At 72.0% G+C, this 55990-nt stretch carries 51 protein-coding genes and 1 tRNA gene (1 of these 52 running past the window's edge); 20 read left to right on the forward strand and 32 right to left on the reverse strand.

All coding sequences use genetic code 11. The annotated features are described in order from the left end of the window. Nucleotides 1-77 precede the first annotated feature (77 nt). A complete protein-coding gene (locus ACFWE1_RS00090; RefSeq protein ID WP_376931563.1) occupies nt 78-248 on the reverse strand; it encodes a hypothetical protein in 171 nt (56 codons plus the stop codon). A gap of 99 nt (nt 249-347) precedes the next feature. Between ACFWE1_RS00090 and ACFWE1_RS00095 the strand changes: the two genes are divergently transcribed. Both ACFWE1_RS00095 and ACFWE1_RS00100 read left to right on the forward strand, forming a co-directional pair. Next, complete coding sequence (locus ACFWE1_RS00095; protein WP_376931564.1) at nt 348-2000, forward strand: FAD-dependent oxidoreductase; 1653 nt, start codon at nt 348-350, stop codon at nt 1998-2000. Further along, complete coding sequence (locus ACFWE1_RS00100) at nt 1997-2320, forward strand: metal-sensitive transcriptional regulator (protein WP_376931565.1); 324 nt, start codon at nt 1997-1999, stop codon at nt 2318-2320. Before ACFWE1_RS00095 ends, ACFWE1_RS00100 begins: the two co-directional genes overlap by 4 nt. A gap of 36 nt (nt 2321-2356) precedes the next feature. On the opposite strand, the gene ACFWE1_RS00105 is transcribed toward ACFWE1_RS00100, so the two are convergent. The 7 genes from ACFWE1_RS00105 to ACFWE1_RS00135 are packed head-to-tail and all read right to left on the reverse strand — an operon-like array spanning nt 2357 to nt 10072. Continuing rightward, complete coding sequence (locus ACFWE1_RS00105; protein WP_376931566.1) at nt 2357-3901, reverse strand: carboxyl transferase domain-containing protein; 1545 nt, start codon at nt 3899-3901, stop codon at nt 2357-2359. Further along, on the reverse strand, nt 3898-5088 hold the full coding sequence (locus ACFWE1_RS00110; protein ID WP_376931567.1) for a CaiB/BaiF CoA transferase family protein: 1191 nt from the start codon (nt 5086-5088) through the stop codon (nt 3898-3900). Before ACFWE1_RS00110 ends, ACFWE1_RS00105 begins: the two co-directional genes overlap by 4 nt. Continuing rightward, a complete protein-coding gene (locus tag ACFWE1_RS00115; RefSeq protein WP_376931568.1) occupies nt 5085-6530 on the reverse strand; it encodes an amidase family protein in 1446 nt (481 codons plus the stop codon). The genes ACFWE1_RS00110 and ACFWE1_RS00115 overlap by 4 nt, the downstream gene beginning before the upstream one ends. A 3-nt stretch (nt 6531-6533) precedes the next feature. Then, nucleotides 6534-7346, reverse strand: a complete 813-nt coding sequence (locus ACFWE1_RS00120; RefSeq protein WP_376931569.1) for an ABC transporter ATP-binding protein — start codon at nt 7344-7346, stop codon at nt 6534-6536. A 37-nt stretch (nt 7347-7383) separates the two neighbouring features. After that, a complete protein-coding gene (locus tag ACFWE1_RS00125) occupies nt 7384-8229 on the reverse strand; it encodes an ABC transporter permease (protein WP_376931570.1) in 846 nt (281 codons plus the stop codon). Between the two features lie 5 nt (nt 8230-8234). After that, entirely contained in the window at nt 8235-9035 is an 801-nt protein-coding gene (locus ACFWE1_RS00130) for an ABC transporter permease (protein ID WP_376931571.1), read from the reverse strand. Between the two features lie 23 nt (nt 9036-9058). Then, nucleotides 9059-10072, reverse strand: a complete 1014-nt coding sequence (locus ACFWE1_RS00135) for an ABC transporter substrate-binding protein (RefSeq protein ID WP_376931572.1) — start codon at nt 10070-10072, stop codon at nt 9059-9061. Nucleotides 10073-10227: 155 nt separating this feature from the next. Between ACFWE1_RS00135 and ACFWE1_RS00140 the strand changes: the two genes are divergently transcribed. After that, on the forward strand, nt 10228-11205 hold the full coding sequence (locus ACFWE1_RS00140; RefSeq protein WP_376931573.1) for an Lrp/AsnC ligand binding domain-containing protein: 978 nt from the start codon (nt 10228-10230) through the stop codon (nt 11203-11205). A 12-nt stretch (nt 11206-11217) separates the two neighbouring features. On the opposite strand, the gene ACFWE1_RS00145 is transcribed toward ACFWE1_RS00140, so the two are convergent. Further along, entirely contained in the window at nt 11218-11733 is a 516-nt protein-coding gene (locus ACFWE1_RS00145) for a tetratricopeptide repeat protein (RefSeq protein WP_376931574.1), read from the reverse strand. A 179-nt stretch (nt 11734-11912) separates the two neighbouring features. Between ACFWE1_RS00145 and ACFWE1_RS00150 the strand changes: the two genes are divergently transcribed. The 3 genes from ACFWE1_RS00150 to ACFWE1_RS00160 all read left to right on the forward strand — a co-directional run bounded on the left by ACFWE1_RS00150 (nt 11913) and on the right by ACFWE1_RS00160 (nt 16805). Then, nucleotides 11913-12731, forward strand: coding sequence for a tryptophan-rich sensory protein (locus ACFWE1_RS00150; RefSeq protein ID WP_376931575.1), 819 nt, complete (start codon nt 11913-11915; stop codon nt 12729-12731). A 117-nt stretch (nt 12732-12848) separates the two neighbouring features. Then, the gene (locus ACFWE1_RS00155; RefSeq protein WP_376931576.1) at nt 12849-14672 is read left to right on the forward strand and encodes a cell wall-binding repeat-containing protein; all 1824 of its coding nucleotides are present in this window, start codon (nt 12849-12851) and stop codon (nt 14670-14672) included. 126 nt (nt 14673-14798) lie between these two features. Beyond that, the gene (locus tag ACFWE1_RS00160; RefSeq protein ID WP_376931577.1) at nt 14799-16805 is read left to right on the forward strand and encodes a cell wall-binding repeat-containing protein; all 2007 of its coding nucleotides are present in this window, start codon (nt 14799-14801) and stop codon (nt 16803-16805) included. A 128-nt stretch (nt 16806-16933) separates the two neighbouring features. On the opposite strand, the gene ACFWE1_RS00165 is transcribed toward ACFWE1_RS00160, so the two are convergent. The 10 genes from ACFWE1_RS00165 to rplU all read right to left on the reverse strand — a co-directional run bounded on the left by ACFWE1_RS00165 (nt 16934) and on the right by rplU (nt 23699). After that, nucleotides 16934-17009, reverse strand: a tRNA-Ala gene (locus tag ACFWE1_RS00165). Nucleotides 17010-17099: 90 nt separating this feature from the next. Further along, nucleotides 17100-17495: a ribosome silencing factor gene (rsfS, locus tag ACFWE1_RS00170; RefSeq protein WP_376931578.1), complete on the reverse strand. Its 396-nt coding sequence runs from the start codon at nt 17493-17495 to the stop codon at nt 17100-17102. Nucleotides 17496-17541: 46 nt separating this feature from the next. Next, complete coding sequence (locus tag ACFWE1_RS00175) at nt 17542-18534, reverse strand: hypothetical protein (protein WP_376931579.1); 993 nt, start codon at nt 18532-18534, stop codon at nt 17542-17544. Further along, complete coding sequence (nadD, locus tag ACFWE1_RS00180) at nt 18531-19127, reverse strand: nicotinate-nucleotide adenylyltransferase (RefSeq protein ID WP_189084981.1); 597 nt, start codon at nt 19125-19127, stop codon at nt 18531-18533. Before nadD ends, ACFWE1_RS00175 begins: the two co-directional genes overlap by 4 nt. A 10-nt stretch (nt 19128-19137) precedes the next feature. Beyond that, nucleotides 19138-19344 carry a hypothetical protein gene (locus tag ACFWE1_RS00185; RefSeq protein ID WP_376931580.1) on the reverse strand — a complete coding sequence of 69 codons (207 nt, stop codon included), beginning with the start codon at nt 19342-19344 and terminating at the stop codon, nt 19138-19140. 82 nt (nt 19345-19426) lie between these two features. Further along, on the reverse strand, nt 19427-20689 hold the full coding sequence (locus tag ACFWE1_RS00190) for a glutamate-5-semialdehyde dehydrogenase (RefSeq protein ID WP_376931581.1): 1263 nt from the start codon (nt 20687-20689) through the stop codon (nt 19427-19429). A gap of 9 nt (nt 20690-20698) precedes the next feature. Continuing rightward, entirely contained in the window at nt 20699-21517 is an 819-nt protein-coding gene (gene proB, locus ACFWE1_RS00195) for a glutamate 5-kinase (RefSeq protein WP_376931582.1), read from the reverse strand. Continuing rightward, nucleotides 21514-23022, reverse strand: coding sequence for a GTPase ObgE (gene obgE, locus ACFWE1_RS00200; RefSeq protein ID WP_376931583.1), 1509 nt, complete (start codon nt 23020-23022; stop codon nt 21514-21516). Before obgE ends, proB begins: the two co-directional genes overlap by 4 nt. 83 nt (nt 23023-23105) lie before the next feature. Continuing rightward, a complete protein-coding gene (gene rpmA / locus ACFWE1_RS00205) occupies nt 23106-23363 on the reverse strand; it encodes a 50S ribosomal protein L27 (RefSeq protein WP_189084976.1) in 258 nt (85 codons plus the stop codon). Nucleotides 23364-23390: 27 nt separating this feature from the next. Then, on the reverse strand, nt 23391-23699 hold the full coding sequence (gene rplU / locus ACFWE1_RS00210) for a 50S ribosomal protein L21 (RefSeq protein ID WP_189084975.1): 309 nt from the start codon (nt 23697-23699) through the stop codon (nt 23391-23393). A gap of 244 nt (nt 23700-23943) precedes the next feature. Between rplU and ACFWE1_RS00215 the strand changes: the two genes are divergently transcribed. Next, entirely contained in the window at nt 23944-24228 is a 285-nt protein-coding gene (locus ACFWE1_RS00215; RefSeq protein ID WP_376931584.1) for a DUF4031 domain-containing protein, read from the forward strand. Between the two features lie 6 nt (nt 24229-24234). Here ACFWE1_RS00215 and ACFWE1_RS00220 read toward each other — a convergent pair whose 3' ends face one another. Then, the gene (locus ACFWE1_RS00220) at nt 24235-26835 is read right to left on the reverse strand and encodes an Rne/Rng family ribonuclease (protein ID WP_376931585.1); all 2601 of its coding nucleotides are present in this window, start codon (nt 26833-26835) and stop codon (nt 24235-24237) included. A 297-nt stretch (nt 26836-27132) separates the two neighbouring features. Here ACFWE1_RS00220 and ACFWE1_RS00225 point away from each other — a divergent pair, with 297 nt between their 5' ends. Continuing rightward, on the forward strand, nt 27133-27759 hold the full coding sequence (locus ACFWE1_RS00225; RefSeq protein ID WP_376931586.1) for a vitamin K epoxide reductase family protein: 627 nt from the start codon (nt 27133-27135) through the stop codon (nt 27757-27759). Between the two features lie 96 nt (nt 27760-27855). Here ACFWE1_RS00225 and ndk read toward each other — a convergent pair whose 3' ends face one another. From ndk to ACFWE1_RS00250, 5 genes are all read right to left on the reverse strand, one after another. Next, a complete protein-coding gene (ndk, locus tag ACFWE1_RS00230; protein WP_189084971.1) occupies nt 27856-28278 on the reverse strand; it encodes a nucleoside-diphosphate kinase in 423 nt (140 codons plus the stop codon). Beyond that, complete coding sequence (locus ACFWE1_RS00235) at nt 28275-28649, reverse strand: DUF4233 domain-containing protein (RefSeq protein ID WP_376931587.1); 375 nt, start codon at nt 28647-28649, stop codon at nt 28275-28277. The genes ndk and ACFWE1_RS00235 overlap by 4 nt, the downstream gene beginning before the upstream one ends. Beyond that, a complete protein-coding gene (locus tag ACFWE1_RS00240; protein WP_376931588.1) occupies nt 28646-30022 on the reverse strand; it encodes a bifunctional folylpolyglutamate synthase/dihydrofolate synthase in 1377 nt (458 codons plus the stop codon). Before ACFWE1_RS00240 ends, ACFWE1_RS00235 begins: the two co-directional genes overlap by 4 nt. Continuing rightward, nucleotides 30019-33324 (reverse strand): isoleucine--tRNA ligase, encoded by a 3306-nt coding sequence (ileS, locus tag ACFWE1_RS00245; RefSeq protein WP_376931589.1) that lies wholly within the window; start codon nt 33322-33324, stop codon nt 30019-30021. The genes ACFWE1_RS00240 and ileS overlap by 4 nt, the downstream gene beginning before the upstream one ends. A gap of 216 nt (nt 33325-33540) precedes the next feature. Beyond that, nucleotides 33541-34170 (reverse strand): TetR/AcrR family transcriptional regulator, encoded by a 630-nt coding sequence (locus ACFWE1_RS00250; RefSeq protein ID WP_376931590.1) that lies wholly within the window; start codon nt 34168-34170, stop codon nt 33541-33543. Between the two features lie 73 nt (nt 34171-34243). Between ACFWE1_RS00250 and ACFWE1_RS00255 the strand changes: the two genes are divergently transcribed. The 7 genes from ACFWE1_RS00255 to ACFWE1_RS00285 all read left to right on the forward strand — a co-directional run bounded on the left by ACFWE1_RS00255 (nt 34244) and on the right by ACFWE1_RS00285 (nt 42768). Further along, on the forward strand, nt 34244-35908 hold the full coding sequence (locus ACFWE1_RS00255) for an ABC transporter substrate-binding protein (protein WP_376931591.1): 1665 nt from the start codon (nt 34244-34246) through the stop codon (nt 35906-35908). A gap of 4 nt (nt 35909-35912) precedes the next feature. Next, nucleotides 35913-36857 (forward strand): ABC transporter permease, encoded by a 945-nt coding sequence (locus ACFWE1_RS00260; RefSeq protein WP_376931592.1) that lies wholly within the window; start codon nt 35913-35915, stop codon nt 36855-36857. Nucleotides 36858-36946: 89 nt separating this feature from the next. Next, complete coding sequence (locus tag ACFWE1_RS00265; protein ID WP_376933041.1) at nt 36947-37747, forward strand: ABC transporter permease; 801 nt, start codon at nt 36947-36949, stop codon at nt 37745-37747. Beyond that, nucleotides 37744-39411: a dipeptide ABC transporter ATP-binding protein gene (locus ACFWE1_RS00270; RefSeq protein ID WP_376931593.1), complete on the forward strand. Its 1668-nt coding sequence runs from the start codon at nt 37744-37746 to the stop codon at nt 39409-39411. The genes ACFWE1_RS00265 and ACFWE1_RS00270 overlap by 4 nt, the downstream gene beginning before the upstream one ends. A 65-nt stretch (nt 39412-39476) precedes the next feature. Further along, nucleotides 39477-42059, forward strand: coding sequence for a valine--tRNA ligase (gene valS / locus ACFWE1_RS00275; protein ID WP_376931594.1), 2583 nt, complete (start codon nt 39477-39479; stop codon nt 42057-42059). A 20-nt stretch (nt 42060-42079) separates the two neighbouring features. Continuing rightward, complete coding sequence (locus ACFWE1_RS00280; protein ID WP_376931595.1) at nt 42080-42529, forward strand: GNAT family N-acetyltransferase; 450 nt, start codon at nt 42080-42082, stop codon at nt 42527-42529. Further along, the gene (locus tag ACFWE1_RS00285; protein ID WP_376931596.1) at nt 42529-42768 is read left to right on the forward strand and encodes a hypothetical protein; all 240 of its coding nucleotides are present in this window, start codon (nt 42529-42531) and stop codon (nt 42766-42768) included. Before ACFWE1_RS00280 ends, ACFWE1_RS00285 begins: the two co-directional genes overlap by 1 nt. A 27-nt stretch (nt 42769-42795) precedes the next feature. Here the strand turns inward: ACFWE1_RS00285 and ACFWE1_RS00290 are convergent, their stop codons facing one another. The 6 genes from ACFWE1_RS00290 to sufB form a co-directional block, all read right to left on the reverse strand. Next, a complete protein-coding gene (locus ACFWE1_RS00290) occupies nt 42796-43608 on the reverse strand; it encodes a methyltransferase domain-containing protein (RefSeq protein ID WP_376931597.1) in 813 nt (270 codons plus the stop codon). A 92-nt stretch (nt 43609-43700) separates the two neighbouring features. Continuing rightward, complete coding sequence (locus tag ACFWE1_RS00295; protein ID WP_243568292.1) at nt 43701-44030, reverse strand: metal-sulfur cluster assembly factor; 330 nt, start codon at nt 44028-44030, stop codon at nt 43701-43703. A gap of 20 nt (nt 44031-44050) precedes the next feature. Beyond that, entirely contained in the window at nt 44051-44821 is a 771-nt protein-coding gene (gene sufC / locus ACFWE1_RS00300; RefSeq protein WP_243568291.1) for a Fe-S cluster assembly ATPase SufC, read from the reverse strand. 68 nt (nt 44822-44889) lie between these two features. Then, nucleotides 44890-45216 (reverse strand): non-heme iron oxygenase ferredoxin subunit, encoded by a 327-nt coding sequence (locus tag ACFWE1_RS00305; protein ID WP_243568290.1) that lies wholly within the window; start codon nt 45214-45216, stop codon nt 44890-44892. 1 nt (nt 45217) lies between these two features. Further along, on the reverse strand, nt 45218-46399 hold the full coding sequence (gene sufD / locus ACFWE1_RS00310) for a Fe-S cluster assembly protein SufD (protein ID WP_376931598.1): 1182 nt from the start codon (nt 46397-46399) through the stop codon (nt 45218-45220). A 3-nt stretch (nt 46400-46402) separates the two neighbouring features. After that, entirely contained in the window at nt 46403-47821 is a 1419-nt protein-coding gene (gene sufB, locus ACFWE1_RS00315; RefSeq protein WP_376931599.1) for a Fe-S cluster assembly protein SufB, read from the reverse strand. A 226-nt stretch (nt 47822-48047) separates the two neighbouring features. Here sufB and ACFWE1_RS00320 point away from each other — a divergent pair, with 226 nt between their 5' ends. Then, nucleotides 48048-48980: a heme A synthase gene (locus ACFWE1_RS00320; protein WP_376931600.1), complete on the forward strand. Its 933-nt coding sequence runs from the start codon at nt 48048-48050 to the stop codon at nt 48978-48980. Nucleotides 48981-49147: 167 nt separating this feature from the next. Here the strand turns inward: ACFWE1_RS00320 and ACFWE1_RS00325 are convergent, their stop codons facing one another. Next, the gene (locus ACFWE1_RS00325) at nt 49148-50068 is read right to left on the reverse strand and encodes a heme o synthase (RefSeq protein ID WP_230763456.1); all 921 of its coding nucleotides are present in this window, start codon (nt 50066-50068) and stop codon (nt 49148-49150) included. Nucleotides 50069-50380: 312 nt separating this feature from the next. Here ACFWE1_RS00325 and tkt point away from each other — a divergent pair, with 312 nt between their 5' ends. The 4 genes in view from tkt to zwf are tightly spaced (at most 25 nt apart) and all read left to right on the forward strand, a layout consistent with a single transcriptional unit that may run on beyond the window. Beyond that, nucleotides 50381-52471, forward strand: coding sequence for a transketolase (gene tkt, locus ACFWE1_RS00330; RefSeq protein WP_376931601.1), 2091 nt, complete (start codon nt 50381-50383; stop codon nt 52469-52471). A gap of 25 nt (nt 52472-52496) precedes the next feature. After that, complete coding sequence (gene tal / locus ACFWE1_RS00335) at nt 52497-53606, forward strand: transaldolase (RefSeq protein ID WP_376931602.1); 1110 nt, start codon at nt 52497-52499, stop codon at nt 53604-53606. Continuing rightward, nucleotides 53603-55207 carry a glucose-6-phosphate isomerase gene (locus ACFWE1_RS00340; protein WP_376931603.1) on the forward strand — a complete coding sequence of 535 codons (1605 nt, stop codon included), beginning with the start codon at nt 53603-53605 and terminating at the stop codon, nt 55205-55207. The genes tal and ACFWE1_RS00340 overlap by 4 nt, the downstream gene beginning before the upstream one ends. A 17-nt stretch (nt 55208-55224) precedes the next feature. After that, nucleotides 55225-55990, forward strand: partial view of a glucose-6-phosphate dehydrogenase gene (gene zwf / locus ACFWE1_RS00345; protein ID WP_376931604.1) — the 5' portion only. The gene runs 776 nt beyond the window's last position; the window shows 766 of its 1542 coding nt (coding positions 1-766); it begins with the start codon at nt 55225-55227; its stop codon lies beyond the right edge, outside the window.

The raw sequence follows: 55990 nt of genomic DNA on the forward strand, positions 1-55990 counted from the left end.
CGAGAAGACCCCCCCCACCCGCCCCGCCTGGTGGCCTTGTTTCTTTTGTCCCCCCCCCCCACGGCTCGTTCTCCGAGCTAACTGCGGCCGAAGAGCTTCGCGAAGAAGCCGCCGCGCGGCTCCGCCTGCTCGTGCGCGCCGTCGCACCACTGCCCGGCGGGAACCCGGCGCTTGACCTCGGCGACGTGCTGGCCGCAACCGGACCACGTCGTCTTCCCGCACGTCCGGCAGGCAACGGGTGAGCACATGGGCAGATCCTCTCGTTCGTCCAGGATACCCCTGGGGTATCGCTACACTCTACACAACGGAACTGCGACGCTCGGGCGTCGCGCGAGAGGAGTGGCGACGTGCGGGTGATCGTGATCGGCGGGGTGGCGGGCGGCATGTCGGCGGCGACGAGGCTCAGGCGGCTCGACGAATCGGCGGAGATCATCGTGCTCGAGCAGGGCCGGTACGTCTCCTACGCCAACTGCGGCCTGCCCTACTACGTCGGCGGCGAAATCGAGGACCGCGCCGAGCTGCTGCTGCACACCCCCGACTCGCTCAGCGCGCGGTTCCGGCTCGACGTCCGCACGCAGCACGAGGCGCTCGCGATCGACCCCGAGGCGCGTCGGGTCGAGGTCATGGATCACCGTAGGGGCGCCCTCGTCGAACTCGATTACGACGTCCTCGTGCTCGCCCTGGGCGCCTCCGCCCACCCGCTCGACGCTGCCGGGATCCCCGTGCACACGCTTCGGACGGTCGACGACGTCGACGCGATCGATGCGCTCCTCCCCCGCGACGGCGACGGGTCCGCGCTCGTCGTCGGCGGCGGGTACATCGGCATCGAGGCCACCGAGAACCTCGTGCGCCGAGGCGTGCCGACCACGCTCGTGCACCGCGGCCCGCACGTGCTCGCGGCCCTCGACCCCGAGCTCGCGGTGCTCGTCGAGGATGAACTGCGGGCCAATGGCGTCGAGCTGCGCACCTCGACCGAGGTCCGCTCCGTCGAACAGGGCGAGGTGCGGCTGAGCGACGGTGCACGGCTCCGGCCCACCCTCATCGTGAATGCGAGCGGGGCGAGCCCCAACACCGGGCTTGCCCGGGCCGCCGGGCTCCGGCTCGGCGCCAACGGCGGCGTCGCCGTCGACGCGCAGAACCGCACGAGCGATCCCCGCATCTACGCGGTCGGCGACGGCGTCGAGAAGATCGGGCTCGACGGCGAGGACGCACTCGTGGCCATGGCCGGGCTCGCGAACCGGCACGGCCGCACCGCCGCCGACGTCATCGCCGGACGGGCGGAGCAGAACTCCCCCGCGCTCGGCACCACCGTGGTGCGTGTCTTCGGTCTGACGGCGGCGTCCCTCGGCTGGTCCGAGCGACGCCTGCAGCGCGCCGGCCGGCCCTATCGGGTCGTGCACACGCACCCCATGTCGCACGCGGGGTACTTCCCCGGTGCCGAGCGGATGGCCCTGAAGCTCATGATCGACCCCGCCGACGACGCCATCCTCGGCGCGCAGGCCGTCGGCGGCGCCGGGGTCGACAAGCGGATCGACGTGCTCGCCGTCGCGATGGCCGGCGGCATCACCGCCTCGGGGCTCGCCCAGCTCGAACTCGCCTACGCGCCCCAGTACGGGCAGGCGAAGGACCCGATCAACCAGCTCGGCTACGTGGCCGACAACGTGCGCACCGGCACCACCACGACCGTGCAGTGGCACGAGCTTCCGGCGCTCCAGCGGAGCGGGGCCGCCGTGGTCGATGTCCGCAGCGACGCCGAGCGCGCCGCCGGGGCGATCCCCGGTGCCCTCGGCATCCCCCTCGACGAGCTGCGCGAGCGGCTCGACGAGCTGCCCGACGGGCCGGTCGTGGTCTACTGCCAGGTGGGCCAGCGCGGTCACACGGCGGCGCGGCTGCTCGTCCAGCACGGGGTGGACGCGCGCAACCTCGACGGCGGCTACCGCACCTGGTCAGCCGGACGCGCGGCGGAGCACGCCGCATCCGAGACGACGGAGGCACGATGACGAACCGCAGCGGATTGACACCGGCGACCGAGCAACGACCGCCCGCCGACCGCGTCGTCGCCAACCGCTTGAAGCGCGCGCAAGGGCAGCTCGCGGGCGTGATCGAGGCGGTCGAGTCCGGGGCCGATTGCCGCGAGGTCGTGCAACGGCTCTCCGCCGTGGTCGGCGCTCTCGACCGCGCCGGGTTCCTCATCATCTCGCACGCGATGCAGGAGTGCCTGAGCGACGAGGAGACGGCCGGCGACGGCACCCGAGGGCGTGCGGGCGGCGAGCGGCTGGGGCTCGACGAGGTGGAGAAGCTGTTCCTCTCGCTGGCGTGATCGGCTGCCTGAGCACCTGCCCCTGAGCGCCCGCCCTCAGGCGAGCGTCCGCTCGCCGGGGAAGTCGGCGAGATGGCCGAGTCGGCGGTACCGCTGGGAACGGCGCACCCGCCGGTGCTCCGGGTTCATGAGCTGCAGCGTCGCGAGCTCCTGGGCGATCGCGTCGCCCATCCTGCGGCAGAATTCGGCCGGCTCGAGCGCGGCGTCGGGACGCTCGGCGATCACCCGGTCGACGATCCGGTTGGCGAGCAGCATCGCCGACGCCACCCCCTGCTGCTCCGCGAGCTCGGCCGCGTGACCGGTGTCGCGATGCACGATCGCGGAGGCGCCCTCCGGCGGGAGCGGCGACAGCCACGCGTGCTTCGCCGCGAGGGTGCGATCCGCGGGCAGCAGCGCGAGTGCGCCACCGCCGGTGCCCTCTCCGAAGATCACCGAGAGGGTCGGCCCGCGGTGCACGGTGAGCTGGGCGAGGCAGTGCGCGATCTCGCTCGCCAAGCCGCCCTCCTCCGCGGTTCTGGAGAGCGCGGCGCCCGGCGTGTCGATGACCGAGACGAGCGGGAGCCGCAGCTCGTCGGCGAGTTGCATGGCTCGACGCGCGGCGCGCAGCGCACCGGGCCCGAGCGGCGCGTGCGCGCGCTGCGCCCGCCGGTCCTGGCCGACGACCACGACCGGCACCTCGCCGAAGCGGGCGAGGCAGAGCGCCAGCCCGGGATCGCGTTCGCCCTGCCCGGTGCCGGAGAGCGGGACGACGTCCGCCGCCGCGTGCTTCAGCAGCTCGCGCAACCCCGGGCGGCGCCGATCCCGCGTGCGGGTGATCGACCCCCAGGCGTCGCTCGAACCGACGGAATGCGCCGCCGCATCGCCCGCCTGCGCAGCCTGCGACACGAGCGCGGCATGACTCGGGCGTTCGAGCAGACGGAGCGTCCGGCCGAGCACCTCGCGCAACTCGCCGGGCGGCAGCACCCCGTCGATGATGCCGCGCGCGGCGAGATTCTCGGCGGACTGCACGCCGGACGGGAACGGCTCGCCGTACAGCGCCTCGTACACGCGGGGCCCGAGGAAGCCGACGAGCGCGCCGGGCTCGGCGACGGCGAGCTGCCCGAGCGAGCCGAAGGAAGCGAGCGCGCCGCCCGTCGACGGATGCCGGAGGTACGTGAAGTACGGCAGGCCCGCGGCCTGGTGCGCCGCCACCGCCGCGGCGATCTTCACCATGGCGACGAAGGCGACGGTGCCTTCCTGCATGCGGGTGCCGCCCGAGGCGGTCGAGGCGAGCACGGGCAGCTGCTCCGCGGTCGCGCGCTCCATCGCCTGCACGAGTCGTTCGGCCGCCGCCACCCCGATCGAGCCGGCCAGGAAGCGGAACTCGCAGGCGATGAGGGCGACCCGTCGGCCGTCGATCCGGGCCTCGCCCGTGACGATCGACTCGTCCACCCCGCTCCGGGCGGCGGCCTCGCCGAGCTCGGCACGGTAGCGGTCCCCGAGCTCCGGCTCGACCGGTGGCGCGTCCCAGGAGCGGAAGCTGCCGGTGTCGGCGATGAGCTCGATCAGCTCCATCGCCGAGAGACGCTGCCGGCCGCTCATGCGGACGCCTCCTCGAGCCAGGCCCGGATCGCCGGCCCGTGCTCGTCGAGCAGCGGCGGCGCCGTGTGCGCGGCGCGGGACCGTTCCGTCTCCGCCGTCGCGTCGACGTCGAAGAAGCGCAGCACAGGACCGGGCACCTCGATGCGCCCGAGGGCCGCATGGTCGAGCTCGAGGACGAGGCCCTGGGAGCGCGGCTGCTCCCACTCGTACACCTCCCGGAGGTCGCGGACCCGCCCGGCCGGCACGCCGGCTGCGGCGAGCCGGGCCAGGAGCTCCTCACCGCGGTGCTCCGCGAACGCGGCCTCGACGAAGGCGAGCGTGTCGGCCCGGTTCGCCACGCGCTCGGCGTTAGTGGCGAGTCCCGCGGTGTCGGGGTCGAGCTCGAACGCCGCGCAGAACGCCCGCCACAGCCGATCGTTCGCGACCGAGATCTGCACCTGTCCGTCGCGGCAGCGGAACAACCCGTACGGCGCGATGGACGGATGGTGGTTGCCCTGCGCCTGCGGCACCTCGCCGGCGACGGTCGCCCTCGTGCCCTGGAAGGCGTGCACGCCGACGACCGAGGCGAGCAGCGAGGTGCGCACCACGCGCCCGCGCCCGGTGCGGGCTCGCTCGTGCAGCGCGGCGAGCACCCCGACCACGCCGTGCAGGCCGCCGAGCAGGTCCGCGATCGGGGTGCCGACGCGTTGCGGGTCGTCGGGCGCACTGCCGGTGATCGACATGAGCCCGGCCTCGCCCTGCACGATCTGGTCGTAGCCCGCACGCCCGCCCTCCGGGCCGTCGTGGCCGAAGCCGGTGATCGAGAGCTGCACGAGCCCGGGATTCAGCGCCGCGAGTTCGCGCGAGCCGAGGCCCAATCGATCCATCACCCCGGTGCGGAAGTTCTCGACGAGGACGTCCGCGCGAGCGAGGAGCCGGCGCACGACCTCGCGGCCGTCGTCCGACTTCAGATCGAGCGCGATAGACTCCTTGTTGCGGTTGCAGGAGAGGAAGTACGTCGAGTGCTGCGCGCCGTCGTCGCCCGCGACGAAGGGCGGGCCCCAGGAGCGGGTCTCGTCGCCGGACCCCGGCGCCTCCACCTTGATGACCCGGGCGCCCAGGTCGCCGAGCACCTGGCCCGCGTGCGGCCCGGCGAGGGCGCGGCTCAGGTCGACCACGAGCACGCCGTCGAGCGGTCCGCCGTTCACCGCGCCACCTCCGTCGCCGTGCCGAGCGTCGGCCGCGTCCAGGCCCACCGGGTGCGCTGCTCGTACGCGTGGGCGACGCGGAGCAGCAGGGCGTCGGCGCCCTGCGGCCCGACGAGCTGGATGCCGACCGGCAGTCCGCCAGCCGAGAACCCGGCCGGCACGGACAGCGCGGGTCCGCTCATCGCGGAGACCACGCAGACGGAGCGCATCCACTCGAGATAGTCGCGCATCGGCTCGCCCGCGACCTCGGTGGGCCAGCGCAGTCCGACCGGGAAGGGCAGCACCTGCGCGGTCGGGGTGATCCAGACGTCGAAGCGGTCGAAGTAGGCGAGGGTCGCCGCCTCGAGGCGCGTGCGCGCGGCGGCGAGGGCGCGCAGCTCCGCGGCGGTCTGGTGCTCCCCCGCCGCGACGTTCTCCAGCATCTCGGGCTTCACCCGATCGGGGTTCGCCCGGACGAGCGGGCCCCACGCGGACTCGAAGTCGAAGGCCCTGGTCTGCCGGAAGACCGCGTCCGCGTCGCTGAGGTCCGGCGCCGCGCGCTCGACGATCGCCCCGGCGTCGGCGAGCACGTCGAGCGCCCGCTCGGCCACCTCGACCACCTCGGGCTCGAAGGGCAGCCCGAGTCCCGCGTCCGGTGCCCAGCCGATCCGGAGGCCGGTGACGCCCCGGTCGAGCTCGAGCTCACGCGCGAAGGCCTCTGCGGACTGCGGGATCGAGCTCGGCACTCTCGGATCCGGCCCCGACACCGTGGTGAGCATGAGCGCGAGATCGGCGACCTCGCGAGCCATCGGGCCCGAGCGGCCGAGCCACATCCAGGAGTTCGGCCCTGGAGACGGGATCCGGCCGAGCGAGGGCCGCAGTCCGAGCACGTTGCAGAACGAGGCCGGCGTGCGGAGCGACCCGCCCATGTCGGAGCCGTCTCCGATGGGCTGGATGCCCGCGGCGATCGCCGCCGCCGCCCCGCCACTCGACCCGCCGGCGCTCCGGCTCGGGTCGTACGGGTTGCCGGTCGTGCCGAAGACCTCGTTGAAGGTGTGCGCGCCGGCCGCGAACTCCGGCACGTTGTTCTTGCCGCTCGGGATGGCCCCGGCCGCGCGTAGGCGGGCGACGATGAGGCTGTCCGTCTCGGGCACCACGTGCTGGAGCAGCGGCGAACCCCAGGTGTTCGGCATCCCCGCCGTCTCGTTCGTGTCCTTGTTCGTGAGCGGGAGCCCGTGCAGCGGCCCGAGCTCGTCGCCGGCGGCCTGGCGGGCGTCCGCGGCCGTCGCTTGCGCCCACGCCGCCTCGCGGTCCTCGTAGATCACGGCGTTGATCGCGGGGTTCAGCTCGTCGATGCGACGCCAGTGCGCCGTCATCGCTTCCCGCGCCGACAGCTCGCCGCGCCGGATGAGCCCGGTGAGCTCGATCGCGCTGGTCCATCGGAGGTCGTCGTTGCCGGTCATCGATCACACCGCCGTTCCGGCTGCGGGTGCGCCGGCCGTCACGACGGCACCGGCGCGGATGAGCTCGAAGATCTCGGTGCGCAGCTCGGCGAACTCGGGCAGCGCGCGGGTGCTCAGCTGGTCGCGCGGTGCGGGCAGGCGGATGTCGAGAATGCGACTCACGATCGCCGGGCGATGGCCGAGCACCACCACCCGGTCGGAGAGGTACACGGATTCGTCGATGTCGTGAGTGACGAGCAGGATCGTCATCCCGAACTCCTCGCGGATCCGCAGGCAGAGGTCTTCGAGCTCGAAGCGGGTCTGGGCGTCGACCGAGGCGAACGGCTCGTCCATGACGAGCACCTCCGGCCGGTACGCGAGCGCCCGGGCGATGGCGACGCGCTGCTGCATGCCGCCGGAGAGCTGCCAGGGGTACCGATCCATCGCGTGGTCGAGCCCGACCGAGGCGAGCGCCGAGCGCACCCGTTCGGCCGCCTCGGCCTTGGGCAGTCGCAGATGGCGGAGCGGCAGGCGCACGTTCTTCTCGACCGTGAGCCACGGCATGAGCGATCGGGTGTACTCCTGGAAGACGAGGGCCATCGCCTTCGGCGGGCCGTCGATCGGCGTGCCGTCGATCCGGGCCGAGCCGGAGGTGATCGACTGCAGGCCGGTCAAGCACTTCAGCAGGGTCGTCTTGCCGATGCCGGACGGGCCGACGATCGAGACGATCTCACCGGCGGAGACGTCGAACGTGAGGTCGGCGATGACGTCGACGTCGGCGCCGCCGACGGTGTACGACTTCGAGAGGTGCTCGACGACGAGCTGGGGTTGGGACATGTGCGGCTCCGGAATCAGATTGGCGGGGCGAGCGGGATCAGTCGGCGGAGGCGGCGCGCTGCGCGCCGAGGTACCAGGCGAGGACCCGCCGGCGAACGAGGGTGAAGAGCAGGTTGGCGAGATAGCCGAGGATGCCGAGCAGGAGGATGCCGGCCCACATCCCGCGCACGTCGAAGGTCTTCTGGGCGAGCAGGGTCAACGCTCCGATGCCGCGGGCGGCGCCCATCATCTCGCTCGTGATCATCACGATGAAGGCGACCTGGAGGCTGACGAGCGCTCCGGCGAAGATCTGCGGCGACGCGGCGGGCAGCAGCACGGCGCTGAGGCGCTCCCAGCGGCTGAGCCGGTACACCCGCGCGGTCTCCAGCAGCAGCGGCTCCGTGGATCGGACGCCGTCGATGGTCGAGATGAGCACCGGGAACAGGGCCGCGAGGGCGATCGCGAAGACGCGGACTTCATTGCCGAACCCCATCGTGGCGACGAAGATCGGCAGCAGCGCCACGGCGGGGATCGAACGCACGAACTGCACGATCGGGTCGAGGATCCAGAACAGCGGCCTGACGAGTCCGAGCAGCACGCCGAGCGTCACGCCGACGGCGCACGCGATGAGGTAGGCCGCCACGAAGTTGCCCACGCTCGGCAGCACGTCGCTCGCGAACTTGTCGAACACCCACAGGCGCTGGAACTCGAGCAGGATGTCGCGCAGCGGTGGAAAGAACGGATTCGTGGAGTCGAGCGAGCCGAACCACCAGGTGGCCAGCAGCAGGAGCGGGACGCCGATCTCGAGCGCGAGGAGGAACGGTCGACGGGTCCGTGCCTGCTTGGCGCGATCGGCGGCCCGGATCGCGGTGGTGTTGGTGGTCGGACCGGAGGCGATGGTCACCGTGGTCAGCCTTTCCGATAGGAGCTGTGCCAGTGCAGGAGGCGGCGCTCCGCCGCAGCGGCGGCGGCCTGCACGAGCAGACCGAGCACGCCGAGCACGAGGACGTAGGCGAAGATCAGGTCGCTGCGGCCCGAGCTCTGGGCCACGGTGAGGGCGCTGCCGAGGCCGGGGGCGCCGCCGAGCATTCCCGCGACGACGGTCATGATCAGGGTGATCGGCGCGGCCACGCGCATCGCCGTCCCGATGAACGGCGACGCCCCGGGGAGCACGACCCGCGCGAGGATCTCGGCGCTGCCGAGCCCGAAGGAGCGGGCCGTGTTGCGCATGACCGGGTCGACGGACTCGACCCCGGCGGCGGTCTGCGCGGCGATCGGCAGCGTGATGCCGAAGACCACGAGGAACACCCCCATCTCCGCGGTGGGACCGAGCGCGAGCATCGCGAGCGGCAGGATGACGATCGCGGGGATCGGCCGGAGGAACTCGAGCGGCACCCGCGTCGCGGCATGAGCGACCGGCGAGGTGCCGACGAGGATGCCGAGCCCGACGCCCACGACGGCGGCGATCGCCCAGCCGAGGAGCGCGATCCCCACGGTGGTGAGCAGGCCGCCCCAGAAGGCCGGCTGCCCGAGCAGGCCGCCGAGGGCGAGGGCGACCGTCGGCACCGACGGGAGCGCGGCCTCCGAGCCGAGCTGCGCCGAGCCGAGCTGCCAGGCCGTGAGGAGGAGGGCGACGCCGAGCCCGCCGTACAGCAGCGGGAGCGGCGAGCGCCGCCGTCCCCGGGCGGTGCGGCGATCGATGGCGGTCATGCGCGTCCTCCTCCTCGCCTCGGTCACTCGGCGGGAGCGGTCAGGATGGTGGTGACGTCGAGCGGCGCGTCGAAGAAGCCGATGTCGACGAGCTTCTGGTCGACCTCCTGGAGCTGCTCGGGGTCGATCGCCTGCGGCCAGTAGGATTGCGGCATGTCGGCCGGCGTGAGCTTCAGCTCGGCCCGGTCGATCACGTGCTGCTTGACCTCGTCGAGGTGCTCGTTCGCCCAGGCCGAGGAGGTGGCCATGCCGCGCTGGAAGCGCTCGACCACGTCGGGGTTGCCCTCCGCCCACGTCTTCGCGGCCGTCCACGACGTCGATGCAGAGCCGCCCGGGAAGAAGGAGACGCTCGGGTTCATGATGCGGGGCAGCCCGGCGGCCTCCGCCTCGAGCGAGAAGGGGCTGACGAGGAACGCGGCGTCGATCTGGTCGCTGCGGAGTGCTTCGAGGGCCGGCACGAAGCCGAGATTGATCCACTCGATCTGGTCGGTGGCCACACCGGCCTCCTGGAGCACCGAGGTGATCGTGCCGTCGGGCTGTCCCTTGAGCTCCGGCACCGCGATCTTGGCGCCCGCGAGCCCGGTGAGATCGGTGATGCCGCTGCCCGCGCTCGCGAAGACGCCGGCCGAGGTGTAGTTGCGCTGTTCGTCGAGCGGTGCGTCGGCTGCGGCGGGGTTGAGCCCGTCCGCGGCGGCGACCATGGTGATGGGCACGTTCTGGCGGGCCATCGTCAAGGCGGAGATCGTCGGGACGAAGGCGAGCTCGAGCTGCCCCGCCTGGAGGGCGGCCGTGGCGGCGGCGATGTCTGGGAGCTCGACGACCTCGACATCGAGCCCCTCGTCCTCGAAGAAGCCCTGTTCGATCCCGAGGTAGAGCGGCTCGGCGGCGATCGAGTTCTGCGACTGCACGCGGACCTTGATCAGCTCGCCGTCGCCGCCCTGCGAGCCCGAGGCGCCCGAGGTGGCGGAGGAGCAGGCGGCGAGGGAGACGAGCGCGGCCGCGGCGACGGCCGCGACCCCGATCCTGCGAATCTTCATTGATGCAACCTTCACGTCGGTGGGTGGGGTGGCCAGCCGCCTCGATGCAGCAACCAGGGCGAGGAATCGGCTGAATTGGCGTTCAGCATAGGAGGATTCGCATGCATTCCTCGATGGCTCTTGCGATTGCGGCGGATTCAGCAGAAGATGATGCCGTGAGCGCCACCGAACTCCTCAGTCCACTGGATCGCAAGATCGTCGCTGCACTCCAGGTCAACGGTCGTGCGGCGTGGAGCAGGATCGCCGAGGTGCTCGACGTGCCGGAGCGCACGGTCGCCGCGCACGGCGTCGAGTTGCTGCGCACCAAGCAGGTGCGGATGACGGCGCTCACCCTCCTGCCGAAGGGCGGCGTTCTCGACAGCACGATCGCGAGCGTCCACTGCGTCTCGGGGATGAACCGCGTGACGGCGACCGCGGCGGCGGCCCGACCGAACTCCGTCTTCACGTACCTCACGAACGGGCACACCGCCTGCGTGTTCGAGCTCATGACCGACCGCACGCAGGTGCCGACGGTCGTGCTCGACGAGATCCCGGCCATGCCGGGGGCCGAACGCGCCGAGACCTCCACCGTGCTGCGGCTCTACAAGGGCACGCACCAGTGGCACCCCGGCATCCTCGATGCGGATCAGGTCGCGGCGCTCCGCGATCAGGAGCAGGCCGAGCGCCTGACCGGATCGGTGGAGCTCGCGCCGCTCGGGCGCGAGGAGCAGGAGTTCGCCCGGGTGCTCGCCGCCAACGGCCGGGCGACCGTCGAAGAGCTCGCCCGGGTGACCGCTCTCGCCCCGAGCTCGGCGAGGCGACGACTCATGCAGCTCCAGGCGAGCGGGCGGCTGTTCGACCGTGCGGTCGTCGAGCCGGCGGCACTCGGCTTCCCCACGCAGGCGATCCTGCGCATCCGCACGCTGCCGGGGCGCACCGAGGCGCTCGCGGCGCGGCTCGCCCAGGTGCCGGAGGTGCGCTACCTCGCCTTCACGACCGGTCGCCACCAGCTCTTCGTCGACATCGCCTGCGTCGACCACGATGCGCTCACGACGTTCCTGATGCGCGCCGACTGGGCGGACGACGCCGCCGAGGTGGACACCTCGATCATCCTGCAGGCGTTGAAGCGCAGTGGCGTCCGGATGGACGAGTAGCCCGCGGCGCTGTCAGTCGAGCGGTCGGCCGGTCTCGAGCCACTCGGCGAGTCCGGCGAGCCCGGTGGCCCACCGCCCGAGATCGGTGACGTCGGCGTGGCCGGTGATGACGGTCAGCAGCTCGGCGACCGCGCCGTCCGCGTCCGCCGCCTCGAGCCGGGTCAGCGCGGCGAACACCCGCACCGCGTCCGACTCGGGGAACTCGGAACGCGCCCGCTCGAGCACCGCCCGCGACGCATCCAGCTCGCCGAGCCAGCGCAAGGTGCTGCCGTACTGGCAGAGGCAGCGGCGCAGGGCGTCCCCCTCGAGGCCCAGCTGAAGGGCCCGCTCGTAGTACTCGCGTGCGACCGTCTCCTGCCCCGCCGTATCGTACGCGCCGGCCAGCTCGTAGGCGAGCACCGGATGATCGGGATGGGCGGCGAGGAGCCCCGAGAAGTACTCGATCGTCGGGGCCATGTCCGCCCGGTCACGGCGTTCGTAGCCGACGCGGATCGCCTCCGCGAGTTCGGGCGAGAGCTCGCTCGACATGTCGTCTCCTTCGCGGCATCCGTGGCGTCGCCCGGCCGGCGGGCTCACGCTCCAGCCTATGGCGCGCCCGTGGGGTGGTGATGCGGTGGCCCCGTGTCAAGCGCCCGACGCGTCGGCCCCTCGCGTGCGAGAGTGGCGGACCGGAACGATTCCGCCGGTCACGTGAAAGGACCCAGCACATGACCACGACGCCATCCCGTGCCTCCGCCGAGCTGGGGCACGACGCCGCCAGGCAGGCGGTCGTGCTCGTCAGCTCCGTGCTCGCCATCGTGGCGGCGTTCCTCGGGTCGGGCGTGATCGTCGGTACGCCGATCCAGGAGGCCGCGGGCGGCTATCTCGATGCCGACTCCACCCTCATCGCGCCGGGAACCGGGGCCTTCCGGATCTGGAGCGTGATCTACGTCGGCATGCTCGCCTACGCGATCTGGCAGGCCCTGCCCGCCCAACGTCACGACGAGCGCCAGCGGCGGCTCGGCTGGTGGGTGACGGCGTCGCTCCTGCTCAACGCCGTCTGGATCTTCACCGTCCAGCTCGATCTGCTGTGGCTGAGCCTGCCCGTCATCGCCCTGCTGCTCGCCGTGCTGTGCCGGCTCTTCGTGCTCCTGCGGCGCAGCGCCCCGAAGAACCGGGTCGAGGCGGTCGTCGCCGATGGCGCGATCGGGCTGTACCTCGGCTGGGTGATCATCGCCACCGCCGCGAACGCCGCGGCCGTGCTCACCGCCGCGGGGTTCCGCGGCTTCGGGCTGGCACCCGAGCTCTGGGCGGCTCTGGTCCTCGCGGTGGCGGCCGCCGTCGGCGTCGCACTGGCGCTGTGGGGCGGCGGCCGCATCGCGCCGACCCTCTCGCTCTGCTGGGGCATCTGCTGGGTCGCGATCGCCAGGACCACCGACGAGCCGCGGTCCGACACCACGGCCCTCGTCGCCCTGCTTGCCGCGGCGGTGATCATCGCGGCGAGCGCGTTCGCGCGCGTGCGCGCCGAGCGACGCGCGCGCGGCTGAGTGCCGAGGTTGACGCGACATCCGGAGAGAATGCCCCCGATTCATCCGCACGGCCAGTAGTGTCGAGCACGTCGGCCATTCGGGCGGCGCTCAGACTTTCGCTTCGTGAGGTACCGCATGAGAAGGCCCGCACTGGCCGCCGCATTCCTGACCGCCGTGCTCTGCCTGGGCGCCGACCCGGCGATGGCGGCGTCGGCTCCGCCTTCCGGCGACGATACGGCGACGGAGACCGAACTGCAGGATGCGCACGTCGCACAGCAGGCGGAGCGCAGCGAGGACCCGAACCCGGGCGACGTTCCGCCCGAGGCGGCGGCCCAACAGTCCGACGAGCTTCGTGCGACGGCAGCCACGAGCGGATTCACGGCGGGCAACCTGATCTCCGACCGGAACTTCCGAGACGGAGCGGCCATGACCGAGGCCCTGATCCAGGGCTTCCTGCAGGAGATGGTCGGGAGCTGCGAGAACTCGCTCTGCCTGGCGAAGCTCAAGATCGACACGCCGAACCGGACCTGGAGCTGGGGCAGCTGCACGAGCTACGCCGGCGCGAAAGGCGAGTCCGCGGCCCGGATCATCTTCAAGGTGCAGCGCGCGTGCGGCATCAGTGCGAAGGTCATCCTCACCACCCTGCAGAAGGAGCAGTCCCTGGTGACCGACCCCGCCCCCACCGAGGCGATCCTCCGGAAGGCGATGGGCTTCGGCTGCCCCGACACGGCGTCGTGCGATTCGACCTACTACGGCTTCTTCAACCAGGTCTTCGCCGCAGCACGCCAGCTCACCTGGTACGGGAACCCGGAGGGCTCGTTCACCTGGTTGAAGGTGGGCCAGGCGAACCAGATCGCCTGGCACCCGAACGCGAGCTGCGGCACCGGCAGCGTCACGATCCAGAATGCCGCGACCGCGGCGCTCTACTACTACACGCCGTACCAGCCGAATGCGGCCGCACTCGCGAACATGTACGGCACGGGGGACGGTTGCTCCGCCTACGGGAACCGGAACTTCTGGCGGATCTACCGCGATTGGTTCGGCGACCCGCGCATCGATGCCGCGCCGACCACCACCCGCTTGTCCGGCGCCGACCGCTACGCCACGGCCGTCGCGATCTCGAAGGCCTCTTACCCCACCGCTGGGATCCCCGTCGTCTACGTCGCGTCCGGGGCTACCTTCGCCGACGCACTGAGCGCGGCGCCGGCGGCCGCGGCGCAGGGCGGCCCTCTGCTGCTCACTGCACCGGGAGCGCTCAGCCCGGCGACATCTGCCGAGATCAAACGGCTCGCACCCGCGCGGATCGTCGTCGTGGGTGCGACCGGCGCGGTGAGTGCCAAGGTGGCGACCGCGCTCAACGCGCTGGCGCCGACGACCCGGATCGGCGGGATCGACCGCTACGAGACGTCGCGGAAGATCGCGGCGGCAGCATTCCCGACCGCCACCGCCGCCTACCTCGCGACGGGTCGGGACTATCCCGACGCGCTCTCCGCGGCCGCCGCGGCGGGAGCGACGAAGGCGCCGGTGCTGCTCGTCGACGGCAAAGCCACCACCCTCGACTCGGCGAGCAAGGCGGCCCTCGATCGCGCGAAGGTCCGCGAGGTTCGGATCGCGGGCGGGACCGGAGTGGTCTCGACGGGGATCCAGACGGCTCTCGCCAAATCGTTCACCACGAAGCGCTACGGCGGCGCCGACCGCTACCTCACGAGTGTGCTACTCAACCAGGCGGCCTTCCCGTCGGCGGAGCGCGCCTTCCTCGCCTCCGGAGCGCTGTTCCCGGACGCACTGACGGGCGCTGCGGCCGCCGGCTCGGCGAAGGCGCCGCTCTACCTCTCCAGGCTCGAGTGCCTGCCGACTCCGGTGCGGAACAGCCTCGACCGGGTGGGCGCGACGTCGCTGACGCTGCTCGGCGGAACCGGTGCACTGAGCGACCGCGTCGCGAAGCGGACGGTCTGCTAGCGGTCCCTCTCGCACGTCCCGGCCTTCCCCCGGACCGCGGGATGTGGTGGAATCGGAGAAGGCACTCCGGGACGTCGCACCGCCGGTCGGCCCATTCCATTTCGCCGCGAGATCCGGAGGCCGTGAATGCCCCGCACCGAGCTCCCGTCCCGTGACGGGGCCAACGGCCGAACACCGCTGAACTTCGCCGCGGTCGCGCTGATCGCGAGCGCACTCACGTTGGCCGCGTTCCCGGCCGCGGCCGCCCCCTCCTCGCCACGCGCGAACGACGCCGCGGTCGCCCTGGCCGGGTCCGTTTCTGGGACCGTGACGCTCAGCGACGGTCGTCCGCTCGACGGCGGCTCGGTCGGCGTGCTGGACAAATCTGGACAGTACCTACAGCACGCCACCGTCGCCGCAGACGGCAGCTACCGCTTCAACGCGCTCGCACCGGGCACGTACTCACTGCATTTCGAGCGCGGCCAGCGCGAAGCCGAGTACGCCGACTACGTGCCGGTCTACTGGGGTGGAGGGTATGAGAAGCCGAGCTACTTCGACCTCGGTTCCGGCCAGCGCCGAACCGGCATGAACGCCGTCCTCGGGCTCGGTGCCACGGTGTCGGGCCGCGTGTCTCTCGACGCTTCGGCGGTGCTCGGCTCCAGCATGACCCAACTCCTCTCGGCGGACGGGATCAGCGCACCCAACACCGTGACCTCCGAATCCGATGGCTCCTTCACGATCCGCGGCGTGCCCCCGGGACGTTGGACCATCGAGTTCCGGGGCAGCAGCGCCGACGGCGAACCGTACGTCCCGGAGTACTGGGGCGACCGGCCGTACCGCTCGCAGGCACGCTATCTGGATCTCACCGCGGGCGCGGTGCTGACGAAGCTCAATGCGCAGCTCAGCCGCGGTGGCTCCGTCTCGGGACGGCTCTCGGGCCCGGACGGCGCTCCCGTCGCGAACGCCGAGGTTCATCTCCAAAGCGCGGAGACCCCGTCGACCGGGGTCCGTGAGCAAGAGGCGACGACCGGGGCGACGACCGACGAGAGTGGCCGATACACGGTGCGCGGGATCGCCCCCGGGAACTGGAGGCTGTTCTTCTACGCCCCGGCCGGTTCGGGACTGCGCGACGAGTGGTGGAGCGACCGCCCGTGGGGCCAGTACGACGCGATCCGCATCCTTCCCCGCGCGTCGCTCACGCGGAAGGATGCGACGCTCACCTACGAATCGAAGTCGCACCCGTGGGGCGAGGTCTCCCGCCTCCAGGGCGTGGATCGATACGCGACCGCGGTCGCGGTCTCGGCATCACAGTTCGCGCCCGGTGCACCGGTCGCGTACCTCGCGTCCGGCACCAGTTTCCCGGACGCGCTCGCCGCCGCGCCGGTCGCGGCCGCGACGGGCGGACCGATCCTGCTGTCCCCATCGGACCGCTTGCCGCCCGCTGTGGCAGACGAGCTTCGCCGGCTCCAGCCGAAGCGCATCGTCATCCTCGGCGGCGGTGGCGCTATCGAGCCGGCCGTCGAGCGCGCACTTGCGCGACTCACGACCGGCTCGGTCACGCGGATCGGCGGTGCCGACCGCTACGAGACCGCGGCAGCACTGTCGCGGACACGCTTCGCCCCCGGGGTCCCGGTCGCGTACCTCACCAGCGGATCGAAGTTCCCCGACGCGCTCTCCGCAGCCCCGCAGGCCGCGCTCGGCGATGCGCCGATCCTGCTCGCGCCCGGGAACGACTCGCTGCCGGCGGCGGTCGTCGCGGAGCTGAAGCGATTGAGGCCGGAGGTCGTGCACATCATCGGCGGTGGGGTCGTCGGACCACGTGCGCACGCACAGCTCGATGCGCTCGTTGCGGGCGACACGATCGTGCATTCCGGACCCGATCGCTACGCGACATCCGCGATGCTCTCCGACTGGTTCGACTACGGCGTCTCCGTCGCCTACGTCGCGAACGGGACGGACTTCCCGGACGCGCTCGCGGGCGGACCAGTGGCGGGCATCGGAAGCGGGCCCGTGCTGCTGACGGAACGCGATCGGCTCCCGCCGAAGGTCGCGGAGGCATTGCGGCAGCTCCGTCCGGATCGGATCGTGATCCTCGGCGGGCCGGGTGCGGTGTCGGCAAAGGTGGCGGCGCGGCTTCGCTCACTGTCCGGATAGCCCGCGGGGTACCAGAGCAGGCCGCTGCCGATCGCCACGAGCCGCGACGGCGGTGCGGCTTCGGGGCCTGGTTCGGACAAGCCGTGCACGAGAAAACCCCCGGACTTCCGAAGAAGTCCGGGGGTTCTTGGTGGATCTGAGGGGACTCGAACCCCTGACCCCCTGCATGCCATGCAGGTGCGCTACCAGCTGCGCCACAGACCCAGTGGGGCTTTCGCCCCGCTTCGTTCCCGCTCTCGCGGCAACAGATTCAGATTACACCACGTTCGGCGTGCTCGCGAATCCGAGCGGGCCTCACTCCCCCGTCGCCGTGGTGCCCGGGGCGTGCGGCACGAGATCGGCCACCGGGATGGCCGGGCAGTCGAGCCAGAGCCGCTCGAGCCCGTAGTACATGCGCTCCTCACCGTGGAACACGTGCACGACGAGGTCGCCGAAGTCGATGAGCACCCACCGGCCGCCGTCGCGGCCTTCACGGCGGAGCGTGCGCGAACCGGCCTCGAGCATCGCATCTTCGATGCCCTCCGAGATGGCCACCACGTTGCGCTCCGAGGAGCCGGTGACGAGGAGGAAGACGTCGGTGAACGGCGACTGCTCCGACACGTCGAGCGCGACGAAGTCCTCACCGCCCTTGGCGTCCGCCGCGCGGACGGCGACGGCGAGGAGGTCGTGGGCGTGCTGAGAAGCGGTCATGCGCTCGCTTTCGAAGCGGTGGAGGGAAGGATGGTCATAGGGGGCCTCAGAACAGGCGGAACACCGCGCCGATGACGAGGGTGGCGACGACGCCGAGGGCGAGGACGCCGGCGGTGATGGCGAGGATGAGCGGCACGTTGGCGCCGTCCTTCTTCGGCGGCGCCATCATCTGCTTCGACGTCGTCTGGGTGCTGATGGCCTTCGTGGCCGAGACCGGTGCGACGCCTGCGGTCGCGGCGTCCTCGACGTGGTCGAGCAGCCGGTCGATGTCAGCGGAGTCGACCTGGCTCGGATGCACGCCGGTCGCGCCGAAACTGCGGGGCAGATCGATCGAGCCGGTGACGATCACGTCGTCCCCCGCCGCCGCGGGCGGCATGATCGTCGCGCCGTCGGGCAGCGAGGGGAGGATGAGCGCGTTCGTCGTGGTCGGCACGCCGCGGGACACCCCGCCTCGGCTGAGCAGCTGATCGAACGGCTCCGCCGTCGCCTCGTCGTCGTCCGCGGCCATCTGGAGGCTCCAGTGGCCGGTGTTCGCCGCCGGCTCCGCCGGGGCGTCGTCGTGCGGTGCAGCCGGCACCGGCGTGCGCACCTCGTCGGCCGTGGGGCGCGCGGGTGCCGGGTCGTCGACCGCTTCGGCGTCGTCGACCTCGTCGAGCTGGTGGGTGTCGAGCATGGCCCGCAGCTCACGGCGGGTCAGGGTGCGTTCCGGGGCGTTGCGTGCCGCGCCCTGGCCGCCCACGGGCCGCGGGGCGGACGGAGCTGCCCCTGACGCGGCATCCCGCTTCGGCGGCGGCGCGAACGCGCTCGGCGCCGTCTGCACCACGCGCTGGGGCGGAGCCGGGGCGGCCGCTTTCGGCGGCGCGGCGGCCGGGACGGGACGTGCCTGCGGCGCAGCCTCGGGAGCGTCCGCGCCGCGGGCAGCGGGCGCGGCGGTCTCGGCGTCGGCGGCGCGTTCGACGCCACCGGCGGCCTGCTCCTGCAGCCGTCGCTCGCGCTCGCGCGCCTCGCGCCGGGTCAGCGGCGGTTCCTGCGACGTCATTCGACACTCCGATACAGATGGTGCTTCGAGATGTACTGCACGACCCCGTCGGGCACCAGATACCACACCGGGAATCCCCGGTTCACGCGGTCACGGCAGTCGGTCGAGGAGATCGACAGTGCCGGGACCTCCAACAAGCTTACGTCCTGCTCCGGCAGACCGGTCACGGACAACACGTGCCCGGGGCGGGTGACGGCCACGAAGTGGGCGAGCTCCCAGAGCTCCGAGACGTCCTTCCACGAGAGGATCTGCGCGATCGCGTCGGCTCCCGAGATGAAGAAGAGATCGGCATCCGGGCGTTGCGCCCGGATGTCGCGCAGCGTGTCGATCGTGTACGTCGGCTTGCCGCGGTCGAGGTCCACCCGGCTCACAGTGAACCGCGGATTCGAGGCGGTCGCGACGACCGTCATGAGGTAGCGGTGCTCGGCCGGCGTGACGACGGTCTTGTAGGTCGGCTCCCCGGTCGGGACGAACACGACCTCGTCGAGGTCGAACGACTGGGCGACCTCGCTCGCCGCCACCAGGTGACCGTGGTGGATCGGGTCGAAGGTTCCGCCCATGACCCCCACTCTGGGGCGGCGATCACCGCTCATTCGGGGACCCTCAGTGGCCGCCGTGCTCGCTCCCGCCGTGGCGCTTCGCATACGCCTCGGCCTTCGCGCGGTGCCGGTTGGCGACGTCGCGGTACGAGTAGGTCACGATGCCGAGGGCGAAGAAGACGATGAGCGCGATGAGCCCGTACACGTAGGTCTCGACGGGGAGCTCCCGCGCGTGCACCGTCTCGGCGAAAACAACGGCCATCAGGCTCATTCGTGGATTCCTTTCGTAGCCCGCACGGGATTCGCGCGGAACGCTCCGGCCAGTCTACCGAGTACGGAGACGGTTCGACGGATCAGCCGCGCACGTGCCCCGCGCCCCGGACCAGCCATTTCGTACTCGTCAGCTGCGGGAGCCCCATCGGGCCGCGAGCATGCAGCTTCTGCGTCGAGATGCCGACCTCCGCGCCGAAGCCGAATTCGGCGCCGTCCGTGAAGCGGGTGGACGCGTTGACCATGACGGCCGCCGCGTCGACCTCGTCGAGGAAGCGCTCGGCATTCGCGAGGTCGTTCGTCACGATCGACTCGGTGTGCTTCGTCGAGTAGCGCCGGATGTGGGCCAGCGCGTCGTCGAGCGAGTCGACGATCCCGACCGAGAGCTCGAGGCTCATGTGCTCCGTCGCCCAGTCCTCCTCGGTGACCGGCGCGAGGTCCGGGCGCAGCGCGCGCACCGACTCGTCGGCGTGGACCGTGACCCCGGCCGCCTCGAGCCTCGCGAGCACGGGCGGCAGCAGCCGCTCGGCGGCGGCGCGGTGCACGAGCAGCGTCTCGAGGGCGTTGCAGACGCTCGGGCGCTGCACCTTCGCGTTGTGCACGAGCTCGACCGACCAGTCCTCGCGGGCGCTCTCGTCGAGGTACATGTGCACGACGCCGGCCCCGGTCTCGATGACGGGCACCTTCGCCTGCTCGACGACGGCGCGGATGAGCCCTGCGCTGCCCCGCGGGATGAGCACGTCGACGAAGTCGCGCGCCTGCATGAGGTGGGTGGCGCCCGCGCGGCCGAAGTCGTCGACGGTCTGCACCGCGTCGCCCGGCAGCCCGGCGGCGTCGAGGGCGTCGCGGAGCAGCTGCACGAGCACGCCGTTCGTGCGCTCCGCGGCGCTGCCGCCGCGGAGCACGACGGCGTTGCCGCTCTTCAGCGCGAGCACCGCGATGTCGATCGTCACGTTGGGGCGGGCCTCGTAGATCGCGCCCACCACACCGAGCGGTACCCGGACCTGGTCGATGCGCACGCCGTTCGGCAGGGAGCGTCCGCTCACGGACTCCCCCACCGGATCGTCGAGCCCGATGACCTCGAGCACCGCGTCGGCGATGGCGCCGATACGCCGCTCGTCGAGCGTCAGCCGATCGAGGAGACCGGTCGAGAGCCCCTGCTCGCGGCCGGCCTCGAGGTCGCCCGCGTTCGCCGCCACGATCTCGTCGGCCCGCTCACGGAGGAGGCGCGAGACCTGCTCGAGCGCCCCGTCCTTCGTGCTGGTGGTGGCACGGCCGAGGGCGCGCGAGGCCTCCTTCGCCGCGGCGAAACGACGGTCGAGCACCTGGAGATCGAGATCGGACATGCCCCAAGCCTAGGCGAGGGCGGCCCCCTCGTCGGCCGTGTGACGGGCCGGCGCCGGCTCGAACCAGGTGCCGACGTCGGAGCCTGCAAGCGCCTGGTCGACGAGCGACGTCGCGGTGATGAGCACCGAGGTGCCGGCCTCCGCGGCGATGCGCGCGGCGGAGACCTTGGTCTCGGCGCCGCCGGTGCCGACGCCGGCACGACCGACGGAGCCGATCTCGATGCCGGCGAGCGGGTCGCCGAACGGCACCCGGGCGATGCGCTCGGCGCCCGGCAGGTGCGGGGGCTTCGTGTAGAGTGCGTCCACATCGGAGAGCAGGACGAGGAGCTCCGCGCCGATGAGCTGGGCGACGAGGGCCGCGAGCCGATCGTTGTCGCCGAAGCGGATCTCGTGCGTCGCGACGGTGTCGTTTTCGTTCACGATCGGCAGGATGCGCAGGCCGAGCAGGCGCTCCATGGCGCGCTGGGCGTTCGAGCGGTGCGTTGCGTTCTCGAGGTCGCCCGCGGTGAGCAGCACCTGCCCCGCGATGATGCCGAACCGGTCGAGCGACTGCTGGTAGCGGAAGACGAGCAGGTTCTGCCCCACGGAGGCCGCGGCCTGCTGCGTGGCGAGGTCGTCGGGCCGTGCGTCGAGCTTCAGGTACGGCATCCCGGTCGCGATCGCACCCGAGGAGACCAGCACGACCTCGGCGCCTCGACCGTGGGCGGCCGCGAGCGCGTCGACGAGCGGGGCGATCTGCCCGGCGTTCTCGCCGCTGATCGAGGAGGAGCCGACCTTCACGACGATGCGCGTCGCGGCGGGCACGTCCGCCCGCTCCATGGGCGTCATCCCTGCTCCTCGTCGGACCAGATGCCCGCCTCCCGCTCGCGCTCGAGCTCGGCGCGCGCCTCGGCCTTCGCGTCCATGCGGTCGTGGTAGTCGCTGCGGCGCTCCGCGCGGGTCGCACGCCGGTTGTCGTCGAATCGCGTATCGGTGCCGCGCGGCGAGGTGATCAGCTCGGCGGTCGAGGTGAGCGTCGGCTCCCAGTCGAAGACGATGCCCGCGCCGGGACCGATGACCACGGTCGAGCCGGCGGTGGCTCCGGCGCGGACGAGCTCGTCCTCCACGCCGAGGCGGGCGAGCCGGTCGGCGAGGTAGCCGACGGCTTCGTCGTTCGCGAAATCGGTCTGCTGCACCCAGCGCTCCGGCTTCGTGCCGAGCACCCGGTAGATGGTGCCGTAGCTGCCGCCCTCGGGCCGGACCACGAACTCGGGCGCGTTCACGGCCTTCGGTCGCAGGACGATGCGCTCGGGCGCCGGCTTCTCGGCCTGGCGGGCGCGCTCCTCGTCGACGACCGCGCCGAGCGCGAAGCCGAGGGCGCGCAGCCCCTCGTGGCTCACGGTCGAGATCTCGAAGACCCGGTAGCCGCGCGCCTCGAGCTCGGGCTTCACGAACTCCGCGAGTTCCTTCGCCTCCGGCACGTCGACCTTGTTCAGCGCGATGAGCTGCGGCCGCTCGAGCAGCGGCACCTGCCCCTCGGGCACCGGGTAGGCGGCGAGCTCGGCGAGGATGACGTCGAGGTCGCTGATCGGGTCGCGACCCGGCTCGAGCGTGGCGCAGTCGAGCACGTGCAGCAGCGCCGAGCAACGCTCGACGTGACGGAGGAACTCGAGCCCGAGGCCCTTGCCCTCGCTCGCACCCTCGATGAGGCCGGGCACGTCGGCGACGGTGAAGCGGTGGTCGCCGGCCTCGACGACGCCGAGGTTCGGGTGCAGCGTCGTGAACGGGTAGTCCGCGATCTTCGGGCGCGCGGCGGACATCGCGGCGATGAGGCTCGACTTGCCGGCGGAGGGGTAGCCCACGAGCGCCACGTCGGCGATCGTCTTCAGCTCGAGGATGATCTCGCCCTCGAAGCCGGGCGTGCCGAGCAGCGCGAAGCCGGGCGCCTTGCGCTTCGTCGTCGCGAGCGAGGCGTTGCCGAGGCCGCCCTGGCCGCCCTGGGCCGCGACGAAGCGCATGCCGGGCTCGGCGAGGTCGGCGAGCTCCTCGCCCGACGCGTCCTTGACGACGGTGCCGACGGGGACCGGCAGGATGACGTCCTCGCCCGTCACGCCCGAACGGTTGTCGCCCATGCCGGGCTGCCCGTTCGGCGAGGTGCGGTGCGGGCGTCCGTGGTACGTGAGCAGGGTCGTGACCTGCGGGTCGGCGACCAGCACGATGTCGCCGCCGTCGCCGCCGTTGCCGCCGTCGGGGCCCGCGAGGGGCTTGAACTTCTCCCGACGGACGGAGACGCAGCCGTTGCCGCCGTGGCCGGCGCGCACGAACAGGCGCACCTCATCGACGAAGCTGACCATGCCGCGTCATCCTCTCTCCGAGCTTCGCTCGGAAAACACGTGAGGGCGAGCCGAAGCCCGCCCTCACGAAACCGATCGCTCGACTATTCGCCGACCGCCACGATGTTGACGACCTTGCGGCCGCCCTTCGCGCCGAACTCGACCGCACCCGCCTCGAGGGCGAACAGGGTGTCGTCGCCGCCACGGCCGACGTTCGCGCCGGGGTGGAAGTGGGTGCCGCGCTGGCGGACGATGATCTCGCCGGCCTTCACGACCTGACCGCCGAAGCGCTTCACGCCGAGGCGCTGGGCGTTCGAGTCACGACCGTTGCGAGTGGAGCTCGCTCCCTTTTTGTGTGCCATGTCAGTCTCTCCTTGCGAGCCTGGTCGTTACTTGATGCCGGTGACCTTGACGCGCGTGAGCTCCTGACGGTGGCCCTGGCGCTTCTTGTAGCCGGTCTTGTTCTTGAACTTCTGGATCACGATCTTCGGGCCGCGCAGGTCCTCGAGGACCTCGGCGGTGACCGTGACCTTCGCGAGCGACTTGGCGTCGGAGGTGATCTTGTCGCCGTCGACGAGGAGGACCGGGACGAGCTGGACCTTGCCGTCCTCGCCCGCCTTGACGCGGTCCATCGTCACGATGGTGCCGACTTCGACCTTCTCCTGCCGACCGCCGGCGCGCACTACTGCGTAAACCACTACTCGTACCTAACTCCGGGGAGCCTCGGGGGCTCCGTCTGTCTCATGGGATGTCACTGCGCGGTCGCCCCAGTGGGAAAAGAAGGGTGATGACTGCCAGAAAACTGTCGGGCGCACCGGGATAAGCGGCGGCACCAACGGTCGAGTTTACCGGATGCCGGAGAGCCTCGCAAACAGGCGGCCCCGGCGCGTCCCGCCGGTCCGAGCGGATGCCGCGCACCCCCGCTGGCATAGGATCGGCCGCATGACCGTCCTCATCGACACGCCGCTCTGGCCGAAGCACGGCACGGTGTGGGCGCACCTCGTGAGCGACGCCTCCATCGCCGAGCTGCAGGCCTTCGCGGACCGGACGGGCCTGCCCCCGCGGAGCTTCGACCTCGACCACTACGACGTGCCGGTCGAACGCTACGAGGAGCTCGTCGCCGCCGGAGCGGTGCCCGTGGAGCCGCGCGAACTCGTGCGGCGATTGCGGGCGAGCGGACTGCGGGTCACGCCGAGGGAGCGCCGGGAGCGCCGCGCCTCGGCGTGACCGTGCTCAGTCCTGCTGCGGGCGGGTGATCACCGGGGCCTCGCCACCGGCGCTCGACGCCGTGCTGACGCGGCGGCTGCGGGCGCGGCCCTCCCCCGCCTTCTTCGGCGCGGGCAGTGCGTCGAGGACGGAGTCGAGCAGGTGCTCGGTGTCGGCGGGCGGGTTCGGCCGGCTGCGCACCGGCGCCTCCGGGAGCTCGATCACCGGAACGATCGGCGCGGCGGGCTCCACGGCGGACGCGGCGGGCTCGGCCTCGCGCTCGCGCGCCGGGCGCTCCTGCGGGGCATCCGCGCCGTCGACGCTCGCCTCGCTCTGCTGCTCGCCGCCCTGCTGGGCGCTGCTCGCCCGGCGACGGCCCCGACGGCGCGAGGAGCGCGGCTCGGCGGGCGCGGCGTCGGCCGCGGCCTGCTCCGCCTCGCGCGGTTCGCCGCCCGCGATCGTCGAGGCGGCGATCTGGGCCAGGGCGTGCTTCGCGTCCTCGGTGATGGCGTGGGTGCCGGCGGACGCCGACTTGTCCGGCTGAGGCGCCTGCGACTGCTGCGGCTCGCGGTCACGACCGCCGCCGTTGCCCCCGCCGTTTCCGCCGCGTCCGCGGCGGCGCTCGGGCTGCTGCTGCGGGGCGCGGTGTCGGAAGACCGGCTCGTGGTGCACGATGATGCCTCGGCCGGCGCAGGTCTCGCAGGGCTCCGAGAACGACTCGAGCAGGCCCAGACCGAGCTTCTTGCGGGTCATCTGCACGAGGCCGAGCGAGGTCACCTCGGCGACCTGGTGCTTGGTGCGGTCGCGCGAGAGGCACTCGACGAGCCGGCGCAGCACGAGGTCGCGGTTCGACTCGAGCACCATGTCGATGAAGTCGACCACGATGATGCCGCCGATGTCGCGCAGACGCAGCTGCCGCACGATCTCCTCGGCCGCCTCGAGGTTGTTCTTCGTCACCGTCTCTTCGAGGTTGCCGCCGGAGCCGACGAACTTGCCCGTGTTGACGTCGACGACCGTCATCGCCTCGGTGCGGTCGATGACGAGCGAGCCGCCGGAGGGCAGCCACACCTTGCGGTCGAGCGCCTTCTCGATCTGCTCCGAGACGCGGTACTCGTCGAAGACGTCCGTCTCGCCGCGGTAGGCCTCGACACGCTCGAGCAGATCCGGCGCGACCTGCCGCAGGTAGCGCTCGATCGTCTCGCGGGCCTCGTCGCCCGAGATGATCATCTTCTGGAAGTCCTCGTTGAAGACGTCGCGGACGATCTTGATCAGCAGGTCGGGCTCGGAGTGCAGCAGCGCGGGCGCCTGCACCTTCTCGAGCGTGGCCGAGATGTCGGACCACTGCGAGATCAGGCGGTTCACGTCGAGGGTCAGCTGCTCCTCGGTGGCCCCCTCGGCGGCGGTGCGCACGATCACGCCCTGGTTCTCGGGCAGCACCTCCTTGAGGATCTTCTTCAGCCGGGCGCGCTCGGTGTCCGGGAGCTTGCGGCTGATGCCGTTCATCGAGCCGTTCGGCACGTAGACGAGGTAGCGGCCCGGCAGCGAGATCTGGCTCGTGAGGCGTGCGCCCTTGTGGCCGACCGGGTCCTTCGTGACCTGCACGAGCACCCGGTCGCCGGGCTTCAGCGCGAGCTCGATGCGGCGGGGCTGGTTCTTCTCGCCGTTCTCGGCGGCGGCCTCCCAGTCGACCTCGCCCGAGTAGAGCACGGCGTTGCGGCCGCGGCCGATGTCGACGAACGCGGCCTCCATGCTCGGCAGCACGTTCTGCACGCGGCCGAGGTAGACGTTGCCGATGAGCGAGGCGTCCTGATTGCGCGCGACGTAGTGCTCGACGAGCACGTTGTCCTCGAGCACGCCGATCTGGATGCGGCCGCCCTTCTGCCGGACGATCATCTGCCGGTCGACGGCCTCGCGGCGGGCGAGGAACTCCGACTCGGTGATCACCGCGCGACGGCGGCCGGCGTCGCGGCCGTCGCGACGCCGCTGCTTCTTCGCCTCGAGGCGGGTGGAGCCCTTGACCTTCTGCGGCTCGGTGATGAGCTCGGGCTCGCGGGGCTTGCGCACCTTGACGACGTTGTTCGCCGGGGCGTCGCCGTTCGAGCGGGGCTCTTCGCCGCTACGGCGACGGGTGCGTCGGCGGACGCTCGAGGACTCGTCGCGCTCGTCGTCGGACTCGGCGCGCTCCGGCACGACGAGGACGGGCGGGGCCCGGAAGATCAGGGATGTCGTCGAGATCGGCCCGGTGATCGGGCGCAGCTCCGCGGCCGGCTCGGGCTCGGCGGTGACGGCGTCGTTGGACGGGTCGCTCGCCGCCTCGGTCTCGGCATCGGCCGCCGGGGCCTCTGCGTCGGTGCCGGCGTCGGCGGCCGGCGGCTCGTTCACCACTGCCGCGGGCGTCTCGGCCCGGCCTGCGGCGGCCGCTTCGACGACGGCATCCGTCGCGGCGGATGCCGAGACCTCGACGGCCTCGGTCGCGACCGCGGCGCTCGCCGGCGCGTCCGCGACGTCATCGGCGCGGGGCACGAGCGTCGCGCGCCGACCGCCGCGTCGGGAGCCGAACAGTCCGCCGAGCCGCTTGGCCCCTCGGGTCGAATCGTTCGTGGGGTTCTCGTTGTTGCCTTCCACCATCTCTGGTGCACTCCTACACCGGTGGCTCGACCTCGTCGGCCGGCCTCCGTACTCCTCGGAGCGGCCCCCGCGTGCGGGTGACCGCCAACTCTTCTCTGCAACCGGGCGGGTGATGCCTCGGTCGCGACATCTCCGCGGCGGGTTCGCCGCGTCTCGGATGCCTGGGCATCCTCAAAGCCTTCGCCGGCGCCGGACCAGGCTGGTCCGAACCGACTTCCCTCCGATTATCGCACGCCCGCCGCCGCTGGGGTGGAATCCCCGCAGCTGCCCGCCCAGCGGGCGTGTCAGAATACGACCATGCCCGACTCCGCTCGCCGCACGCGCCCGATCGGCCTCGCCGTCTTCCTGCTCATCGCCGGCGCCCTCGGGCTCCTGGCCGCCTGGGAGCTCTCGGTCGAGAAGGTGCTCACGCTCATCGACCCGACGCACGTGCCGAACTGCAACGTCGGCGTCCTCGTCGGCTGTGCGACGAACCTGGAGTCCTGGCAGGGCTCCGTGTTCGGCTTCCCGAACCCGTTCATCGGCGTCGCCGCGTGGCCCGTCGTCATCACGATCGCGATCGGCATCCTCGCAGGCGCCCGCTTCGCGCGCTGGTTCTGGGTGGGGCTGAACGTGGGCGTCGCCGGCGCCCTGGTCTTCGTGGGATGGCTGATCTTCCAGAGCATCTACGTGCTCGACGTGCTGTGCCCCTGGTGCATGCTCACCTGGGCGGTCACGATCCCGACCTTCTGGGTGGTCACCCTGCACAACCTGCGCGAGGGCAACCTCCCGGCATCCGCGCGAATCAAGCGCCTCGCCGCGTCGTGGTTCGGCTGGATCCCGCTCATCACGGTCGTCTGCTACGCGATCGTCATCTTCCTCGCGCAGGTGCAGATGGATGCCATCCCGCGGGTGCTGCTCGACCTGCAGAACCTCTTCCGCTGAGCCCGGCGCCCGAGCGGACCGCCGCCGAGACGCCGAACGGCGGGGCGACGATGCTCGTCGCCCCGCCGTTCGCATCGTTCGGAACCCGCAGAACCCTCAGCCGAACCAGAGCGCGAGCTCGCGCTCGGCCGACTCGACCGAGTCGGAGCCGTGCACGAGGTTCTGCTGCACCTTGAGGCCCCAGTCGCGGCCGAAGTCTCCGCGGATGGTGCCGGGGGCGGCGGTCGTCGGGTCGGTGGTGCCCGCGAGCGAGCGGAAGCCCTCGATGACGCGGTTGCCGGCCACACGGATGGCGACCGTCGGGCCCGACTGCATGAACTCGATGAGCGGCTCGTAGAAGGGCTTGCCCTCGTGCTCCTCGTAGTGCTTCGCGAGGAGCTCGCGGTCGGCCTGGACGAGGCGGAGGTCGACGAGCGAGTAGCCCTTCGCCTCGATGCGGCGGAGGATCTCGCCCGTGAGGTTGCGTGCGACGCCGTCCGGCTTCACCAGCACGAGGGTCTCTTCGATGACGGTGGTCATTCCTGTTCCTTCCCGGCGGCGTAGGCCGCACGTTCCCGGTCGATGCGCGCGCCGGTGACCATGCAGTACCACCACATGCCGCCGAAGAGCGCGCCGACGAAGTACATCGCCGGGTTCACGAGCCCGGCGAGGATGATGAGTGCCTGGATGGCCCAGCCGACGCCGTAGCCCCAACCGGCGCGCAGGCCGCCGATCGCGGCGACGAGCCCGACGAGGATGACGCCGCCGGTGACGAGCGCCGCCCAGGCGGGCAGCCCGAAGGGGCCGCCCTCGGGCGGGGTGAGCCCCCAGAGCACGAGCGCGGCGAGGAAGACGACGATCGTCTCGAAGCCGAGCACGATCGACGCGAGACTCCTGCGGACGGAGTTCATGCCAGCCACCCCCGGTCCTCGGCGATCGCCATGGCCTCACCGACGAGCACGATCGAGCCGGCCACGAGCACCGCGCGGCGCTCGTCCTCGCCGGCCCACTCGCGCGCCAGCTCGAGCGCGTCGTCGAGCCGCTCGGCCAATTGCACCCGCTCGGGGCCGACCGCGCCCGCGACGACCGCCGCGAGCGCCTCGGCGGGCTGGGCGCGATCGGAGTCCGGCCGGGTCACGATGAAGCGAGCCCCGGTCGCCGCGAGCTCGCGGGCGATGCCTGCGGCGTCCTTGTCGCCGAGGACGCCGAAGACCACGACGAGCTCGTCGAAGTCGAAGGACTCCCCCAGGGCCGCGACGAGCGCCCGGGCGCCGTGCGGGTTGTGCGCTGCGTCGACGAGGATCGTCGGCTGCTGGCCGATCCGCTGCAACCGCCCCGGCGAGGTCGCGGCGGCGAGCCCGTCGCGCAGGGCGTCCTCGGAGAGCGGGGTCGAGCCGCCGCCGAGGAACGCCTCGACCGCGGCGATGGCGACGGCGGCGTTCTGGGCCTGGTGCGCGCCGAAGAGCGGCAGGACGAGGTCGCGGTACTCCCCCGCGAGCCCGCGCACCGACACGAGCTGCCCGCCGACCGCCGGTCGGCGCTCGAGCACGGCGAAGCCCTCGCCCTCGACGGCGAGGCTCGACTCGGTGAGCTCCGCGGCCCGGCGGAGCTCACCGAGCGCCTCGGGCTGCTGGGCCGCGGTGACGACCGAGGCCGCGGGCTTGATGATGCCGGCCTTGGTGCGGGCGATCTCGGCGACGGTCGAGCCGAGCTTCGACTGGTGATCGAGGTCGATCGGCGTGATCACGGCGACCTGCCCGTCGGCGACGTTCGTGGAGTCCCACTCGCCGCCCATGCCGACCTCGAGGACGACGACGTCGACCGGGGCGTCGGCGAAGCAGGCGAACGCGAGCACCGTCATCGTCTCGAAGAACGTCAGCGGCGGCTCCCCGGCCCCCTCGAGCTCGGCGTCGACGATCGCGAGGTAGGGCTCGATCTCGTTCCAGTTGCGCGCGATCGCCTCGTCGGCGATCGGTTCGCCGTCGATCAGGATGCGCTCGGTGAAGCGCTCCAGGTGCGGGCTCGTGAGCATGCCGGTGCGGAGCCCGTAGGCACCCAGGACGCTCGCGATCATGCGGCTCGTGGAGGTCTTGCCGTTCGTGCCGGTCAGGTGGATGACGGGCGCCGCGCGGTGCGGGTCGCCGAGGAGCTCCACGGCGCGGCGGGTCGCGCCGAGCCGGCGCTCGGGCGCCGCCTCGCCGACCCGCTCGAGGAGCGCGGCGTACACGGCGTCGGCCGCGTCGCGCGCCTCCTCGTCGAAGTCGCCGTCGTATCCCTCGCTCATGCGCGCTCCACTCCGATCTCGACCACGGTGCCGCCCGCGAGCGGCTTCGCCGTGCTGCCGACGGGCAGCGGGCGGAGCTCGACCGTCGTCGCGAGCGTCTCCCCGGCGATGAGCTCGAGGTGCCGCTCGGCCGCGGCGGTGCCGGCCTCGTCGAGGCGGAGCTCCAGCCGGATGCGGTCGCCGACCTCGAGGCCGGCGGCCTTGCGGGCGTCCTGCACCGCGCGGACGAGGTCGCGGGCGACGCCCTCCGCCTCGAGCTCGGCGGTGACCGCGGTGTCGAGCATCACGAAGCCGCCGTCGCCGACGAGGCCGAGCGCGGTCTCGCCGTCGCCGCTGCCGCCGGCCTCGAGCACGAGCTCGTACTCGCCCGGCTCGAGCGCGATGCCGCCGGCGACGACGCCGTCGGCCGTGACCGACCAGTCGCCGCCGCGCGCGGCCTGGATCGCCTGCTGCACCTGCTTGCCGAGGCGCGGGCCGGCTGCGCGGGCGTTCACGGTCAGCCGCTTCTCGATCCCGAAGGCCTCGGCGCTGTTGGGCGCGAGGGCGACGATCTCGACCGCCTTGACGTTCAGCTCGTCGCGGAGGATGCCCTCGAACGGCGCGAGTGCCGCGGCATCCGCCGTGACCACGGTGAGCTTCGCCAGCGGGAGGCGCACCCGGCGACCGGCCTGCTTGCGCAGCGCCAGCGCGACGCCCGTGATCTCGCGGACCGCGTCCATGGCCGTGACGAGCTCGGGGTCGGCCGGGAACTCCTCGGCCTCGGGCCAGTCGGCGAGGTGCACGCTGCGGCCGCCGGTGAGGTCCTTCCAGACCCGCTCGCTGACGAGCGGGAGGAGCGGCGCGGTCAGGCGGGTCAGCGTCTCGAGCACGGTGTACAGCGTGTCGAACGCCTCGGCGCCCCGGCCGTCGGCGTCGACGCCGGACCAGAAGCGGTCGCGCGAGCGACGCACGTACCAGTTCGTCAGCACGTCGCCGAAGTCGCGCAGCTTCTGCGCGGCGAGCGGAGAGTCGAAGGCGTCGAGGTCGGCGGTGACGGCCTCCACCAGGTCGCGCAGCTTCGCGAGCAGGTAGCGATCGAGCACGTCCGTCGACGACGTCGAGCGCGAGGCGTCGTAGCCGCCCTCGCGGGCCGTATTGGCGTAGAGCGAGAAGAAGTACCAGGTGCTCCACAGCGGCAGCATCAGCTGACGGACGCCCTCGCGGATGCCCTCCTCGGTGACGACGAGGTTGCCGCCGCGCAGCACGGAGCTCGACATCAGGAACCAGCGCATCGCGTCGGAACCGTCGCGGTCGAAGACCTCGTTGACGTCCGGGTAGTTGCGCAGCGACTTCGACATCTTCTGCCCGTCGCTGCCGAGCACGATGCCGTGGCTCACGACATTGCGGTACGCGGGGCGGTCGAACAGCGCGGTCGAGAGCACGTGCATGACGTAGAACCAGCCGCGGGTCTGGCCGATGTACTCGACGATGAAGTCGGCGGGGTGGTGCGTGTCGAACCACTCGCGGTTCTCGAACGGGTAGTGCACCTGGGCGAACGGCATCGAGCCCGAGTCGAACCAGACGTCGAGCACGTCGGGGATGCGCCGCATGGTGCTCTTGCCCGTCGGGTCGTCGGGGTTCGGCCGGGTGAGCTCGTCGATGTACGGCCGGTGCAGATCGGGTTCGCCCGCGCCGTTCAGGGGCAGTCGGCCGAAGTCACGCTCGAGCTCGGCCAGGGAGCCGTACACGTCGGTGCGCGGGTAGGCGGGGTCGTCGCTCTTCCACACCGGGATGGGCGAGCCGAAGTAGCGGTTGCGGCTCACCGACCAGTCGCGCGCGCCGGCGACCCACTTGCCGAACTGGCCGTCCTTGACGTTCTCGGGCACCCAGGTGATCTCCTGGTTGAGCTCGCCCATGCGGTCGCGGAACTCGGGCACGCGGATGAACCAGCTCGACACGGCCTTGTAGATGAGGGGGTTCCGGCAGCGCCAGCAGTGCGGGTACGAGTGCTCGTAGCTCGCCTGGCGGAGCAGCCGGCCCTCGGCCTTCAGCAGCTGCGTGAGCGGCTTGTTCGCGTCGCTCCAGAGCTGCCCGGCGACGTCGCTCACCTCGGGCAGGAAGCGACCGGCGTCGTCGAGCGAGATGATGACGGGGATGCCGGCGGCCTCGCAGACCTTCTGGTCTTCCTCGCCGTACGCCGGCGCCTGGTGCACGATGCCCGTGCCGTCCTCGGTCGTGACGTAGTCGGCGACGAGGATCCGCCAGGCGTGCTCGAGCCCCCAGGCCTCGACGTCGGCGTAGTAGTCGAAGAGCCGGTCGTAGCTGACGCCCTCGAGCTCGGCGCCGCGCACCGTGCGCGTGACCGCGGCTCGGGCCTCCTCGGCGCTCGCGTACCCGAGCTCCTTCGCGTAGTTGCCGACGAGGTCGACCGCGAGGAGGTACTCGGCGCCGAGCACCTCCGGGTCCGGACCGGCGCCCTCGGCGGCCTCGCGCAGCACGGTGGCGTCGGGCGTGCCGGCGGGGCCGGCCGGAACGACGGCGTACTCGATGTCGGGCCCGACCGCGAGCGCGAAGTTCGTCGGCAGCGTCCACGGCGTGGTCGTCCAGGCGAGGGCGCGCACCGCAGTGAGGCCGAGCGCCTCGGCCTTCGGCCCCGTGAGGGGGAAGGTGACGGTCACGGTCTGGTCCTGACGCATCTTGTAGACGTCGTCGTCCATGCGCAGCTCGTGGTTGGACAGCGGGGTCTGGTCGCGCCAGCAGTACGGCAGCACGCGGTAGCCCTCGTAGGCGAGACCCTTGTCGTGCAGCGTCTTGAACGCCCAGACGACGGACTCCATGAAGCCGGTGTCGAGGGTCTTGTAGTCGTGCTCGAAGTCGACCCAACGCGCCTGCCGGGTGACGTACTCCTCCCACTCCTTCGTGTAGCGGAGCACGGAGGTGCGCGCGGCCTCGTTGAAGGCCGCGATGCCCATCTCCTCGATCTGGCTCTTGTCGATGATGCCGAGCTGGCGCTCGGCCTCGAGCTCGGCCGGCAGGCCGTGCGTGTCCCAGCCGAAGCGCCGGTGCACCTGCTTGCCGCGCATCGTCTGGAAGCGCGGGAACACGTCCTTCGCGTAGCCGGTGAGGAGGTGGCCGTAGTGCGGCAGGCCGTTCGCGAACGGCGGGCCGTCGTAGAAGACCCACTCGGGGGCGCCCTCGCGCTCGTCGATCGAGGCCTGGAAGGTGCGGTCGGCCTTCCAGAAGGCGAGCACCTCCTGCTCGACCGCCGGGAACGACGGCGACGGCGTGACGGATGACTCGGGGTCCTGACCCTTGGGGTACAACGCTCGCTCCTGCAGTGATCTCCTGGTCACGAGGACGGCGCGTTCCTCGAACGCCACCGCGGTACCACCCCGCTTGCCGCACCCGCCGTGGATGCGACCGCTCGCTCTTCAGCTGTGACGGGCTGGTCCCGTCCGGTTCTACTGGCCGCGGGCGGACCCGTGGCGTTCTTCCGGAGACTCCCCGGTGATGGCCGGATCGCAGTCGCTGCGTCGAGTCTACCGGGTCGCGGACGGTGCCGCGTCGAGGAAAAGCGCGTAGCCCATGCAGACGGGGTCGACGGCCGCGCGCACGGCCTCGACGAGCGCGCCCCGCTCCACGCCGGCGAGCGCCCAGCCGGCCGCGCCGCTGACGAGCGCGGCGACGGCGGCGCTCGACGCGGCGCGCACGAGCTGGTCGCTCGGCGACCTCCCGCACCGGTCGGCGAGGAACGCCGCGAGCTCGGCCGCGACGCCGAGGAAGCGTTCGAGGCCCGAGGACCGGAACTCCGCTTCCGCGCCGATCGACTCGCGCTGGCTGAGGGCGAGCGGGATGCCCCGGTGCGGGTGCCGCTCGGCGAGGCCCAGCAGCGCCTCGCGGAGCGCGGCGCTCGGGGCGAGCTCGGGCCGGACGGCGGCGAGCACCTCCGGCAGCGCACGCAGAGTGTCGTCGACGTCGAGCCAGAGCAGGTCCGACTTCGTGGCGAAGTAGTTGAAGAAGGTGTTGCGGCCGACGCCCGCGCGCTGCGCGATCTGATCGATGGTGGTGCGAGCGTAGCCCTGTTCGAGGAACAGCTCCCCCGCGGCATCCTCGAGCGTGCGCCGGGACGAGGCACGGGGTCGTCCGCCGCGGCCGCTCGATTTGGTCATAGACTCATTATGGACTGAGTACCGAAACTCGTCCGGTCATCCCCTCGCCCGTCGTTCAGGAGCCCACTCGCGCATGCCCGCCACCCGCCGCCGCCCAGGCGCCCGCGCCGCCCGCCTCACCCTGCCGCTCGCCGCCGTCGCGGCCCTCACCCTCGCGGGGTGCACCGCGGCCGAGCCGGGCGCCGGCCCGTCCACCCCGAAGCCGGGCGGCACGCTCGTCTACGCCACCGGCGACGCGGAACCCGACTGCCTCGACCCCCACGTCGGCGGCAACTACCCGCAGGCCCTCCTCGCCGGCCAGGTGCTCGAGTCACTGGTCTCGCTCGACGACGACCGTCAGGTCATCCCGTGGCTCGCCGAGTCCTGGACCACGAGCGACGACGGCCTGAGCTGGGACTTCACCCTCCGCGACGACGTCGAGTTCACCGACGGCACGCCGTTCGACGCCGCAGCGGTGAAGGCCAACATCGAGCACCTGCAGGACCCGGCGACCCAGTCCTCGACCGGCTACCTCGCGGTCGGCAAGATCGCCTCCGTCGAGGTCGTCGACGACACCACCGCGCGCTTCCACCTGACAGCGCCCGACAGCGCGCTGCTCGAATCGCTCGCCCAGCCGTGGACCGCGATGGAGTCGCCCGCCGGCATCGCCCGCGGCATGGACGAGAACTGCCAGGCGCCGATCGGCTCGGGCCCCTTCGTCGTCGACGCCTGGGTGCCGCAGGACCACGTCTCCCTGCTGCGCAACGAGGGCTACCACGGCGGCCCCGCCGACCGCGGCCGCGACGGAGCGGCGTACCTCGAGGGGATCGAGTGGCGATTCCTGCCCGACGCCGCCTCGCGCTACGCCGCGCTCCAGGCCGGCCAGGTCGACGTGATCGACAATGCGCAGCCGGACGCCCTGCGCCAGGCTCGCGAGGGCGCCGACGGGCTCGTCGAGATCGACGCCCCGCGCCCCGGCGCGTCGAACCGCATCGAGCTGAACTCGGGACAGGCCCCGTTCGACGACGAGCGCGTGCGGGAGGCCTTCATCCGCGCCGTGCAGATCGACGACGGCATCCAGAGCCTCTTCTTCGGCACCGCCGAGCGGAGCCACTCGGTGCTCTCGAGCGTCGAGCCGCTCGCCTATGCCGACGCGAGCCTCTTCGGGCCCGACCTCGAGCAGGCGAACGCGCTGCTCGACGAGGCCGGCTGGTCGGCCAAGGACGCCGACGGCATCCGCACCAAGGACGGAACCCGGCTCGTGCTGCGCTTCCCCGTCTCGACCAACCAGTCGATCCCGGCCGAGCAGTCGCTGTTCGAGCAGATCCAGGCGACCGCGAAGGAAGCCGGCTTCGAGGTGCAGCTCGAACCCCTCGACCTCTCCAGCTGGTACGGCGCGCTGTTCAGCCACGAGTACGAGCTCGTGAGCGCGCCCTACACGAAGATCGGGCCCGACGTGCTGCGCATCCTCTACCACAGCGACAGCATCGTGCCGGCGCCGAGCGGCTACTTCGCGAACCTCGCCCAGCTCTCGAACCCCGAACTCGACGCCCTCCTCACCGACGCCGCCTCGGCCTCGGACCCGGCCGAGCGCGCCGCGGACTACGAGGCCGCGCAGCGGACCATCCTCGAGGGCTACTACGCGCTGCCGCTCTACGACCAGCAGAACCACTACCTGCACCGCGACACCGTGCAGGGCGCCCGGGCGCTGCCCACGGTGTCGACGCCCTGGTTCGCCGACGCCTGGCTCGCCGACTGAGCCGATGCGGGCTCGCCGGATCCGCGCGATCGCGCTCCGCCTCGGCGGGGCGCTGTTCGTGCTGTGGGCGGTCGCGACCCTGACCTTCTTCGCGATCCACCTGGTGCCCGGCGACCCCGCCCAGGCGATCCTCGGCGGGCCGGGCTCCCAAGCACCGCAGGAGACCCTCGACCGCGTGCGCGCCGAGTACGGGCTCGACCAGCCGCTCGTCGTACAGTACGCGGCGATGCTCGGCCGCCTGCTCACGGGCGACCTCGGCACCTCGTACTCGCTGAAGGCGCCGGTCGCCGAGCTCATCGGCGGTCAGTTGCTCGGCACGCTGACCCTCGCGCTCGCCGCACTCGCGCTCGCCTGGGTGCTCGCCATCGGGCTCGCGCTCTGGTCGAGCGCCCCCGGCCGCGTCGCCCGCGGCGTGGCCGGCGCCATCGAACTCACCGCGGCGGCGCTCCCCCACTTCTGGCTCGCCACGGTGCTCATCGCCGTGTTCGCGACCGGGCTGGGCTGGCTGCCGCCGGTCGCGAACGGCAGCGCGAGCGGGCTCGTGCTACCGGTCGTCACGCTGGCCCTGCCGCTCGCGGGCTTCCTCGCCCAGCTGATGCGCGAGCACCTGCTCGACGCCCTGGAGCGGCCGTTCACCGTGTCCGCGCTCGCCCGCGGCGAGACGGCGACCGGGATCCGCCTGCGGCACGCACTGCGGCACGCCGCGCTGCCCGCGGTGCAGCTGTCCGGCTGGGCGATCGGCTACCTGATCTCGGGGGCCGTCGTCGTCGAGACGATCTTCGCGCGGCCGGGCCTCGGCCGCACGCTGCTCCGTGCCACCGAGCTGCGCGACGTGCCGCTCGTCACGGGCGTCGTCCTCGTCGTCGCGCTCGTGTACGTGCTGATGACCGTGCTCACCGACCTCGTCTCGGCGCTCGCCGATCCGAGGGTCCGGACGGCGGCGGCATGAGCGACCTCGAGCTCCGCGCGGGCGCCTCGCCCGCCGACGCGCCGCGATCGGCACGCGCCCGCGACACCCTCCCCCGCGGGCGACGGCGGATGCCCCGGCCGAGCGTCGCGCTCGCCGCGGCCTTCGTCGGCTTCCTGCTGCTCGCGGTCGTCTGGCCCGGCCTGCTCCAGACCGCGCCGCCCGACGCCATCTCCCCCGCCGAGGCGTTCCAGCCGCCGTCGGCGTCGCACTGGTTCGGCACCGACGAATCGGGGCGGGACGTCTACAGCCGCGTCGTCGCGGGCACCGCACCGTCGTTGCTGATCGGGGTGCTCGCGACCGCGATCGGACTGGCGCTCGGCCTGCTGCTCGGCGGGATCGCCGCCCTCGGCGGGCGGGTGCTCGACTTCGTCGTCGGCCGGGTGAACGAGGTGCTGTTCGCCTTCCCCGGCATCCTGCTCGCCCTGCTCGTCATCGTGCTGTGGGGCCCGGGACCGGTGACCGCGACCGTCGCCGTCGGCCTGTCGACCGCGCCCGGCTACGCACGAATCATCCGCGGGCAACTGCTCGCCATCCGCGGCTCGGGATACGTCGAGGCCGCCCGCGTGCTCGGCCACGGCCGAGCGCGGATCCTCGCGGCGCACATCCTGCCGAACGCGCTCGTGCCGATCGCGGCGCTCGCGACGCTCGGCATCGGGCAGGCCGTCGTCTGGGCCTCCTCGCTCAGCTTCCTCGGTCTCGGCGCGCAGCCGCCGGCCGCGGAGTGGGGCGCGATGCTCTCGGCCGGTCGCACGTACCTCGGCACCGCGTGGTGGCTGACCGTGTTCCCCGGGCTGATGATCGTCGCCACCACCCTCGCGACGACCGCGCTCGGCCGAGCGCTCACCGCGCGGGACGGAGCCCGTCGATGAGCGGCGCAGCGCTGACGGTTCGCGGCCTCCGCATCGGATTCGGCGGCACGGAGGTCGTCCGCGGGGTCGACCTCGACCTCGCCCCGGGCCGGATCGTGGCACTGGTCGGCGAGTCCGGTTCGGGCAAGAGCGTCACGGCGCGGGCCCTGCTCGGCCTCGCCGGACGAGGCGCCCGGGTCGACGCCGAGCGCTTCGAGCTCGACGGCGAGGACGTCCGCGGTGCCGGCGAACGGCGCTGGCGCCGCCTGCGGGGCGCGAAGGTCGGGCTGGTGCTCCAGGACGCCCTCGCCTCGCTCGACCCGCTGCGCCCGATCGACCGGGAGATCGGCGACGCGCTCCGGCTGCACCTCGGCCTGCGCCCGGCCGCTGCGCGGCAGCGGGTGCTCGAACTCCTCGAGCGGCTCGAGCTGCCGCACCCCGCCCTGACGATCGACCGCCGCTCGGGCGAGCTCTCGGGCGGCATGCGCCAGCGCGCGCTCATCGCGGCGGCGGTCGTGCTCGACCCTCCCGTGCTCATCGCCGACGAACCGACGACGGCGCTCGACGTCGGCGTCCAGGCGACGGTCCTGCAGCTGCTCCGTGACGCGGCCGAGCGGGGCGCGGCCGTGCTCCTGATCAGCCACGACCTCGCCGTCGTGTCGGGCATCGCCGACGAGATCCTGGTGCTCGCGGACGGCGCGGTCGTCGAGCGCGGCGCGACGGCCGCGGTGCTCGGGGCGCCCCGGCACGCGGCGACGCGGGCGCTGCTCGCCGCCGTGCCGACCGAGGTGCCGCGCGGCGTGCCGCTGCTGGCCGCGGCGCGGCTCGACGATCCGAGCGCGCGGCCCGCGGCGCGCTCGACAGCCCCAGCCGCGACGTCCCCGAGCGGTGCCGCACCGATCCTCGAGGCGCACGGGCTGCGTCGGGTGTACCGCTCCCGCGGCGGGGACGTCGCCGCGGTCGAGGACGTCTCGGTGGCGCTGCGTCCGGGCCGCACACTGGGGCTCGTGGGCGAGTCCGGCTCCGGCAAGACCACGCTCGCGCGCCTCCTCCTCGCCCTGGAGCGCCCCGACGCCGGGGTCGTCCGCCTCGACGGCGCGTCGTGGAGCGAGCTGACGGAAGCAGCGAGGCGGCCCGCGCGGCGGCGCATCGGGGCGGTCTGGCAGGACCCGTACGGATCCTTCGACCCGCGCTGGGGCGTGGCCCGCTTGCTCCGCGACGCGCTGACCGCGGGCGGGCAGCCCGGCGACGATCAGGCCGTGCAGGAGCTGCTCGAACTCGTGCGCCTGCCGACCGCGATCGCGGCGAGTCATCCGCTCGAGCTCTCCGGCGGCCAGCGCCAGCGGATCGCGATCGCGCGGGCGCTCGCCGCGCGACCGGAGATCCTGATCGCCGACGAACCCGTGTCGGCCCTCGACGTGACCGTGCAGGCGGCCGTGCTCGACCTGCTCGACGAGCTTCAGCGCGAGCGCGGGCTCGCGATGCTGTTCATCTCGCACGACCTGGGCGTCGTGCGCCACATGAGCGACGAGCTCGCGGTCATGCGGCACGGGCGCATCCTCGAGCACGGTGACGCAGGCCAGCTCTTCGCCGCGCCGCAGCACGCGTATACCGCCGCCCTCATCAGGCATTCTCCGCGACTCGCCTGGGGCGGTGATGCGCACGGCGCCTCCAGCACCCGGTAGGCTGGAGCGTCGCATATTCAGGCACCCCCATGGACTCGGTGCCGCACATACCGAACCGGAGCACCATGACCGACACCGCGCGAATCCCCGAGAAGCCGGCCCTCGAAGGCCTCGAGACGAAGTGGGGCGGCGTCTGGGAAGACCGGGGAACCTACCGCTTCGACCGCGACTCGGCGACCCGCGAGTGCATCTACTCGATCGACACGCCGCCGCCGACCGCGTCCGGCTCGCTGCACATCGGCCACGTGTTCTCGTACACGCACACCGACGTCGTCGCCCGCTTCCAGCGCATGCGCGGCAAGCACGTGTTCTACCCGATGGGCTGGGACGACAACGGCCTGCCCACCGAGCGCCGGGTGCAGAACTACTACGGCGTCCGCTGCGACCCGACGCTTCCCTACGAACCCGGCTTCACGCCGCCGTTCGAGGGCGGCGAGGGCAAGAGCGTGAAGGCCGCCGACCAGGTGCCGATCTCGCGCCGCAACTTCATCGAGCTCTGCGAGCGCCTCACCGTCGAGGACGAGCAGCAGTTCGAGGCGCTCTGGCGCAGCCTCGGCCTCTCCGTCGACTGGACCCAGTCCTACCGCACCATCGCCGACGAGGCGCTCTTCACCTCGCAGCTCGCGTTCATCCGCAACGTCGAGCGCGGCGAGGCCTACCAGGCGCTCGCGCCGACCCTGTGGGACGTCACGTTCCGCACGGCCGTCGCGCAGGCCGAGCTCGAGGACCGCGAGCAGCCCGGCCACTACCACCGGGTGGCGTTCCACCGTCCCGACGGCGGCACCGTCGAGATCGAGACGAGCCGCCCCGAGCTGCTCCCCGCCTGCGTCGCCCTCGTCGCCCACCCCGACGACGAGCGCTACCAGCCGCTCTTCGGCACCACCGTCACGACCCCGGTGTTCGGCGTCGAGGTGCCCGTCGTGGCCCACCACCTCGCCCAGAAGGACAAGGGCACCGGCATCGCGATGATCTGCACCTTCGGCGACGTGACCGACGTCGTCTGGTGGCGCGAGCTGCAGCTGCCGAACCGCGCGATCATCGGCTTCGACGGCCGCATCATCGCCGAGGCCCCCGAGGCGATCACGAGGGCGTCCGGCCGCGAGGCGTACGCGCAGCTCGCCGGCAAGACCACCTTCTCGGCCAAGCAGGCCGTGGTGGAGCTCCTCCGCGCCTCGGGCGAGCTGCTTGGCGAGCCCAAGGCCATCACCCACCCGGTGAAGTTCTTCGAGAAGGGCGACCGCCCCCTCGAGATCGTCTCGACCCGGCAGTGGTACATCGTGAACGGCGCCCGCGACGAGGACCTCAAGGAGCGCCTGCTCGGCCGCGGCCGCGAGATCGACTGGCACCCGGACTTCATGCGGGTGCGCTACGAGAACTGGGTCGGCGGCCTCTCGGGCGACTGGCTCGTCTCCCGCCAGCGCTTCTTCGGCGTGCCCATCCCGGTCTGGTACCCGCTCGACGCCGACGGGAACCCGCGCTTCGACGAGCCCATCGTGGCGAGCCGCGAGCAGCTGCCGGTCGACCCGTCCTCGACGCCCGCGCCCGGCTTCGACGAGGCCCAGCGCGGCGCGCCCGGCGGCTTCATCGGTGAGCACGACGTCATGGACACCTGGGCGACGTCCTCGCTCACCCCGCAGCTCGCGGGCGGCTGGGAGCGCGACCCCGAACTGTTCGAGCTCGTGTTCCCGTACTCGCTGCGCCCGCAGGGCCAGGACATCATCCGCACCTGGCTGTTCTCGACCGCCCTCCGGGCCGAGCTCGAGCACGGCGTCGCCCCCTGGTCGAACGCCTCGATCTCCGGCTTCATCGTCGACCCCGACCGCAAGAAGATGTCGAAGTCCAAGGGCAACGTCGTCACCCCGGCCGGGCTCCTCGAGCAGCACGGCTCCGACGCGGTGCGCTACTGGGCCGCGTCCTCGCGCCTCGGCACCGACGCCGCCTTCGACCCGCAGAACCCGACGCAGGTGAAGATCGGCCGTCGGCTCGCGATCAAGGTGCTGAACGCCGCGAAGTTCATCCTCACCTTCGAGGGCGACGCGGATGCCCCGGTGACCAAGCCGATCGACCGCAGCATGCTCGCCGCGCTCGAGACCGTCGTGCAGCAGGCGACGAAGGCGCTCGAGGGCTACGACCACGCCCGGGCCCTCGAGCTCAGCGAGACGTTCTTCTGGACCTTCTGCGACGACTACCTCGAGCTCGTCAAGGAGCGCGCCTACGGCGAGCAGAGCCCCGAGCAGGCCTCCGCCGTCGCCGCGCTGAAGACCGCGCTCTCGGTGCTGCTGCGCCTGTTCGCCCCGGTCATCCCCTTCGCCACCGAAGAGGCGTGGAGCTGGTCGAACGAGGGCTCGGTGCACACCGCGAGCTGGCCCGCCGCCGAGGAGCTCGCCGCCCGCGGCGAAGCCGGAGTCGAGCTCCTCGAGCTCGCGAGCCTCGCGCTCACCGGCATCCGCCGGGCGAAGACCGATGCGAAGGCCTCGCAGAAGACGCCGGTTGCGCGCGCGGTGATCGCCGCGCCCGCCGACGCCGTCGCGCTGCTCGAGGCCGCCGCGGACGATCTCCGCGCGGTGGGACGCATCGACACGCTCGAGTTCGCCTCGGCCGAGGCGCTCGAGGTGCGCGACGTGGAGCTGGCGACGCCGGCCGAATGACCTGGAACCATGGGGGAAGCATGACCACGATCGACATCCGCCTGGCCGAAGAGGGCGACTTCTTCGGCTGGCTCCCGCTCTTCGAAGCGTATTGCCGCTTCTACGAGACCGAGCTCGACGACCGCAAGGCGCTCACCGTCTGGACCTGGCTCCAGGACGAGCAGCATCCGCTGCGCGCGGCGCTCGCCGTCGACGCCGAGGGCACGCCCATCGGCCTCGCGCACTTCCGCGCGGTGCCCGACACGCTGAGCGCGACCACCGGCGTGTACCTCGACGACCTCTACGTCACCGAGGAGGTGCGCGGCAGCGGCGCCGGCCGTGCGCTCATCGAGTTCGTCCACGCGCGGTCGGCGGAGCTCGGCCAGGGCGGGGTCAGCTGGATCACCGCGGCCGACAACGAGCCCGCGCAGGCGCTCTACGACCGGATCGCCCGCCGCACCAGCTGGGTGACCTACGAGATGGACGCCTGATGCAGCTCGGCACCCGCTGGCCGTTCGGCACGACGCCGCCCGCCTCGGTGCCGGCCGAGACCCGGGCCAGGGTCGCCGCGCTCGAGGCGACCCGCAGCGACGGCGCCGGTCGCACCTGGACGCTCACGTGGCTGGAGGGGCGCGCGATCGTCCAGCTGGACGACGGCACCGTGATCGACGGCGACCAGCTGCGCGACGCCGCCGCGTTCGGCTCGCCGGACGACGAGGACGACTGGTAGTCGCTCGCCCCCGCCGCCCCGCCCGCGCTACTTCGTGGCGATGATCTCGCCGTGGGGCATCAGCAGCCAGCCGTCGGGGTCGGCCGCCCAGTCGCGCCACGCCTGCGCGATGCGCGCCAGCTCCTCCGGGTTGGAGTGCCCGGACTCGATGGCGTGCGCCGCGAAGTTCGACTCCGTCGCGCGGACGGCCCACGAGCCGCCCCACCACTCGCGGTCGAGCTCCGAGGCGAAGACCCACACCGCCCCGCTGCCGGTGACCCCGGAGAACCCGGCTTCGCGGGCCCAGGCGGTGAGCCGGCGGCCGGCGTTCGGCTCGCCGCCGTTCCAGCGGTGCACCGCGTCGTAGAGCTCCAGCCAGCGGTCGAGGCCGGCCGAGTCGGGGCTCCAGATCAGCCCGCCGTAGTCGACGTCGCGCGCGGCGAGCACGCCGCCCGGGCGGAGCACGCGGCGGAACTCCCGCAGCGCGTCGACCGGCCGGGCGAGGTGCTGCAGCACCTGGTGCGCGTGGACGACGTCGAAGCTGTCGTCGGGGAAGTCGAGGGCGTACGCGTCGCCGACGGCGAAGGAGACGTTCGAGACGCCCTCGCTCTCGGCGAGGCCCGCGGCCTGGGCGACGACCTCGGCCGAGGCATCCACCCCGGTGACCCGCCCGGGGCCGACGCGACGGGCGAGGTCGATGGAGATCGTGCCGGGACCGCTGCCCACGTCGAGCACCTCGAGGCCGGGACGGAGGTGCGGCACGAGGTACGCGGCGGAGTTCTCCACCGTGCGCCAGGAGTGGATGCGCAGCACGCTCTCGTGGTGTCCGTGGGTGTATGCGTCGCGGGGCGTGGTCGTCATATCGGCAACACTACGCGCGCCCGAGCCTCTGTGACGCCGGACGACGGATGCCCCAGCCAGCAGCTGCTGACCGGGGCATCCGGTGCGGTTCGTCAGATCGCGAAGCCGAGCGCGCGCATCATGTCGCGGCCGTCGTCGGTGATCCGCTCGGGACCCCACGGCGGCATCCACACCCAGTTGATGCGGAAGGCGTCGACGACGCCGTCGAGGGCCTGCGCGGTCTGCTCCTCGATCACGTCGGTGAGCGGGCAGCCGGCGCTCGTGAGCGTCATGTGGATGACGAGCGCGTCGTTCTCGTCGTCCCAGCCGAGGTCGTAGATGAGGCCGAGGTCGACGATGTTGACCCCGAGCTCGGGGTCGACGACGTCCTTCAGCGCCTCTTCGACCTCGTCGTAGCGCTCCGGCGCGAGTGAGGTGACCATGGTCCGATCCTACGCCCGGGTCACTCCGCCGAGGCGGTCTCGGCGACCTGGTAGCGGTCGTAGCCCTCGTCCTCGAGGCGGTCGGCCAGCTCGGGCCCGCCCTGCTCGGCGATCTTGCCGGCGACGAAGACGTGCACGAAGTCCGGCTTGATGTAGCGGAGGATGCGCGTGTAGTGCGTGATCAGGAGGATGCCGAGGCCGGTGTTCTCCTTGGCGCGGTTGACGCCCTCCGACACGATCTTGAGCGCGTCGACGTCGAGGCCGGAGTCGGTCTCGTCGAGCACCGCGAACTTCGGCTTCAGCAGCTCGAGCTGGAGGATCTCGTTGCGCTTCTTCTCGCCGCCGGAGAAGCCCTCGTTGACGTTGCGCTCGGCGAACGCCGAGTCCATCTTGAGGTTGCCCATCGCGGTGCGGACGTCCTTGACCCAGTGGCGCACGCTCGGCGCCTCGCCGTCGATCGCGGTCTTGGCGGTGCGGAGGAAGTTCGTCACGGTGACGCCGGGGATCTCCACCGGGTACTGCATGGCCAGGAAGAGGCCGGCGCGGGCCCGCTCGTCGACGGACATCTCGAGCACGTTCTCGCCGTCGAGCAGGATCTCGCCCTCGACCACGGTGTACTTCGGGTGCCCGGCGATGGTGTACGCGAGGGTCGACTTGCCGGAGCCGTTCGGCCCCATGATGGCGTGGATCTCGCCCTCGTTGATGACGAGGTCGACGCCGCGGAGGATCTCGCGGGTGCCCTGGTCGGTTTCGACGTTGACGTGCAGGTTCTTGATCTCGAGCACGGACATGATCTGGTTTCTGGTCTCTTTCGTCGTTCGGCGCTCGGCCGACTGGATGCTTGGGCTGAGCGGGTCGCTCAGACGGTCACGGTGACCGCGGGGTCGATCAGGACGTCGCCGCCCGAGATCTCGACCTGGTAGACGGGGACCGGCTCGTAGGCCGGGAGGGTGAGCGGCTTGCCGGTGCGCAGCGAGAACTTCGAGCCGTGGGCCCAGCACTCGAGCGTGTCGTCCTCCACGAAGCCCTCGGCCAGCGAGATGTCGCCGTGGGTGCAGGTGTCGCCGATGGCGAACACGTCGCCGGCAGCGTCCTTCACCACGGCGATCGGCACGCCGTCGAGGACGAAGCGCGACGCCTGGTTCTCGACGAGCTCGTCGATTCCGCAGACTCGGACGGCGGCCATCTCAGGCTCCCTGCAGTTCGGCTTCGAGGGCGGCGGTGAGGCGCTCTTCGAGCTCCGCCACGCCGATCTGCTGCACGATCTCGGTCAGGAAGCCGCGCACGACGAGGCGGCGCGCCTCCTCCTCGGTGATGCCGCGAGCCATGAGGTAGAACAGCTGCTCGTCGTCGAAGCGACCGGTGGCCGAGGCGTGCCCGGCTCCCGCGATGTCGCCCGTCTCGATCTCGAGGTTCGGGATCGAGTCGGCCCGGGTGCCGTCGCTCAGCACGAGGTTGCGGTTCTGCTCGTAGCTGTCGGTGCCGACCGCCGCGTTGCCGATCAGGACGTCGCCGATCCACACGCTGCGCGCGCCCTCGCCCTGCAGCGCGCCCTTGTAGGTGACGCGGCTGCGGGTGTTCGGGGCGTCGTGGTGCACGTACACCTGCTGCTCGAGGTGCTGGCCCGCGTCGGAGAAGTAGAGTCCGAGGGCCTCGACGTCGCCGCCCTGCTCGGCGAGGTGGGTCGACGGGTTCACCCGCACGACCTTGCCGCCGAGGGAGACGACGATGTGCTTGAGCTTGGCGTCGCGGCCGACGCGCGCGAAGTGGCTCGCGAGGTGCACGGCCTCGTCGTCCCATTCCTGCACCGAGACGACGGTGAGGTTCGCGCCCTCGCCGACGATCACCTCGACGTTCTCGGAGAGCCGGGCTGAGCCGGTGCCGCCGAGCACCACGAGGCCGCGGCTGTTGGGCGCCGCCTCGATCACGGTGTGCGCGGCGCGCGGCGTCGTGCCGAGGCCCGTGCGGGTGACGGTGGCGATCTTGTCGTCCTCGCCGGTCACGCGGATGAGGAGGGCCTCGCCGAAGTTCGTCCAGGCGTTGGCCGAGGCGCGCTCCTCGGGGGTGCCGGCGGTGCCGATGCGGGCATCGTCGCGGGCGATCCACTCGACCGCGACGCCTTCGGCGCCCGAGGTCTCGAGGCCGAGGCGCGCGCCGTCGAGCTCACCCGAGGTGAGGTCGGCGAAGGCGGCGACCGGGGACAGCTTCCATTCGTGCTCGCGGCCCGTGACGGGGGCGAAGTCGGCCACGTCCACCGAGCGGAAGCGCTCGGAGCGGGTCTGCACCGGGACGACCGGGCCGTCCGAGTGCGCGACGAGGCCGTGCTGGCCGGCGGTGGGCATGGCGGTGCTCTGCGTTGCGACGGTCATTGCTTAGCCGACCGATCCTTCCATGCCCATCTCGATGAGCTTGTTGAGTTCCATCGCGTACTCCATGGGCAGCTCGCGCGCGATGGGCTCGATGAAGCCGCGCACGATCATGGCCATGGCCTCGTCCTCGGGGATGCCTCGCGCCATCAGGTAGAAGAGCTGCTCCTCGCTGACCTTCGAGACCGTGGCCTCGTGGCCGAGCTGCACGTCGTCGACGCGGATGTCGATCGCCGGGTAGGTGTCGCTGCGCGAGATGGTGTCGACGAGCAGCGCGTCGCAGCGCACGGTGTTCGCCGCGTGGTGCGCGTTCGCGTCGACGCGGACCTCGCCGCGGTAGCCGGCGCGGCCGCCGCCGCGGGCGATCGACTTGGAGACGATCGACGACTGCGTGTACGGCGCCATGTGGATCATCTTGGCGCCCGCGTCCTGGTGCTGGCCGGGGCCCGCGAAGGCGACCGAGAGGGTCTCGCCCTTGGCGTGCTCGCCCATCAGGAAGATCGACGGGTACTTCATCGTCACCTTGGAGCCGATGTTGCCGTCGATCCACTCCATGGTGGCGCCCTCGTGGGCGACGGCGCGCTTCGTGACCAGGTTGTAGACGTTGTTCGACCAGTTCTGGATCGTCGTGTAGCGCACGCGGGCGTTCTTCTTCACGATGATCTCGACGACGGCCGAGTGCAGCGAGTCGCTCTTGTAGATCGGGGCGGTGCAGCCCTCGATGTAGTGCACGTAGCTGTCCTCGTCGGCGATGATCAGCGTGCGCTCGAACTGGCCCATGTTCTCCGTGTTGATGCGGAAGTAGGCCTGCAGCGGGATCTCGACGTGGACGCCCTTCGGCACGTAGACGAAGGAGCCGCCCGACCAGACCGCCGTGTTCAGCGCGGCGAACTTGTTGTCGCCGGCCGGGATGACGGTGCCGAAGTACTCCTCGAAGATCTCGGGGTGCTCCTTGAGCGCGGTGTCGGTGTCGAGGAAGATGACGCCCTGCTCTTCCAGGTCCTCGCGGATCTGGTGGTAGACGACCTCGGACTCGTACTGCGCGGCGACGCCGGCGACGAGGCGCTGACGCTCGGCCTCGGGGATGCCGAGGCGCTCGTAGGTGTTGCGGATGTCCTCGGGCAGTTCCTCCCAGCTCTGGGCCTGCTTCTCGGTGGACCGCACGAAGTACTTGATGTTCTCGAAGTCGATCTCCGAGAGGTCGGCGCCCCAGCTGGGCATCGGCTTGCGGTCGAAGAGCTGGAGAGCGCGGAGGCGACGCTGAAGCATCCACTCCGGTTCTTCCTTCAGACGCGAGATGTCGGCGACCACCTCCTGCGAGAGTCCGCGGCGGGCCGAAGCCCCGGCGGCATCCGAGTCGGCCCAGCCGAACTCGTACACGCCGAGTCCTTCGAGCTCTGGGCGGTCGATCAGTACGTCCGTCATGCTCTCCTCTTCTCCTTCCCTGCGACCGGCTATCAGACCGGCTCACCGTGCGCCGTGAATCGAGGTGTTCGCGACGACTGGTGATGTGCGGGCGGCTCCATTGCGAACCTAAGATGGCAGAGTGGCCGAGCGCGCGATTCACCGCGCGGGGCCCGCCATCTGATCAAGTCTATAGGGTCGCCCCGACACTGGCTCCGTTCCACGCGACCCGGATGAGGAACTCCGCGTGAACCGCCCGAGCACCGGCCTGCACATCCCCACGAGCCTGCGGATCTTCGCCTGGTTGTCCTTCATCGCGGAGACGACCATCATCGCCACGGGCGGCGCCGTCCGACTCACGGGCTCGGGCCTTGGCTGCCCGACGTGGCCGACGTGCACGCCCGGCTCGCTCGTGCCGACCGAGGAGCTCAGCTACCACAGCCTCATCGAGTTCGGGAACCGGCTGATGACGGGCGTCGTGGGCATCATCGCCCTCGTCGTGGTGCTGCTCGTCTGGCGCCTCCGCCGTGAGCGCCGCGACCTGTGGGTGCTCTCGCTCGTGGTCATCGGCGGCATCGTCGCGCAGGCGATCGTCGGCGGCATCACCGTCTGGACCGGGCTCAACCCGTTCATCGTCGGCTTCCACTACGTCTCCTCGCTCGTGCTCGTCTGCATCACGGCCGCGTTCCTCGCCCGCCTCGACGCCGCGCCTGGACCGCGCGAGCTCGCCGTCCCCCGCTGGTACGCGATCCTCACGCACGTGACGACCCTCGTCATGGCGGTCTCGATCGCCTTCGGCGTGCTCACCACGGGCGCGGGCCCGCACTCGGGCGACTCCGAGGCCGGCCGCAACGGATTCGAGGCCGAGATCCTCGAGCACATCCATGCCTGGCCCGGCTATCTCCTGCTCGGCCTCACCGTCGTGCTCGTCGTCGCCGCCGGCATTCGCAGGCTCCCGACGCTCAGGTGGACCCTCGTGCTGCTCGCGGCCGAGCTCGTGCAGGTCGGCGTCGGCCTCTACCAGGCGCGCAACGGCCTCCCGGTGCTTGCCGTCGGCATCCACATGGTGCTCGCGGCGCTCACCGCCGCGGCGCTCACCCTGGTCGTCCTGCACCTGAAGCGCCCCGTCGCCCAGGGCGCCACGGAGCCGAGCCGCGCCGAGGCGGTCAGCGCCGCCTGAGCCGGGGCACCGCGCCGCCGGTGTCGTCGCCCGGCCGGTGCGTGCGGAGGAGATCAGCAGCGCGGGAGGATCGGCTGCGCGAGCGAGTCCTCCCCGGCTGCTGATCTCCTCCGTGGCGCACGCTGCGCGGCACGGCGAGGGGGCGCGAGCAGAGGCGCGCCCGCCGCTTAGAAGGGCAGCAGCGGGTCGATGCCGACGGCGAGGAAGACGAGCGACAGGTAGACGATCGAGCCGTGGAACACGCGCATCGGCGAGACCTGCTCGTGCCGGATCGCGAGGTTGTAGAGGCGGTGCGTCTCGTAGATGAACCAGGCGCCGGTCACGACCGCGACGGTCGAGTAGACGAGACCCATGCCGGCGATCGGGATGAGCAGCAGCGAGCACGCGACCGTGGCCCAGGCGTACAGGATGACCTGCAGGCCGACCTGCGCGCGACCGCGAACGACCGCGAGCATCGGCACGCCCGCCGCGGCGTAGTCGGCCTTGTACTTCATCGACAGCGGCCAGTAGTGCGGCGGCGTCCACAGGAAGATGATCAGGAAGAGGATGACCGGCGGCCAGCTCAGGTCCTCGGTGACCGCGGCCCAGCCGATCAGCACGGGCATGCAGCCCGCGATGCCGCCCCAGACGATGTTCTGCGCGGTGCGGCGCTTCAGGATCAGGCTGTAGAAGACGACGTACAGCAGGATGGCGGCGAGCGACAGCAGGGCTGCCAGCCAGTTCGTGAACACCCACAGCCAGACGATGGATGCCGCGCCGAGCCCGTAGGCGAAGACCAGCGCCTCACGGTCGCTCAACTCGCCCGTGACGAGCGGGCGGCCCTGCGTGCGCTTCATGACCCGGTCGATGTCGCGGTCGATGTAGCAGTTGAAGGCCCCGGCGCTGCCGGCGCTCATGGCGCCGCCGATGAGCGTGGCGATGAGCAGCCAGAGATCGGGCAGCCCTTGCTGGGCGAGGATCATGGTCGGCGCGGTGACCACGAGCAGCAACTCGATCACGCGCGGCTTCGTGAGGGCCACGTAGGCGCCGAGCTTGCGGCGGAAGGTCGACGGGGCCCGGGTCTCGGTGGTCTCGCCTGTTGCCTGCATCGCTCCTCTTCCGGTGACGCCGCGCTGGTGATCGCGCGCGGCCACGCCGCCTCCGATTCTAGGCCATCCCCGCGACGGCGCGGGGCGCACCACCCGGCACGGGCCCGCGACGTCACGAACGGCCACGGCCGGCTCCCCCACTCCATATACTGAGGGAGAGCGCGCCCGATGGCGCGGTGCCGAGCTGCCGACGAGTCGTCGACGGTCGGGGCCGACGGTCTGGGCTCCACCGCGCCGCAGCGATTCCCTGGCGGGCCCGGGGGCCGGTCGGCTCCCCGCGACCCCGCCACGACCGGAAGGAACAGCAACCTCGTGGCAACTCTGCAATGGGACTCCCTCGACGATCGCGCGGTCGACACGGCTCGCGTGCTCGCAGCCGACGCCGTGGAGAAGGTCGGCAACGGACACCCGGGCACGGCGATGAGCCTCGCCCCGGCGGCCTACCTCCTCTTCCAGAAGGTGATGCGCCGCGACCCCTCCGACCTGGACTGGCTCGGGCGCGACCGCTTCATCCTCTCCGCGGGGCACTCCTCGCTGACGCAGTACGTGCAGCTCTACCTCGAGGGCTCCGGCCTCGAGCTCGACGACCTGAAGGCGCTCCGCACCTGGGGCTCCAAGACCCCGGGCCACCCGGAGTACGGCCACACCGCCGGCGTCGAGATCACGACCGGGCCCCTCGGCCAGGGCCTCGCGTCGGCCGTCGGCTTCGCCTACGCCGCGCGCTACGAGCGCGGGCTCTTCGACCCCGAGGCGCCCGCGGGCGAAAGCCCCTTCGACCACTTCGTCTACGTCGTCGCGGGCGACGGCGACCTTCAGGAGGGCGTGACGAGCGAGGCCTCCTCGCTCGCCGGCCACCAGCAGCTCGGCAATCTCGTCGTGATCTACGACTCGAACCAGATCTCGATCGAGGACGACACGAACATCGCCTTCACCGAGGACGTCGCGAAGCGCTACGAGTCCTACGGCTGGCACGTGCAGACGGTCGACTGGAAGAAGACGGGCGAGTACGTCGAAGACGTCGCCGAGCTGTACGCGGCCATCGAGGCCGCGAAGGGCGAGCAGGCGAAGCCCTCGCTCATCATCCTGAAGACGATCATCGGCTGGCCCTCCCCCGGCAAGCAGAACTCCGGCAAGATCCACGGCTCGGCGCTCGGCGCCGCCGAGCTCGCGGCGACCAAGGAGGTGCTCGGCTTCGACCCCGAGCAGAGCTTCGTCGTCGCCGAGGACGTCATCGAGCGCACCCGCGGCGCCCGCGAGCGCGGCGCCGCGCTGCACCGCGAGTGGCAGGCCTCCTACGACGCCTGGGCGGCGGCCAACCCCGAGCGCAAGGCGCTGCTCGACCGGCTCGAGGCCGGCGAGCTGCCCGAGGGCCTCGAGCGGGTCCTGCCGGTGTTCGAGGCGGGCACCGAGGTCTCCACCAGGGCCGCGTCGGGCAAGGTCATCAACGCGCTGGCCGCCGAGCTCCCCGAGCTCTGGGGCGGATCCGCGGACCTCGCGGAGTCGAACCTCACCACCATCAACGGCGGCGGATCGTTCGTGCCGAGCGAGCACTCCACGCACGAGTGGGCGGGCAACCCCTACGGCCGCGTGCTGCACTTCGGCATCCGCGAGCACGCGATGGGCGCCATCCTGAACGGCATCGTGCTGCACGGCCCGACGCGCGCGTTCGGCGGCACCTTCCTGATCTTCAGCGACTACATGCGGCCCGCCGTGCGTCTCGCGGCCCTCATGCAGGTGCCCTCGATCTTCGTCTGGACGCACGACTCCGTCGCCCTCGGCGAGGACGGCCCGACGCACCAGCCGATCGAGCAGCTCGCGAGCCTCCGGGCCATCCCGGGCCTCGACGTCGTGCGCCCCGCCGACGCCAACGAGGTGTCGTACGCCTGGCTCGAGATCCTGAAGCGCCGCGGCGGACCCGCCGGCATCGCCCTGACCCGGCAGAACATCCCGGTGTTCGAGCGCGGCGACGGCGACGCCTCCGGCGACGTCTTCGCGAGCGCGGCGAACGTCTCGAAGGGGGCCTACGTGCTCGCCGAGGCCGCGTCGGGCACGCCGGACGTCATCCTCATCGCCACGGGCTCCGAGGTGCAGCTGGCCGTCGCGGCACGTGAGCAGCTCGCCGCCGAGGGGATCGCCGCGCGCGTGGTGTCCGCTCCGAGCCTCGAGTGGTTCGAGGAGCAGGACGCCGCCTACCGCGAGCAGGTGCTCCCGGCCGCGGTCACCGCGCGCGTCTCGGTCGAGGCCGGCCTCTCGCTCAGCTGGCAGCGCTACCTCGGCGACCGCGGCCGCGCCGTGTCGATCGAGCACTTCGGCGCCTCCGCCGACTACAAGACCCTGTTCCGCGAGTTCGGCATCACGACGGACGCCGTCGTCGCCGCGGCCAAGGAATCGCTCGCCGTCTGAGCGGGCACGAAGGAGCAACGAACCCATGAGCACCACTCCCACCGCCGCCCTCTCCGAGGCCGGCGTCAGCATATGGCTCGACGACCTCTCGCGCGAGCGCATCGAGACGGGCGACCTCGCCCGCCTGATCGAGGAGCGCGACGTCGTCGGCGTCACCACGAACCCGACGATCTTCGCCGGGGCCCTCTCGAAGGGTGAGCGCTACGCCGCTCAGGTCGCCTCGCTCGCCGCCTCGGGCGCCGACGTCGACCGCGCCGTGTTCGAGATCACGACCGACGACGTCCGGGCCGCGGCCGACGTGTTCCGCCCGGTCTACGACCGCTCCGGCGGCTTCGACGGCCGCGTCTCGATCGAGGTCGCCCCCGGGCTCGCCCACGACACGGCGGGCACCGTCGCCGAGGCGAAGACCCTCTGGGAGCGCGTCGACCGGCCGAACGCCATGATCAAGATCCCCGCGACCGTCGAGGGCCTCGACGCCATCCGCGAGACCATCGGCGCCGGCATCAGCGTCAACGTGACCCTGATCTTCAGCCTCGACCGCTACCGCGCGGTGATGGAGGCCTACCTCGCCGGTCTCGAGCAGGCGAAGGCCGCCGGTCACGACCTCAGCACGATCCACTCGGTCGCCTCCTTCTTCGTGTCGCGCGTCGACACCGAGATCGACCAGCGGCTCGTCGCCATCGGCACGGACGAGGCGCTCGCGCTGAAGAGCAAGGCCGGCGTCGCGAACGCGCGCCTCGCGTACGAGCTCTACGAGGAGACCTTCGCGAGCGAGCGCGCCGCGGCGCTCCTCGCCGCCGGCGCGAACCGCCAGCGCCCGCTCTGGGCCTCGACGGGCGTCAAGGACCCGGCCCTGCCCGACACGCTGTACGTCACCGAGCTCGTCGCGCCGGGCGTCGTCAACACGATGCCCGAGAAGACCCTCGAGGCCACTTTCGACCACGGCGTCGTCACCGGCGACACGGTCACCGGCGCCTACGCCGAGGCCGGCGCCGTGCTCGACGCGCTCGCGAAGGTCGGCGTCGACTACGACGACGTCACGGCGCTGCTCGAGCGTGAGGGCGTCGAGAAGTTCATCGTCTCCTGGTCGGAGCTGCTCGAGTCCGTCGGCCAGGCGCTGGAGACGGCGCGATGAGCTTCCGGATCTCCGTCGGCGGCGCGGCGGCGGAGGCCGTGCGCCGCGTGGTCCCCCAGCTCGTCGCCGACCGGGTGGCGAGCGGCATCACGGCGCAGGACCCCGAGCTCTGGGGGCCGGCGGCCGAGGAGGAGTCCGCGAAGCGGCTCGGCTGGACCGAGGCCGTCGCGATCTCCCGCCCGCTCGTGCCCGAGATCCTCGCGCTCCGCGAGGAGCTGCACGCCGCCGGCGTCGACCACATCGTGCTCGCCGGCATGGGCGGCTCCTCGCTCGCCCCCGAGGTGATCACCCGCACCGCGGGCGTGCAGCTCACGGTGCTCGACTCGACCGAGCCCGGGCAGGTCCGCTCGGCGCTCGCCGACCGCCTCGCCTCGAGCGCGCTCGTCGTCTCGTCGAAGTCGGGATCGACCGTCGAGACCGACAGCCAGCGCCGGGTGTACGAGCAGGCGTTCCGCGACGCGGGCATCGACCCCGTCGGCCGCATCGTGATCGTCACCGACCCGGGCTCGCCCCTCGACGAGTCGGCCCGCGCCGCCGGCTACCGCGTCTTCAACGCCGACCCCAACGTCGGCGGGCGCTACTCCGCGCTCACCGCGTTCGGGCTCGTCCCCTCCGGCCTCGCCGGCGTGGACATCGCCGAGATCCTCGACGAGGCCGAGGCGATGGAGCTGCCCCTCGCGGTCGACACCGAGGAGAACCCCGGCCTCGTGCTCGGCGCCGCGATCGCGGCCACGCAGCCCCTCCGCGACAAGCTCGCGATCGTCGCCGACGGCACCCACATCGTCGGCTTCGCCGACTGGGCCGAGCAGCTGATCGCCGAGTCCACGGGCAAGGAGGGCACCGGCCTGCTGCCCGTCGTCCTCGAGCCCGGCGCGCCGGAGCTCTCGGAGGGCCTCGCCGACGTCCAGCTCGTGCGCCTCGTCGACGACGCGGGGAGCCACGTGTTCCGCGACGACGAGCGCGACGAGATCCGCGTGAGCGGCACCCTCGGCGCCCAGCTCCTCGTCTGGGAGTACGCGACGGCGGTCGCCGGGCGCCTGCTCGGCATCAACCCGTTCGACCAGCCCGACGTCGAGTCGGCGAAGATCGCCGCGCGCGGCCTCCTCGATGCCCGGCCCGAGCCGGCGCCCGCGGCGTTCGTCGCCGAGGGCATCGAGGTGCGCGGCACGCCCGAGGTCATCGGTGCGGCGAGCGATCTCGCCTCCGCGATCGAAGTCCTGCTGGAGGAGCTGCCCGCCGACGGCTACCTCTCGGTGCAGGCGTACGTCGACCGGGTCGCGCACCCGGAGCTCGCGCAGCTGCGCGAGCTGCTCGCGGCGCGCGCAGGCCGCCCCGTCACCTTCGGCTGGGGTCCGCGCTTCCTGCACTCGACCGGGCAGTTCCACAAGGGCGGCCCCGCGGTGGGCGTGTTCCTGCAGCTCACGCAGCGTCCCGCCGAGGATCTCGCGATCCCCGAGCGGCCGTTCACCTTCGGCGAGCTGATCGCGGCCCAGGCCTCCGGCGACGCGAGCGTGCTCGCCGAGCACGGCCGGCCGGTGCTGACGCTCACGCTCACCGACCCCGCGGCGAACCTCGCGTCCCTCGTCGCCGCGATCGACTGACGGCAGGAGCCACCGCAGTGCAACCGGCACTCATCGAGGCGGGCCACAACCCGCTGCGTTCTCCGAAGGACTACCGGCTGAATCGCATCGCCGGCCCTTCGAGCCTCATCATCTTCGGCGTGACGGGCGACCTGTCCCGCAAGAAGCTGATGCCCGCGGTGTACGACCTCGCGAACCGGGGGCTCCTGCCCCCCGGCTTCGCGCTGGTCGGCTTCGCCCGGCGCGACTGGGAGGACGAGGACTTCGCCCAGGTCGTGCACGACTCGGTGAAGCAGTACGCGCGGACCGAGTTCCGCGAGGACGTCTGGCAGCAGCTGGCCCGAGGCATCCGCTTCGTCACCGGCACCTTCGACGACGACGACGCCTTCGACCGGCTCCGCGAGACGGTCGAGTCGCTCGACCGCGAGCGCGGCACGATGGGCAACCACGCGTTCTACCTATCGATCCCGCCGAAGTCCTTCCCGCTCGTGACCGAGCAGCTGAAGCGCTCGGGCCTCACCGAGCAGCGCGAGGGCCAGTGGCGCCGCGTCGTCATCGAGAAGCCGTTCGGCAGCGACCTGCAGACCGCCCGCGAGCTGAACGACGTCGTCGCCTCCGTCTTCCCGCCCGACTCGGTGTTCCGCATCGACCACTACCTGGGCAAGGAGACGGTGCAGAACATCCTGGCGCTGCGCTTCGCGAACCAGCTGTACGAGCCGATCTGGAACGCGAACTACGTCGACCACGTGCAGATCACGATGGCCGAGGACATCGGCGTCGGCGGCCGGGCCGGCTACTACGACG

Source organism: Agromyces sp. NPDC060279 (assembly GCF_042726785.1).
In the GTDB taxonomy this organism is placed as follows: Bacteria; Actinomycetota; Actinomycetes; order Actinomycetales; family Microbacteriaceae; genus Agromyces.

Excerpts from the sequence above, each read along its gene's own strand:
- ACFWE1_RS00090 (WP_376931563.1), bottom strand. The coding sequence starts at position 248 with ATGTGCTCACCCGTTGCCTGCCGGACGTGCGGGAAGACGACGTGGTCC.
- ACFWE1_RS00100 (WP_376931565.1), top strand. The coding sequence starts at position 1,997 with ATGACGAACCGCAGCGGATTGACACCGGCGACCGAGCAACGACCGCCC.
- ACFWE1_RS00105 (WP_376931566.1), bottom strand. The coding sequence starts at position 3,901 with ATGAGCGGCCGGCAGCGTCTCTCGGCGATGGAGCTGATCGAGCTCATC.
- ACFWE1_RS00115 (WP_376931568.1), bottom strand. The coding sequence starts at position 6,530 with ATGACCGGCAACGACGACCTCCGATGGACCAGCGCGATCGAGCTCACC.
- ACFWE1_RS00120 (WP_376931569.1), bottom strand. The coding sequence starts at position 7,346 with ATGTCCCAACCCCAGCTCGTCGTCGAGCACCTCTCGAAGTCGTACACC.
- ACFWE1_RS00130 (WP_376931571.1), bottom strand. The coding sequence starts at position 9,035 with ATGACCGCCATCGATCGCCGCACCGCCCGGGGACGGCGGCGCTCGCCG.
- ACFWE1_RS00135 (WP_376931572.1), bottom strand. The coding sequence starts at position 10,072 with ATGAAGATTCGCAGGATCGGGGTCGCGGCCGTCGCCGCGGCCGCGCTC.
- ACFWE1_RS00145 (WP_376931574.1), bottom strand. The coding sequence starts at position 11,733 with ATGTCGAGCGAGCTCTCGCCCGAACTCGCGGAGGCGATCCGCGTCGGC.
- ACFWE1_RS00150 (WP_376931575.1), top strand. The coding sequence starts at position 11,913 with ATGACCACGACGCCATCCCGTGCCTCCGCCGAGCTGGGGCACGACGCC.
- ACFWE1_RS00155 (WP_376931576.1), top strand. The coding sequence starts at position 12,849 with ATGAGAAGGCCCGCACTGGCCGCCGCATTCCTGACCGCCGTGCTCTGC.
- ACFWE1_RS00160 (WP_376931577.1), top strand. The coding sequence starts at position 14,799 with ATGCCCCGCACCGAGCTCCCGTCCCGTGACGGGGCCAACGGCCGAACA.
- rsfS (WP_376931578.1), bottom strand. The coding sequence starts at position 17,495 with ATGACCGCTTCTCAGCACGCCCACGACCTCCTCGCCGTCGCCGTCCGC.
- ACFWE1_RS00175 (WP_376931579.1), bottom strand. The coding sequence starts at position 18,534 with ATGACGTCGCAGGAACCGCCGCTGACCCGGCGCGAGGCGCGCGAGCGC.
- nadD (WP_189084981.1), bottom strand. The coding sequence starts at position 19,127 with ATGAGCGGTGATCGCCGCCCCAGAGTGGGGGTCATGGGCGGAACCTTC.
- ACFWE1_RS00185 (WP_376931580.1), bottom strand. The coding sequence starts at position 19,344 with ATGAGCCTGATGGCCGTTGTTTTCGCCGAGACGGTGCACGCGCGGGAG.
- ACFWE1_RS00190 (WP_376931581.1), bottom strand. The coding sequence starts at position 20,689 with ATGTCCGATCTCGATCTCCAGGTGCTCGACCGTCGTTTCGCCGCGGCG.
- proB (WP_376931582.1), bottom strand. The coding sequence starts at position 21,517 with ATGACGCCCATGGAGCGGGCGGACGTGCCCGCCGCGACGCGCATCGTC.
- obgE (WP_376931583.1), bottom strand. The coding sequence starts at position 23,022 with ATGGTCAGCTTCGTCGATGAGGTGCGCCTGTTCGTGCGCGCCGGCCAC.
- rpmA (WP_189084976.1), bottom strand. The coding sequence starts at position 23,363 with ATGGCACACAAAAAGGGAGCGAGCTCCACTCGCAACGGTCGTGACTCG.
- ACFWE1_RS00215 (WP_376931584.1), top strand. The coding sequence starts at position 23,944 with ATGACCGTCCTCATCGACACGCCGCTCTGGCCGAAGCACGGCACGGTG.
- ACFWE1_RS00220 (WP_376931585.1), bottom strand. The coding sequence starts at position 26,835 with ATGGTGGAAGGCAACAACGAGAACCCCACGAACGATTCGACCCGAGGG.
- ACFWE1_RS00225 (WP_376931586.1), top strand. The coding sequence starts at position 27,133 with ATGCCCGACTCCGCTCGCCGCACGCGCCCGATCGGCCTCGCCGTCTTC.
- ndk (WP_189084971.1), bottom strand. The coding sequence starts at position 28,278 with ATGACCACCGTCATCGAAGAGACCCTCGTGCTGGTGAAGCCGGACGGC.
- ACFWE1_RS00235 (WP_376931587.1), bottom strand. The coding sequence starts at position 28,649 with ATGAACTCCGTCCGCAGGAGTCTCGCGTCGATCGTGCTCGGCTTCGAG.
- ACFWE1_RS00240 (WP_376931588.1), bottom strand. The coding sequence starts at position 30,022 with ATGAGCGAGGGATACGACGGCGACTTCGACGAGGAGGCGCGCGACGCG.
- ACFWE1_RS00250 (WP_376931590.1), bottom strand. The coding sequence starts at position 34,170 with ATGACCAAATCGAGCGGCCGCGGCGGACGACCCCGTGCCTCGTCCCGG.
- ACFWE1_RS00255 (WP_376931591.1), top strand. The coding sequence starts at position 34,244 with ATGCCCGCCACCCGCCGCCGCCCAGGCGCCCGCGCCGCCCGCCTCACC.
- ACFWE1_RS00260 (WP_376931592.1), top strand. The coding sequence starts at position 35,913 with ATGCGGGCTCGCCGGATCCGCGCGATCGCGCTCCGCCTCGGCGGGGCG.
- ACFWE1_RS00265 (WP_376933041.1), top strand. The coding sequence starts at position 36,947 with ATGCCCCGGCCGAGCGTCGCGCTCGCCGCGGCCTTCGTCGGCTTCCTG.
- ACFWE1_RS00270 (WP_376931593.1), top strand. The coding sequence starts at position 37,744 with ATGAGCGGCGCAGCGCTGACGGTTCGCGGCCTCCGCATCGGATTCGGC.
- valS (WP_376931594.1), top strand. The coding sequence starts at position 39,477 with ATGACCGACACCGCGCGAATCCCCGAGAAGCCGGCCCTCGAAGGCCTC.
- ACFWE1_RS00280 (WP_376931595.1), top strand. The coding sequence starts at position 42,080 with ATGACCACGATCGACATCCGCCTGGCCGAAGAGGGCGACTTCTTCGGC.
- ACFWE1_RS00285 (WP_376931596.1), top strand. The coding sequence starts at position 42,529 with ATGCAGCTCGGCACCCGCTGGCCGTTCGGCACGACGCCGCCCGCCTCG.
- ACFWE1_RS00290 (WP_376931597.1), bottom strand. The coding sequence starts at position 43,608 with ATGACGACCACGCCCCGCGACGCATACACCCACGGACACCACGAGAGC.
- ACFWE1_RS00295 (WP_243568292.1), bottom strand. The coding sequence starts at position 44,030 with ATGGTCACCTCACTCGCGCCGGAGCGCTACGACGAGGTCGAAGAGGCG.
- sufC (WP_243568291.1), bottom strand. The coding sequence starts at position 44,821 with ATGTCCGTGCTCGAGATCAAGAACCTGCACGTCAACGTCGAAACCGAC.
- ACFWE1_RS00305 (WP_243568290.1), bottom strand. The coding sequence starts at position 45,216 with ATGGCCGCCGTCCGAGTCTGCGGAATCGACGAGCTCGTCGAGAACCAG.
- sufD (WP_376931598.1), bottom strand. The coding sequence starts at position 46,399 with ATGACCGTCGCAACGCAGAGCACCGCCATGCCCACCGCCGGCCAGCAC.
- sufB (WP_376931599.1), bottom strand. The coding sequence starts at position 47,821 with ATGACGGACGTACTGATCGACCGCCCAGAGCTCGAAGGACTCGGCGTG.
- ACFWE1_RS00325 (WP_230763456.1), bottom strand. The coding sequence starts at position 50,068 with ATGCAGGCAACAGGCGAGACCACCGAGACCCGGGCCCCGTCGACCTTC.
- tal (WP_376931602.1), top strand. The coding sequence starts at position 52,497 with ATGAGCACCACTCCCACCGCCGCCCTCTCCGAGGCCGGCGTCAGCATA.
- ACFWE1_RS00340 (WP_376931603.1), top strand. The coding sequence starts at position 53,603 with ATGAGCTTCCGGATCTCCGTCGGCGGCGCGGCGGCGGAGGCCGTGCGC.